The sequence below is a fragment of the Methylomarinovum caldicuralii genome (genome assembly GCF_033126985.1).
Classification (GTDB): Bacteria; Pseudomonadota; Gammaproteobacteria; order Methylococcales; family Methylothermaceae; genus Methylohalobius; species Methylohalobius caldicuralii.
This window is the reverse complement of sequence record NZ_AP024714.1, coordinates 2,234,110-2,291,780: the sequence shown is the minus strand read 5'-3', so window position 1 is coordinate 2,291,780 and position 57,671 is coordinate 2,234,110. Positions and strand designations below refer to the sequence as shown.

Below are 57,671 nucleotides of genomic sequence, written 5' to 3'. Positions count from 1 at the left end.
GGTGAGAGCGGCACCGGCAAGGAGGTCATGGCGCGGGCGCTGCACAATCTCAGCAGACGTCGGGAGGGGCCGTTCGTCGCCATCAACGCCGCCGCGATTCCGGAAACCCTGCTCGAAGCCGAGCTGTTCGGTTACGAAAAGGGCGCCTTCACCGACGCCGCCAAGCAGACCGTGGGCAAGATCGAGATGGCCAGCGGCGGAACCCTGTTCCTGGACGAGATCGGCGACATGCCTCCCAGCCTCCAGCCCAAGTTGCTGCGTTTCCTGCAGGAGCGTACCATCGAACGCATCGGCGGGCGCCAGCCGATCCCGGTGGACGTGCGCATCGTCTGCGCCACCAACCAGGATCTGGAGGCGCTGATCGCGCAGGGACGCTTTCGCCAGGATCTCTATTTCCGCATCAACGAGTCCGTCATCGAGCTGCCGCCGCTGCGGGAGCGGCGCGAGGACATCGCCGTGCTCGCCCGCGCCTTCCTCCACCGCTACAACCATGAGATGAAGCGCGATCTGCTCGACTTCGACGAATCCGCCCTGGCCGCGCTCGATGCCTGCGACTGGCCCGGCAACGTGCGCGAGCTGCAGGGGCGGGTCAAGACCGCCGTGGCGCTGGCACGGGGGCCGAAGATCCGGGCGGAGGACCTCAAGCTGAGCCCGCCGGAAACGAATCGCCGGCTGCTGACCCTGAAAGAGGCGCGCGAGGAGGCCGAGCGCCAGGCCCTGGCGGCGGCCCTGAGCGCCGCCGACGGCAAGGTCGCCAAGGCGGCGGAGATTCTCGATGTGACCCGCCCGACCCTGTATACTTTGCTGGGCAAACACAACCTGAAGGTTTCTTGATATGCGCCGTTTGCTTGTCGCCGCCGGTTTTTTCACCGCGATCGCCTGGGCCGGGGAGAACTACCTGCAGGAAGCCCAAACCTACCTGGAACAGGGCAAACTGCGGGCGGCGGTGATTCAGCTCAAGAATCACCTGCGGAAAAATCCTCTGGACGCCGAGGCCCGGCTGTTGCTGGGACAGACCTATCTGCGCCAGGGAGACGCCGCCGGGGCGGTGAAGGAACTGGAGAAGGCCCGTGACGGCGGCCTGGCGCCGGAACGCTGGTTGGAGCCGCTGGGCAGGGCCTATCTGCTGCAGAACCGGCCCCGCAAGGTGCTGGACGGGATCCAGCCGGACCAGGTCGAAGATCCGGTGCTCAAGGCCAAACTCCACGCCCTGCGGGGCGAGGCCCATTTGCAGCGCCGGGAGCTGGAGGCGGCTGGCCGGGATTTCGCCGCGGCCCTGAAGCTGGCGCCGCGGTTGCCGGAAGGGCGTCTGGGGCGGGCCCGGCTGGCCCTGGCGCAGGGCCAGCCGGAACAGGCCCTGAAGGAAGTCGAGCCGTTGCTGCAGGGTGAAGAAACGCCGCCTGCGGCCTACCTGATCGCGATGGAAGCCAAGCGCCAGCTGGGCGACCTGGAAGGCGCCTATGCCGCCGCCACCCAGGCGCTGGAAGCCCAGCCCGGGAACCTGCGGGCGTTGCTGGGGCGGGCTGCGGTGGCGATCGCCCAGGGGCGCACCCAGGAGGCGGCCGCCGATCTGGAGAAGGCTGCCGGGATCGCCGCGGACGCCCCCCTGCTGCATTATCTCCAGGGGTTGCTGGCGTTTCGGGAGGGGCGCCTGGACCAGGCCAAGGAGAATTTGACCCGGGTGATCAACCGGGTGCCTTCCCACCTGCCCAGCAAGCTGCTGCTGGGCATGATCGCCTACCGTCAGAACGAACTGGCGGCGGCGGAGGAATATCTGGAGGCGGTACGGGCCAGGAAGCCGGACCAGGTGGCGGTGGCCAAGGTACTGGGGGCGGTGAAGCTGAAACGCGGCCGTCCCGAGGACGCGGTCGCCCTGCTGGAACCCTACCTCGATCGCCATCCGGACGATCCCCAGCTTCTGGCGTTGCTGGGCAGCGCCTATCTGCAGCAGCGCAAGTTCGACCGCGCCACCGAGCTGCTGGGGCGGGCCGCGGAACTGGCGCCGGATGTCGCCGCCATCCGCACCCAGCTGGCGCTGGGGAAGATCGCCGGCGGCGATCTGGAGGCGGCAGCGGGGGAGCTGGAACAGGCCGTCTCCCTGGAGCCGGAACTGGTCCAGGCCGACGTCATGCTGGTTCTGACGCGCCTGCGCCAGAAGCGCTACGACGAGGCGCTGGCGGTGGCCAGAAAGATGGCGGCGGCAATGCCCGACAACCCGATGCCGGCCAATCTGATCGCCGGGGTGCTGATGGCCAAGGGGGACAAGGCCGGAGCCGAGCGCCAGTGGCGCGAGGCGATCGCGCGTTTCCCCGATTACGTCACCGCGCGGTTGAACCTGGCCCGGCTGAAGGTTGCCCAGGGCAAGCTCGACGAGGCTGAATCCCTTTACCGGACGATCCTTCAGCAGCATCCCAGGCACGTCATGGCCCTGATCGGGCTGGCCCAGATCGCCGAGGCCCGGAAGGATCTCAAAGCGATGCGGGATTACCTGGAAAAGGCGCACGACAGTGACCCGCAGCGGCCGGAGCCGGCGGTGATGCTGGCCCGTTACCACCTGTCCCGGAACCAGGGCCTCGAGGCGGTCGGTGTGTTGCGGCCGGTGCTGGAGAAACACCCCGATCATCCGCTGGCCCTGCTGCTGACCGCCCAGGGACAGCTGGCGGCGGGGCAGGCGGCCAGCGCCGCCGCAACCCTGCGCCGGTTGGTGGCGAAGCGGCCCGACAACGCGATGGCGCTGTACCGGCTCGGAGTCGCCGAACAAAGGAACGGCGCGCCGGAGGCGGCCCTGACGGCCTGGGAACGGGCCCTGCAGCTCAAGCCGGATTTCCTCCCGGCGACGGTGGCCCGGTTACGGCTGCTGCTCGAACAGAAACGCTACGACGAGGCGCTGGCTGCGGCCAAAGAGCTGCAGACCCGTTTCCCGGAGCGGGCCGAGGGGTATTTCTGGGCCGGGCAGGTGGCTCTGGCGCAAAAGGACTATGCAGCGGCCCTGAAAGCCCTGGAAACCGCCCACCGACGCCAGCCCGGCCCGGTGACGGCGCAGCAGCTTTTCTTCCTGAAGCGACAGCTGGGCAAAGCGGATGAAGCCCGCCGGTTCCTGCAGGACTGGCTCGCCAAGCATCCGGACGATACCGGCGCCTGGCTGCGCCTAGCCCTGGCGGAGCAGGCCGACGGCCGGCCGCAGGCGGCCATCGCAGCCTATGAGAAAGTGCTGGCTGCCAGCCCGGAGAACGTGGTGGCGCGCAACAATCTGACCTGGCTGTATCAACAGCTCGGGGATGCCAAAGCGCTGGAAAGCGCCCGCCGCCTGCAGGCGCTCGCCCAGGGGCGGCCGGAGATCCTGGATACGGTGGGCTGGGTCTATCTGCGCCAGGGGCGCGTCGGCGAGGCACTGCCGATCCTGCAGGACGCGGCGGTGAAGGCCCCGCATCTTCCGAACATCCGGCTGCACTGGGCTGAAGCCCTGGCTGCTGCCGGCCGCGCGCACGAGGCGGGACTGGAACTGAAGCGTCTGCTCCAGCGCCATCCCGATTTTCCCGAGCGGAAGCAGGCAGAAGCGCTGCTCAAGCGCTTGAACGCCGATTGAGAATCCCCACCGAACAGCATACAATGGCCTCAATTTGTCCGCGGGCAGGAAAAAACGTATGGCAGGGGAACAGGTGCATCAGCATATCTCCAAGCAGTTCGAACAGGAATTGGAAAATCTGCGCCACCAGGTTCTGGCCATGGGCGGCCTGGTGGAATCCCAGCTGGCCGACGCAGTCAAGTCGCTGTTGGAAAACGACGTGGCCCTGGCCGAGGAGGTGATCGCCAACGATTACAAGGTCAACTCCATGGAGGTGGAGATCGACGAGAAGTGCACCGAGATCCTGGCCCGGCGCCAGCCGGCCGCCCGCGATCTGCGTCTGGTGCTGGCGGTCATCAAGATGATCGCCGATCTCGAACGCATCGGTGACGAGGCCCGCGGCATCGCCCGGCAGTCGCTCGATCTCAGCACCCGCCAGCCGCGCAGGAATCAGCTCAGCGAGCTGGAGCAGCTGGCCCGGCAGGTCCGTTCCATGCTGCATGACGCCCTCGACGCTTTCGCCCGCATGGACGTGGACCTGGCGCTGAAAGTGGTGGAGGAGGACAAGGTCGTCGACCAGGAGTACGAAACCATCGTCCGCCAGCAGATCACCTACATGATGGAGGATGCCCGCAACATCCCCATCGCCCTCGACATCATGTGGTCGGCGCGCTCCCTGGAGCGCATCGGCGACCGCAGCTGCAACATGTGCGAATACCTGATCTATTACGTCAAGGGCAAGGATGTCCGCCACATCAGCCTCGAACAGCTGGAACAGGAAATCCAGCGATAACCCTTCATCCTGTCGCCTTCCCGGTATGAAGCGCCTGCGCACATTCGGCTGGCTGGTCTGGTTTTGGACCGGCAGCCTGCTGGCGTGGGAGCCTTTCGTGGTGGAGGACGTCCACATCCGGGGTCTGCAACGGGTCGCGGCCGGCACCGTCTTCAACTATCTGCCGGTCAAGCCGGGCGAGACCCTTGACGAGCACAAGGCCGCCGCCGCGGTCCGGGCCCTGTTCAAGACCGGTTTCTTCAAGGACGTGCGTCTGGCGCGCGAGGGCAACGTGCTGGTGATCGAGGTGGTGGAGCGGCCTTCCATCGCCGCGATCAAGATCGTCGGCAACCAGGACATCAAGACCAAGGATCTGACCAAGGCGCTGGAAAGCGTCGGCCTGGCCGAGGGGCGGATCTTCAACCGCCGCCTGCTGGAAAAGATCGAAAGCGAGCTCCGGCGCCAGTATTTCAGCCACGGCAAGTACGGCGTCAAGATCAAGACCGAGGTGACCCCGATCACTCACAACCGGGTGGCGATCCTGATCAAGATCGCCGAGGGCAAGGTCGCCAAGATCAAGCGCATCAACATCGTCGGCAACCGCGCCTTCGACGATGAAACCCTGCTCGACCAGTTCGAGCTCGGCACCACCGGCTGGCTGTCCTTCTACACCAAGAACGACCAGTATTCCAAGCAGAAGCTCGCCGCCGATCTGGAGCGCCTGCGCTCCTTCTACATGGACCGCGGCTATCTCAAGTTCGAGATCGAATCCACCCAGGTGGCCATCACCCCGGACAAGCGCGACATCTACATCACCATCAACGTCAAGGAGGGCGACGTCTACCGCCTCGAATCGGTGCGCCTGACCGGCAAGCTGATCGTCCCGCCCCAGGAACTGATCGCGCTGCTCAAGTTGGGGGCGGGGGAAGTGTTTTCCCGCAAGGCGGCGACCGAATCCATCGACGCCATCACCAAACGCCTCGGTGACGAGGGCTACCTGTTCGCCAACGTCAACATGGTGCCGGAAATCGACGAGGCCAAAAAGACCGTCAAGCTGACTTTCTTCGTCGACCCCGGCCGCCGGGTCTACGTGCGCAGGATTCACATCAAGGGCAACGCCCGCACCCAGGACGAGGTGGTGCGGCGGGAAATGCGCCAGATGGAGGCGGCGCTGACCCAGTCCACCAAGATCGAACAGTCCAAGCAGCGCATCCAGCGCCTGGGTTACTTCAAGGAGGTCAACGTCGAAACCCCGCAGGTGCCGGGGGCGGAGGATCTGATCGACCTCAATTTCTCGGTGACCGAACAGCCCTCCGGCAACCTCAGCGCCGGTATCGGCTTCTCCCAGGTGCAGGGGCTGATCTTCAACGCCAGCGTGTCCCAGACCAATTTTCTCGGCACCGGCAAACGGGTCAGCTTCGAGTTCAACAACAGCCGGGTATCGACCATCTACCGGGTCAACCTTTACGATCCCTATTTCACCCTCGACGGCATCGGTGCGGGCTTCAACGTCAGCTACCGCAGCCTCGACGCCAATAACGCCAACATCGCCAATTACACCACCAACACCCTGGCGGCGGGTTTGAGTGGCGGCATTCCCCTGTCCGAATGGGACCATCTGAACGCCAGCATGGACTTCAGCCACACGGAACTGAAGACAAGCGCCAACACCTCCAAAGAGATATTCGATTTCATTGATAAAAATGGCCGGACCTACGGGGTCGTGACCCTGGGGCTGACCTGGGTGCACGACACCCGTGACAAAGCGGTGTTTCCCACCCGCGGGGGGCGCCACTCCCTCTCTCTGCTGGGATCGCTGCCCTTCCTCGATCTGGAATACTATAAAATCCGCGCCCGGGGACGCTATTTCTTCCCCTGGACCCGGGACCTGATCTTCTCCCTGCACGGGGATTTGGCCTACGGCGACGGTTACGGCGGCACCGGCAAACTGCCTTTCTTCGAACACTTCTTCGCCGGTGGGGTAAAATCGGTGCGCGGCTTCCGCCAGAACACCTTGGGTCCCAGGGATTCCAACAACAATCCCTTCGGCGGCAACGTCAAGCTCGTCGGCGGGGCCGAGCTGTTCTTTCCGGTGCCGTTCCTGAGCGAGGAGCTCAGTTCCGCGTTTCGTATGGGGGTGTTTTTCGATGCCGGCAACGTGTTCGAAGACAGTCTGAAACTGGGGGATCTGCGCTATTCCGCGGGCATTTCGGCCCAGTGGCTGTCACCCTTCGGTCCTCTGGAAGTGAGCCTGGCCCAGCCCTTGAACGCCAAAAGCCGGGATGAGGAGCAGGTGTTCCAGTTCTCCTTCGGGGCCGGATTCTGACGATGTGTGAATGTTTCAATTTTTGAGGAGTAAAACGATGCGACGTATCTGGATCGGCGGCTTGGCTGCCCTGTTGCTCAGTGTCAGTTCGTTGGCGTGGGCGGCGGAAATCAAGATCGGCTTCGTCAACGTCGCCCGGGTGCTGCAGCAGGCGCCCCAGGCGGAGGCGGCGAAAAAACGTCTGGAGAAGGAATTCGCCCCGCGCGACAAGCGTCTGGTGGCGATGCAGAAAGAGCTGAAGAAGCTGGAGGAGAAGATGTCCCGCGACGCGGCGGTGATGAGCGATGCCGAGCGCCGCAAGCTGGAGCGGGAAATCCTCGCCAAACAACGGGAGCTCAAGCGCGCCCAGGAGGAATTCCGCGAGGACTTCAACCTGCGCCGCAACGAGGAGCTGGGCAAGCTGCAGCGGCAGGTGTTCGAGGCCATCAAGTCCCTGGCCAAGGAGGAAGGCTACGATCTCCTGCTGACCGACGGGGTCGTCTACGCCAGCGACCGGGTGGACGTGACCGACAAGGTGCAGAAACGCCTGGCGAAGATGAAATAATTCAATCGAGGGAGACCGGGCCTTTGGACATCCACAAGATCATGAGCTACCTGCCCCACCGCTATCCTTTCCTGCTGGTGGACCGGGTCATCGAATGCGAACCGGGCAAGCGCTTGGTAGCGATCAAGAACGTTTCCTACAACGAGCCTTTCTTCCAGGGCCATTTTCCGGGCGAGCCGATCATGCCGGGCGTGCTGATCATGGAGGCGCTGGCCCAGGCCACGGGGCTTCTGGCCTCGGAAAGCGCCCCGGAAGTCCTGGCCGGCAAGAATTTCATCTACTATCTGGTGGGGCTGGACAAGGCCCGTTTCAAGCGCCCGGTGGTGCCGGGGGACCAGCTGCAGCTGCAGGTGGAATACCTGCGCCACAAGCGCAACATCTCGGCCTTCGCCTGCCGCGCCGAGGTGGACGGTGACTTCGTCGCCAGCGCCGAGATTATGTGCGCGGCAGCCGAAGCCGAACACTGACGCCGATGGACTATAGGGCCGGGGTGGACGAAGTCGGGCGCGGCTGTCTGGCGGGGGCGGTGTTCGCCGCTGCCGTGATCCTCGACCCGGCCCGGCCTATCGAGGGGTTGACCGATTCCAAGAAGCTGACGGCCGGGCGGCGCCAGACCCTGGCCCGGGAGATCGAGGCGCGGGCGTTGGCCCGGTGCGTGGCCCGGGCCGAGCCTTCGGAGATCGACCGCCACAACATCCTCCAGGCCAGCCTGCTGGCGATGCGGCGGGCGGTGGCCGGCCTGGCGCTGCAACCGGCTGCAGTCCGGGTGGATGGCCGCCACGCCCCTGATTTGCCCATGCCGGTGGAAACCGTGATCGGCGGAGACGCCAGCGTCCCGGAAATCGCCGCCGCCTCGATTCTGGCCAAGGTGGCCCGCGACCGCGAGATGCAGCTGCTCGACCGTCTGGCGCCCGGTTACGGTATCGCCGCCCACAAAGGCTATCCCACCGCGGCCCATCGCCAGGCGCTGCGGCGCCTCGGGCCGTCCCCCTGGCATCGGCGCTCGTTCCGTCCCGTCAAGGAAGCGCTGCGTGACTGACATGGCCCCGTCCTTCGTCCACCTGCGTCTCCACAGCGAGTACTCCCTCAGCGACGGCCTGGTGCGGATCAACCCCCTGATCGCCCGCTGCCGCGAGCTGGGCATGCCGGCGGTGGCGCTGACCGACCAGGTCAATCTGTTCGCCCTCATCAAGTTCTACCGCGTCGCCGAAGCCGACGGCATCAAGCCCATCGTCGGCGCCGATCTGTGGGTGCGCAATCCCGCCGCCCCCAGTCAGCCCGACCGCCTCACCCTGCTGGTGCAGAACCGCGCCGGCTACCGCAACCTCACCGCCCTGCTGTCGCGGGCCTATCTGGAGGGCCAGCACCTGGGACGGGCAATAGTGGAACGCGACTGGATCCTCGCCAACGCCGAGGGGCTGCTGGCTTTGTCCGGCGGCCGGGAGGGGGACGTGGGCCGCTGGCTGCTGGCGGGCAAGGAAAGGGAGGCCGCCCGGGCACTCGACGGCTGGCTCGTCGCCTTCGGCGACCGCTTCTACCTCGAAATCCAGCGCACCGGCCGCCCGCGGGAGGAGGACTATCTGGAAGCGGCCCTGCATCTGGCCGCCGCCCGCGACGTGGCGGTGGTGGCCACCAACGACGTGCGCTTCCTGACTCCCGAGGACTTCGAGGCCCACGAAGCCCGGGTCTGCATTCACGAGGGTTGGACCCTGGACGACCCCAAGCGCCCGCGCCGTTACAGCGAGCAGCAGTACCTGAAAAGCCCCGAGGAGATGGCCGCGCTGTTCGCCGACCTGCCCGAGGCGGTGGCCAATACCGTAGAAGTGGCCAAGCGCTGCAATCTGGAACTGGAACTGGGCAAGCCCTGCCTGCCCCTGTTTCCGGTGCCGGAAGGCATGACCCTGGATGAATTCTTCGTGGCGGAAAGCCGCCGCGGCCTGGAGCGGCGTTTCGAGTCCGGCGCGCTTCCCAGGGACCGGGCCGACGCCTACTGGCAGCGGCTGCAGACCGAGATCGACGTCATCGTCCAGATGGGGTTCCCCGGTTACTTTCTCATCGTCGCCGACTTCATCCAGTGGGCCAAGGCCAACGGCATTCCGGTAGGGCCGGGGCGCGGTTCCGGCGCCGGTTCCCTGGTGGCCTACGCCCTCGGGATCACCGATCTGGATCCGCTGGAATTCGATCTCCTGTTCGAACGCTTCCTCAACCCCGAGCGCGTTTCCATGCCCGACTTCGACGTGGACTTCTGCATGGAGCGCCGCGACCGGGTGATCGAGTACGTGGCGCAGAAATACGGCCGCGACAAGGTGTCCCAGATCATCACCTTCGGCACCATGGCCGCCAAGGCGGTGGTGCGCGACGTCGGCCGGGTGCTGGGGCATTCCTACGGTTTCGTGGACCGTATCGCCAAGCTGATTCCCTTCGAGCTGGGCATGACCCTCGACAAGGCCCTGGCGGAAAGCGAGGAGCTGCGCCAGGCCTACGAACAGGACGAGGAAATCCGCGCCCTCATCGACCTGGCCAAATCCCTGGAAGGGGTGGCGCGCAACGCCGGCAAGCACGCCGGCGGGGTGGTGATTGCCCCCTCCCAGCTTATCGACTTCACCCCGCTGTACCGCGAAGAGGGCGAGGAAGGGGTGGTCACCCAGTTCGACAAGGACGACGTGGAAGCCGCGGGACTGGTCAAGTTCGACTTCCTGGGGCTGCGCACCCTCACCATCATCGATTGGGCGGTGGAGACCGTCAACCGCCAGCGCGCCGCCCGGGGCGAGCCCCCCATCGACATCAGCAGTATTCCCCGCGACGATTCCGAAACCTTCGCGCTGCTGAAGAGCTGCCGCACTACCGCGGTGTTCCAGCTGGAATCGCGCGGCATGAAGGATCTGATCCGGCGGCTGCAGCCGGACTGTTTCGAGGACATCATCGCCCTGGTGGCGCTGTTCCGTCCCGGTCCGTTGCAGTCGGGGATGGTGGACGACTACATCAACGTCAAGCACGGCCGCGCCAAGGCCAACTATCCCCATCCGGCCCTGGAGCCGATCCTCAAGCCCACCAACGGCGTGATCCTGTACCAGGAACAGGTGATGCAGATCGCCCGCGACCTGGCCGGCTACACCCTGGGCGGCGCCGACCTGCTGCGCCGCGCCATGGGCAAGAAGAAACCGGAGGAAATGGCCAAGCAGCGCGCCATCTTCGTCGAGGGCGCCACCGGGCGCGGCGTGGCCCAGGAAACCGCCGAGTACATCTTCGACCTGATGGAGAAGTTCGCCGGCTACGGTTTCAACAAGTCCCATTCGGCCGCCTACGCCTGGGTGTCGTACCAGACCGCCTGGCTCAAGGCCCATTACCCGGCGGCCTTCATGGCGGCGGTGCTGTCTTCGGACATGGACAACACCGACAAGCTGGTGGGCTTCGTGGAGGAATGCCGCCAGCTGGGATTGACCCTGCTGCCGCCGGACGTCAACCATTCCGACTATCGCTTCAGCGTCCGGGACGACGGTGCCATCCGCTACGGCCTCGGGGCGGTCAAGGGCGTGGGGCAGGCGGCCATCGAGGACATCCTCGCCGCCCGCAGGCAGGGCGGCCCCTTCAAGGACCTGTACGATTTCTGCCGCCGCATCGATCTGCGCAAGGCCAACCGCCGGGTGCTGGAGGCCCTGATCCGCGCCGGGGCCCTAGATCATCTCGGCGACCACCGCGCCCAGCTGCTGGAAGATCTGGGGGCCGCCCTGCAGGCGGCCGAGCAGTACCACCGCAGCGCCGCCCTGGGGCAGAACGACCTGTTCGGCCTCGGCGGGGAGGCGGAGGATATTCCGGTACCCTCGGCCACCACGCCGGTGCCACCCTGGCCGCTGCGCCGGCAGCTGAGCGAGGAGAAGACGGTCCTCGGCTTTTACCTCAGCGGCCATCCCTTGGATGAATACCGCGAGGAGCTGGCCCACTTCGTCACCGCGCCCTTGGGCCGGCTTGGGGAGCGCTGCAACCAGTCCGGCGCCGCCAGTGCCGAGGCGGTGGTCGCCGGGCTGGTGGCCGAGATCCGCACCCGTCAGAACAAGCAGGGCAAGCGGATGGCTTTCCTCACCCTAGAGGACGGGCAGGGGCGGCTGGAGGCGGCGGTCTTCAGCGAGGTGCTGGAAGGGTGCCAGGAATTGCTGGCCAAGGACGCCATCCTGGTGGTCAAGGGCGAGCTCGGCCGCGACGATTACAGCGGTCAGCTGCGGCTGGTGGCCGAACAGCTCTGGACCGTGGCCGACGCCCGGGCCCATTTCGCCAAGGGATTGTGGCTGCGCTGGCCTGAGGATGCAGACCCCCGCGAGCAGGTCGCCCGCCTGGCCGCGGTGCTGGAGAAGCATAAGGGCGGCCGCTGCCCCCTGTTCATCGACTACGCCAATGCCGAGGCCCGGGCCTGTCTGCGTCTCGGGCAGGCCTGGCAGGTCAATCCGAGCGACGCGCTGCTCCAGGAACTGCGCCGGTTCTGGGGAGCGGAGGCGGTGGCGCTGCGTTACCGCTGAGGCCGCAGGGGGATCACCCGGGCGGTTTTCCGTGTTGTGGAGGGGGCGCCGTTCAGCAGGGTTTCAAGGGCCTGTTGCTGACGGGCGAGGCTGTCGAACATCCATCGATACAAGTGGACGCAGGCCCCCAGCGGATTCCCGTGACGCCGGATCTCCCGGTCGATGCGCCACTGCAGGCGGCGCAGGCGTTCCTGCTCCTCTGAGGGGCGGGCGGCGATGTGGGCCTCGATCAGCTGGCGGCGGCGGGCTTCGAAACCCTCCGGGTCGGTCCGGGCCAGCCGCATCCATGCATCGAAGTCGAAATCCTGATCTTGGGGTCGCGGTTGCATGTTTCCCTTCCTGTCGTGGTTTTCCTGCAGGTGGTGGATGCGACTTCCGTTCCGTCGCATGAATTTCCAAAACAGATCAAAGGCTTGCCGCCCCGGTCCGGCGTCGTGGAGCGGGCGTTCGGGCGGCGTGGTAAAAAATCCTGACAACGGCAGTATGCGGATTTGCGTCCGCCGATTCCATGGATTCGATCCCAAATCCCACATCGGGTATGCTTTTTGCAAAATCCAAAGCCGAATCAACGAGGAGGAGACGATGAACTGGACAGCGCTGCAGCAGCGGTGGGCGCATCACCTGGAAACCTGGCGGCACGGGTTGGAATCCCGGCCGTGGTACCGCCGGGTCCGATCCTGGCCTCTTGCCGGGCAGATCGCCGCTGCCGCCGGCGCGTTCGCGCTCAGCCAAATCGTGGTCTTCGGGCTGCTCTACCTCGTCTTCGGGACCACCGTGGTGGTGGGATTCTTCGCCAGTTTCCTCGCCGGGCTGGCCACAGTGCTGGGGGCACTGCCGGCGGTGCTGTTCCGGGAAATCTCCTTCCGCACCGTCAACTTCATGATGGGCATGGCGGCGGGCATCATGCTGTCGGCGACCGCCTATTCCCTGGTGGAGCCGGGGGTGGAATTCGGCAACGAACTGTGGCCCGGCAAGGGAGTTTACATCGTCATCGTCGGCATGTTGCTGGGGGCCTGGTTTCTGGACTGGGCCGACCGCACCCTTCCCCACGAACTGTTCGCCGCGGACCGGGAAACCGGTGCGACCCTGCGGCGGGTATGGCTGTTCGTCGCCGCCATCACCCTACACAATTTCCCCGAGGGCCTGTCGGTGGGGGTCAGCTTCGGCAGCGGCGACTGGAGCAACGGCACCCTGTTGGCCATCGCCATCGGCGCCCAGAACATTCCCGAGGGACTGGCGGTGGTCCTGCCGCTGCTCACCATCGGTTACAAGCCGTGGAAGGCGGTGGCGATCGCCTTGGTTTCCGGCCTGGTGGAGCCGGTCGGCGGTTTTCTGGGCGTGACCCTGGTGACCGTGTTCCACACCCTGCTGCCTCTGGCGATGGGATTCGCCGCCGGGGCCATGCTCTACGTCATCGCCTACGAAATCATTCCCGCAATGCACGCCAAGGAACGTTCCTCCATCGCTACCTTCGGTGTGCTGATCGGTTTCGCGGTGATGACGGTGCTGGAAAGCACCCTGGGCTGAGGTTTCGTGGAATCGGACCGGCTGCGGCGACTGCGTTCGCGCTGGTGTTCCTGGCTGAATTCGGCGACAAGACCCAGCTCGCCGTCGCCGGTCTCAGCCTCACCTCGCCGCCCCAGGCGGTGTGGGTCGGGGTCACCGCTGCAGCGGGATTGTCTTCCTGATCCTGGCGGCGCTGGTCCTGCTGCACACCCAGCCCTGGGCGCTGTGGCTGGGAGGCGTTTCAGGCCTCGATCTGACCCGGTTCCGGCTTGCCGGTTTCCTGGATGAAGATCACCCCCAGAAGGATGTCGGCCACGATCCCCAGCAGCGAGCCCAGCCCCACCAGGACCACCGAGGCGTAGCTGATCCCCATGGCGGCGATCGCCACCGTATAGGGTCTCAGCATCTTGATGGTTTCGGGTGGCAGGTTCCACAGCCGCCACGCCAGCCCCAGCCAGGCCAGGCCGGAGACGATCCCCATCAGCCGCATGACCCAGAGGAACTGGCCATAGCCGATGCCAGCCAGGGGCAGCAGCACCAGGACGATGCCGACCAGCTGCAGGCCGATGAGCACCAGGATGGGCAGATCCGCGTCGGTGAACTGATAGCGGTCGTTGAGCAGGCGCTTGAAGGTGGTCATCAGGAACACGAACAGCACGAAGTTGACCAGGGCCAGGAGCGCCGCGGTCAGCAGCGGGCCGGTGGTGGCCTGGGTGATCTCCCGGGTAAAGGCCACGAAGAAGCGGCTGGTCACGGCATGGATGAAGGCGAGAATGGCGGCGAGCATGAGACGGTCGTGTTTCATGGAAATTCCTCCTCTCAGGTTGCGGACGGATCGGCAGTGCGGCTGCCGGCGCGGACGAAGATGACTGCCAGCAGGATGTCGGCCACGGCGCCGAAGATGACCCCGACGCCGGCCAGCTTCAGGGAAGCGATCCCCAGGCCAGCCACGGTCAGCAGGCCCGCGTAGAGCTTGCGCAGGCCGAACAGCGGATCGTCCAATCGCAGCAGCAGTTGCAGGGCGAAGCCGCTCAGCAGCAGCCCGAAGGCCACCGATACCAGCTTGAGCGCGAAGGTGTCGGCCAGCCCGGGGGCGAACAGGCCGCCCAGAGTCAGCACCGCGGCGAGACCGTTGAGGCCGATGAGGCCGGCGATGAACAGGTCGCCGCCGTGGAAGCGGCAGCGCTCGGCGAGCAGGCGCCGGAAGGTGGTGAAAATGTAGGCGAACAGCAGAAAGCTGATGAGCGTCAGCATCGCGGTGATCAGCTTGGGACCGAAACCGGCCTGGGGCGCCAGGCGCGACACCAGCGAAGCCAGCAGCAGGGTGAGGGTGGCGCGCACCAAAGCCAGGATCGCGGCCAGGGTGAGACGGTCGTTTTCCATGGGCAACCTCCGGATCTTGTTGTTATGATTCGAAAGGGCATGGTAACACTGGAGCCGGAGACGATGACAGCACCCGAAGCGACAGGCACCGTGACCGCCGTGCGCGGCAGCGTGGTGGAGGTGGCTTTCCCGGATAAGGTGCCGCCGCTGCGGCAGTGGCTGGAGGCCGGCGCCGCTCCCGGCGTGCCGCTGGAGGTCGCCACCCACCTGGACCCGCATCAAGCCCGCTGCATCGCCTTCGCCAACACCCAGGGACTGGAACGGGGGGATCCGGTCCGCGACCGGGGCGGGCCGATCCGGGTGCCGGTGGGGGAGGCGGTGCTGGGAAGGATGCTCGACGTCTTCGGCCGCCCCATCGACGGTCGGGGAAGGGTGGACAGCGACGAACGGCGCGTCATCCACCGGACCTCGGTGCCGCTGGCGCAGCGCCAGGTCAGGCCGGAGCAGTTCTTCACCGGCATCAAGATCATCGACCTGCTGGTGCCCCTGGAGCGCGGCGGCACCGCCGGCCTGTTCGGCGGGGCCGGGGTGGGGAAGACGGTGGTGATCACCGAGCTGATCCACAACATGATGGGGCGCTACCAGGGCACCAGCGTCTTCTGCGGTATCGGCGAACGCTGCCGCGAGGCCGAGGAGCTGCACCGCACCATGGCCGAAACCGGCGTGCTCGGCAACACGGTGCTGGTGTTCGGACAGATGAACGAGCCGCCGGGGGTGCGTTTCCGCGTCGGTCACAGCGCCCTCACCATCGCCGAATGGTTCCGTGACGACCGCCGTCAGGACGTGCTGCTGCTCATCGACAACATCTTCCGCTTCATCCAGGCCGGCACCGAGGTGTCGGGGCTTTTGGGGCGGATTCCCTCGCGGGTCGGCTACCAGCCCACCCTGGCCCGCGAGCTGGCGGAACTGGAGGACCGCATCTGCTCCACGATCCACGGCAGCATGACTTCGATCCAGGCGGTGTACGTCCCCGCCGACGATTTCACCGATCCGGCCGCGGCCGCCACCTTCGCCCATCTGTCGGCCTCGGTGGTGCTGTCGCGCCAGCGCGCCGCCCAGGGCTTCTACCCGGCGGTGGATCCGCTCCAGTCAAGCTCCAAGCTGCTCCATCCCCACATCGTCGGCGAGCGCCACTACCGCATCGCCCGCGAGGTGCGGCGGGTGCTGGCGGAATACCGGGAGCTGCAGGACATCATCGCCATGCTGGGGCTGGAGGAGCTGTCGGAGGCCGACCGCCGCACCGTCAACCGCGCCCGGCGCCTGGAGCGTTTCCTTACCCAGCCCTTCTTCACCACCGAGCACTTCACCGGCAGGCCGGGGGTGATGGTAGACTTGGAGGACACTCTGGCCGGCTGCGAGCGCATCCTCAACGACGCCTTCAAGGACGTGCCGGAACAGGCGCTGTACATGGTCGGACGCATCGATGAAGCTTTACGTGCTGCTGCCTGAGCGGGTGCTGCTGGAGACCGAGACCGTCAAGGTGCGGGCCGAGGCGGTCGACGGCCATTTCTGCCTCGAGCCCCGTCACGTGGACTTCATCGCCCCCCTGGTGCCGGGGGTGCTGAGTTACGTCACCCCGGCCGGCAGAACCGCCTACGTGGCCGTGGACGAGGGGGTGCTGGTCAAATGCGGCTTCGAAGTGCGGGTGTCCACCTTCAAGGCGGTGGCCGGAGACCGGCTGGAAATCCTGCAGGCGGCGCTGGCGCAGGAGATCCGCCAGCTCAACGAGGCGGAACAGGCGACGCGCAGCGCCCTGGCGCGCCTGGAGAGCGGCATCCTGAGGCAGTACGGCCGGCTCAAAACGGTGTTGCAATGAGCGACGATCCCAAACCCGATCCCCCGGAAGACGAAGCGCGCCTGCTGCGCGAGGTGGACAAGAAGGTCCGGCGCCGCCTCAAGGCCGAGCGCGAAGGACGCCGCGGTTTGTGGTTCGGCCTGGGAATGTTCGGGTTGGTGGGCTGGGCGGTGGCGCTCCCGACCCTGCTGGGGATCGCCCTGGGCTGGTGGCTCGACCGCAGGTTTCCCGGCCCGCCCTCCTGGACCTTGACGTTTTTGTTCGTTGGCGTCGCTTTGGGCTGTTACAACGCCTGGAAGTGGATCAAACGGGAGAGCCGCCGCGATGACTGAGGTCTGGCGCTGGCCGCTGCTGTTCGCCGCCGGGCTGGGGTTGGGCGCGTTCTTCTACGGCGGCCTGTGGTGGACGGTGAAACGCCTGCCGGCGGCAGGCCATCCGGTACTGCTGATGCTGGCCAGCTTTGCGGTGCGCACTGCCGTCACCGTCGGCATGATGGCCGGCCTCATGGCCGGGGACTGGCGGCGGCTGGCGGCCGTCCTGGCGGGGTTTGTGGCGATGCGGTTTTTCCTGGTGCGGCGGCAGCGGAGGCATGATGCAGTTCAATCCTGACCAAATTGTTTTGTGGCAGTACGGTCCCTTCAAATTGAGTGCCACCCTTCTCTTCACCTGGGGGGTGATGGCGCTGTTGGTGCTGGGGTCGTGGCTGGCGACCCGCCGCATCCGTCCGACGCTGCGGCCCGGGCGCTGGCAGAATTTCCTGGAGGCGCTGGTGGAGGTGATCCGCAACCAGATCCGGGAGGTGACCCATCAGGACCCAACAACCGGCGGGCACCCGGTGATGATGCTCGCCTGCCCCGGGTTGCGGGTGGCCCTGGCCACCACCCACCGTTACCGTTCATTGCGCCAGGCCAAGCCTGGAGAAGGAGGAAGTTATGTAGAAGGAAAGACATCGCTGAAACCTTCAGAGCGACCTGACAGGTGCAAGTCCTGTCCGGCCAAGGCTGGCCACCAGCCGGAACCGAGTGTTGCGTGGTCGAGGAGCGATCCCGACTGCGAAGCGTACACAGGGGGCCTGTAGGCCGCGTGATGGAGCCTCGAAAGTACGGAATGCGGAGCCGACGTTGTTGAACGGACGGAAGGCAACAGGGGTGGTGCTGTACTGGCCTGGCATCATCCCTCCGCCGGGGTCGAAGAGCGGGGCATGCAGGGCAAGGGTCGCCCAGGAACCTGGGAGGGCTCGAACACTCCCTGCGGGAAGAGCGGTGCGGGCGCCGTGTGAGAAAAGGTCCAGGCCCATCGGAGCGGTGTCCGGCCGATGGGAGCGAACGGGACACGAAGCAGGGTACCGGCGCGCGAAGGCGACGAAGCGCGCTGGGAAGGTGATCGAGCAATCGGAGCCTGCTGATAGTACCTGAGAAGTCGGGGAACCTGCCCCAAGGGACCCGATGGAGGGAAGCGGCAGGTCGGACGATGGGGCTTTCGGAGGGACAGATGGCCGGGACATCGAGCCAGGAGAACATCTCAACACGACAACGGAAGCTAGCGGAACTGGCCCGGATCGAACCGAAGCTGGAACTGACCACGATTGCCCACCACATCGACGTGGTGTGGCTGGAAGAAGCCTGGCGGCGCACCCGCAAGGACGGGGCCGCCGGGGTGGACGGCGTGACTGCATCCCAATACGCAGCCGACTTAGAGGAGAACCTGACGCGCCTGCTGGAACGGTTCAAGACCGGCCGGTATCGGGCGCCTGCGGTACGGCGCGTCCACCTGCCCAAGCCGGGAACGGGAAAGACCCGCCCGATCGGCATTCCCACGCTGGAAGACAAGGTGCTGCAACGGGCGGTGCTGATGGCGCTGGAACCCATCTTCGAGCAGGACTTTCTCGACTGCGCCTACGGGTTCCGGCCCGGACGCAGTGCCCACCAGGCCCTGGAGAGGCTATGGGGCGGGCTGATGGCCATGGGCGGTGGCTGGGTCATCGACCTGGACATCCAAAACTTCTTCGACGACGTGGACCGGGACCGGCTGCGGAACTTTCTGGGGCAGAGGGTGCGCGACGGCGTGATCTGCCGCGTGATCGGTAAATGGCTGAATGCCGGTGTCATGGAAGGCGGACAGCTTCACTACCCCGAACAAGGGACACCGCAAGGTGGGGTGATCTCCCCACTGCTGGCCAACCTCTACCTGCATCACGTGCTCGACCTGTGGTTCGAGCAGACGGTCAAACCGCGACTGCAAGGCAGCGCCTTCGAAGTCCGGTTCGCCGACGATGCGGTCCTGGTGTTCAAACGGGAAGAAGACGCCCGGCGGGTATTGGCCGTTCCGGGCAAGCGCCTGGCCAAATACGGCCTGCGCCTGCACCCGGACAAAACCCGCCTGCTCGACTTCAGAAAACCCGGACGGAAAGGCCAGAGCTTCCAATACCTGGGATTCACCCACTACTGGGGACGCTCAAGGAAAGGGCGTTGGGTCGTCAAACGCAAGACCGCCCAAGCCCGGCTCAGCCGCTCCCTGCAGGCGATCAACCACTGGTGCCGGATGCACCGCCACTGGCCGGTTGCAGACCAACAAGCGGCCCTGAGCCGCAAACTCAAGGGGCATTATGCCTACTATGGGATCGTCGGCAACAGCCAATCGCTGGCCCGCTTCCTGTACGAGGTCAGACGGCGCTGGTACAAATGGTTGTCCCGCCGCAACCGGGAACGGATGAACTGGGACCATTTTGGGCGGCTGTACAAACGATACCCACTCCCCCCACCGCGCGTGGTTCACGGAATTGCCCGTTGCGTAGCGACGCCATAGTCCGAGGAGCCGGATGCCTTAATCGGGCACGTCCGGATCTGTGGGAACCGCGGGTGAGCAATCGCCCGCGGTCACCCGGCCGGGCTTGCCACTGGAAGTGGTTGAGGTTCCGGCAGGGGCAGGCGGAAGGTGACCTCGCCCTCTGCCATGCCCTGGGCGCAGATGGTCCGCAGGGTCTGATAGACGCCGATCTTGAGGCGCTTGCAGGTTTCGACCAGCGACAGGATCATGGGTCGGAAGCAGTCACCGCGATGCGACTGGCTGAAGAAACGGGTCTTGCGCCAGATGACATAGGGGCGTAGGGCACGCTCTGCCGTGTTGTTGGTCATCGGTACCCCGGGATGGTCCGGGAAGGTCCAGAACCTGGGAAAATCGTCCAACAACTTGCGGCAGCTGCGACCGGTTTTGTTGTCGCCATGTCTTTGGGCGGCCTGTTCCAGTTCGCGCCGGAAGAGGGCTTTGAGGCGTTCCAATCGCCTTCGGTAGCGGTCGGATGGGTAATGGCTCTGTTGCCAGAGCTTGCCGCAGTGAACCGTCAGGCGGGCGGCCCGGAGCAGGCGTTCGCCATCTTCGCCGGCCTGTCCCTTGCGCCCGGCGATCCGTTCCAGGTTGCGGATGAGATGCGCCCAGCAGTATTGGTGTGAGTCCTGGGGATGGTCGTTGTAGGCCCCGTGGCGGTCGGTCACCAGGATTCCCTGGAAATCCCCCAACAGCTCACCGGCCGCACCCTTGCCGCGGGAATAATGGGTCAGGAAATACGCCATCTGATCGGTCGTCAGCGCCCACAGCCAATAGATGCTGCGGCCCCGGTAGTGGCGGGTCTCGTCGGCATGGGCGATCAGCGCTTTTCTGACCGCCTCGCCAATCTGGTTGTAGACCGGACCCAGCCACGCCTGCAGCGGGATCTGGCTCTGGCTGATCGCCCCCAGGCTGAATCTCAGACCCCATTGTTCTTCCAGCAGCGCTTCGACTTCCCGCAGCGACAGGTGATAGCGCCCCGTCATCAAGCCAATCCACGCCACCAGCCCAGGTCCCATCTGGCCGCGGGGAACCTCATCCGGTAGCCGCCCCTGGTGCTTCTGACCACACCACCCACAGCGGCCTTCATACACCCGGTGTTCGACCACCCGGTAACGAATCTCGGGCAGGTCGAACACCTGATGGGGACGGAATCCCCGCACCGCCACCGACCCACCGCACTCGCAGCGGCCATGGGGAAAGTAATGCCGGACCTCGTCCACTGCTTCTGCCGGAACCAGAGCCCGCTCGTGCCTGGGATGTCCCACCTGCGCCCCTTTCTTGCGTCCCGTCGGTCGCTTGCCCTTGCGCTCGGCGCGCTTCTTCGGGCTGTCCTGGGAAGGTGGTTGGGAGGAATTGTCGGACCCCAAGGCCAACTGTTCCTCCAGTTCTTCCACTCGCGCCTGGATCTGCTGAAATTCTCCCAGCGCCCGCCAAAGCGCTTCGATCACCCGGTGGCATTCCTCCACCGTCCCGGGCAAGGGAGGTGGGCGGCTCAGGTCCAGATCAAGTCTTTCCATGGCCCGTATTCTCTTGGTTCTTCAGGCACTTGGCAAGACCGTGAACGGGTACGTCATTTGCAGTTCGGTCGGATCTGCTCCCAGTGGCGGCGGATGTCCTGCGGCACCGGCGCGTTGCGGACCGCCTGGCGCATCTCCCGGCAGGCCGCCTCGGCGCGGCCAGCGCGCCACAGGAGCATCCCCAAGGTGTCATGGAGCGACGGGTTCTCGGGCGCCAGTGCCACTGCCTTGCGGGCGAGCCCGATCGCCTCCTCCAGCTTTCCTGGTTGTTCGCCGACCAGCCAGGCCAGATTGTTGTAGGCCAGCGGCGAAGGCGGCTGCAGGGTGATTCTCTGCCGATAGGCGGCCATCGCCTCCTGGAGCCGGTCCTGGCGATGGTAGAGCAGCGCGAGTGCCAGCAGGCCATCGGCATGTTGTGGCGCGGTCTGGAGCAGGCTGCGGTAGGCCTTCTCCGCCTCTGCGGGCCGGTCCAAGGCCTCGAGGGCTCGGGCGGCCAGATAGCGGGGCGCAGGCAGTCTGGGGTCGCGGCGTACCGCCTCGGTGGCGGCCTGCAGCGCCTCCTTGGCCCGACCGTTACTCAGGTAGAGCCGCGCCAGGGCGACCAGCGGCAGCGGGTTCTCAGGTGCCAGCTGCGCCGCCCGCTCCAGGGCTGTCTGCGCCTCGTTCGGGCGATTGTCGCGGAGCAGGGCCAGGCCAAGGGCATAGTGGGCGGCGGCGTTGTTGGGTGCCTGCTCGATCGCGCGGTGATATTCCGCAGCGGCCTCGGCGGCGCGGCCGGTCTCCTGCAGCACGTCACCGAGGGCGACATGGGCAACCGGCTTCTTGGGATCTGCCTGGGTGGCCTTGCGGAAGGCCTGTTCGGCCCCCGAGAGGTCGCGCTGGTCCCAACGCAGATGGCGTCCCCAGGTGAGGAGCACGTGATAGTCGTCGGGCGCTGTTTTGAGCGCCTTCTCCAGCCACTGGGTCGCTTCCGCCTTGTTTCCCCGCTGGCGCGCCACGGCCGAGAGGCCAAGCATCGAGCGTGCCGCTGCCGGGTTTTGTTCCAGTTCGGCCCGGAAGGTGCTGGCGGCCTCCTCGAGGCGGCCCTCGACCAGCGCCGCGAGGCCCGCGCGATAGTTGGCATCCTGGGCGTTGGTCTGCTCCGATGCCTGCGGCATCACGGTGAAGCCCAGGGGGACAGCGAACGCCGGGGTGGCGCAGAACAAGGCGATGAGAAGTAACGGAAGGGATCGCAGAACGGGTGGCTGCACAGCGGAATTCCTCTCAGAACAATTTCGGCATGATAGCCCAAAACAAAAAACCCCTCCGCAGGGGAGGGGTCTTCGAGGGAAGGGTCGATCAGGCCTGGCGCCGACGGCGGGCGAAGCCAGGACCGGCAATGCCCAATACCAGCAGTGCCAGCGTGGAGGGCTCCGGCACACCGGTGGTCGGCGGCGGGATCACCGGCACACCACCAACGCCCTTGAAGCCGAAGATGAAGGTCGGAAGGGTGTCGCCGGGCCTACCTCTGACGTGCGATTGGCCCAGCGAGAACAGTTCGATCCCCTCGGCAGCGATAGCCGCCAGGGCAGCCGTCTCATTGGCGGCGGCGCCGTAGAAGATGGTGAAGGCTGCCTCCTCCCCGTCCAGCAGATCACCGAAGTTGAAACGGAAGTAGGCACCATGGTCGCGCGGTCCCGAATCTTCGAAATCGGTGTTAAGGGTGCTTGCCGTAATGGCACTCGTAGAAGCCAGCGGGTCGCCACTTTCGAAGCCATCGTCGTGCGAGACCTCCAGCAGGGTGGTGGTGGCGGTGCCCTTGATGGTGACGAACTCTCTGAACTCGGTCGGTGGGATGTCCCAGTCCATGACCCGTACGTATTTGACGTCGGTCAGGGCGCCCCCGGTGTCGTTTCGGATCACCACTTCATCCTTGAACAGGGCGTCAGGGGCATTGTCGGCAGCGGAGTAGGTCTGGGTCACCTTCAGCCCCGGCAGGCTGGTGAGGTGAACTGCGGAGGTAATGGAGGTTGTGCTCGCAGTAAAGGTATCCGACGTGAGGTTCACGGTGCCGGCAGCGTTATTGGCGTAACCGGAGTCCGTACCATTCGCCGACACGCCCCAACCCTCACAGAGACAGCCGGGGGCGGTGGCGTCTTGCCAATTGGGAGCGTCGGCCGTACCGATGTTGTAGGCGACACCCGTACGGGTCGCGTTACGCGTGATATTGGGGCGGGCATTCAGCTGCCCCAGGGTATCTACGCCGATCGCTACCGTCTTGGCCGAGTTGATCAGGACATCGGCAGACACGCTCCCTGCCCCGAGGGCCGCCGCAATAGCGAAGGCTACCAGTGAATATCGCTTTTTCATGTTGTGCTCCTTGAGTGAAATTTTGCTAACCGCCGAGCCCTCAGACCCGCTTTCTGGTGATACGCAGTTGTCGAGTAGATTGCTGCAATGATTTGGCAATCGATGCAGCGCGCCTGCAAGGCTTCGCGAAAAACTTAATATCATGGATAGGAAATTCATGTCAAGCGACACCAGAAATTGACCCTCTTGCGACACTTGGAACTGACCCCCCTGGTTTACAAGGTTGTTGCGTTGGATTTCCCGGCTTGCTCAGTCCCGGGGAGGTGGGAAGCGGGCCTGATAAGGCCGGCCCGCCGTTTCTCCCGCAGGCGATAGCTTTCGCCGCGGATGGTAACGCCACTTTCCGATCTATCCTTGGGCTGAGGTTACTCTTGGAAGGTTCGTTTGGCAAGATTTTCTGATCGTTTCCCCGGGATCGGAGGATGCGGAATCCAGTTTTGAGGCACGTATTGCCCCAAAGGGAACCGGCAGTCAATACGAGTACATAGATCGCAATGTAATGTTTAAAGACATTTCCATTTTCTTTTACAAAGTCCGCGCAGTCGATGGATAGGGCCATACCGAGTTCCTGGCGGAGATCACCGGCGGGCACCCGGTGATGATGCTCGCCTGCCCCGGGTTGCGGGTGGCCCTGGCCACCACCCACCTCCCGTTGCGCGAGGTACCTGATGCCATCACGCCGCAGGTACTGGAGAAGGTAATTCGAGCGCTACACCACGATCTGGTCCGGCGCTTCGGCATCGACAGACCCAATATCCTGGTGTGCGGACTGAACCCTCACGCCGGAGAAGGCGGCCACCTGGGACGCGAGGAGATCGAGATCATCGAGCCGACACTGGCCCGTCTGCGCGCCGAAGGGATCCGCCTGAGCCCGCCGCTGCCGGCCGACACCCTGTTCACCCCGCGCCACCTGGAGCAGGCCGACGCGGTCCTGGCCATGTACCACGACCAGGGACTGCCGGTGCTCAAGCATCTTGGCTTCGGCCAGGCGGTGAACATCACCCTGGGTTTGCCCATCATCCGCACATCGGTCGATCATGGCACCGCCCTGGAGCTGGCCGGGACCGGTCAGGCGGATGCCGGTAGCCTCGTGGCCGCGATCGAGCAGGCTGCTGCCCTGGCATCCTCCTGATTACAGGAAAGCGGACGGAAAGCGTCGCGCTTTGAGGGACCCATCGGCCCTGTCGTCGCTTGGCGGTGGGTTTCGCAGAGCGAAACCCACCCTACGAGGGATCGCCAGGAGGCGCCCCCAAACAACAGCAAAGGGGCATCCTGGCGATCTGTCCTTGCCTTTCTTCCCTTTGCGGTCCTTTGCGTCCTTTGCGGTGAGAGTTTTTCCGCCGTACTCAGGCGCGCCGCCGACCCAGCCCTATAAGCCCCAGGCCAAGCCCCATCAAGGCGAGGGTGCCCGCCTCCGGTACGCGGCTGACCCGATACAGGGTGGTGGTATTCGATACCTCGTTACCCACGGCCAACCATCCCCAAGCCATCGAAGACGAGGTAGAGGTTGCCTGCACCGCGACGAAATCCAGACCCTCTGGGCCAATGTCACCCGCATTGAAGAAGTAGTCCATATACATCGGGCTGGTGGGATCGGTGATATCGAACAGCATCAGACCATTGGTGCGCTCCATACCTACCAGCGCATAGGTCCAGCCGTCGATCTCGATCAGCTCGACGCTTTCGGGTTCCGGACCCTTGTCGTCGGAGCGGCTGTCCACCCATTGATCGGGAAAGAGGGTGGCAATCATGCGCTCGACGGTGTCACCCGTATCGGATACCAGGTTACCGTCTTCGTCCCAGATGGACATCGAACGCGCGCCATAGCTGTAGATCTGCTCGTACATGCCGTCGCCATCGATATCGCCATTGGCGATGGTGATCTTCAGCCGCCCAAGCTGGTCGTCATCCTGCAGAGGACTGAAGGCGTCGGGATTCCCGTCGTCGTCCCGGTCCAGGGTCAGTTTTTTCACCCGGGTCTCTTCCGAATAGCCGCCATAGTCACGGGCATCGCCTTCATTGGCGGTAACGTAGTAACGCTTGCCATCGACTTCATAGCTCGCGATGCCGTCCGGCTGATACATCCCGAGCACCGGCCAATTCTGCAGATTGCCATCGATCCCATCCTTGTTGGATGCATCGATTTCGTTGCCGGGTTGGCTGTGGTCCTTGAAGCCCAGGCCCTGGATCTCGCTGATGGTGTTGGTGGTGAGATCGACCTTGGCAACCGCGTTGTTCTCCTGCAGGGTGACGAAGGCCGTCTTCCCGTCCGGGGAGACCGCGATGTACTCGGGTTCCAGGTCTTGAGAGACACTGGCACCAGGACCGAAGATCCGACCCCCGTCAGCCTCGATGGCGGCTTCCCCACCATCGAAGGCATGAAAGTCCAGCTGGGTCGCCGTCGCACTGCCTACGCCACCGGACAGGTCGATGATGGTGATCGAACCTTCAGGATCATTGTCGTAGGCATCACTGGGCTCGCCCTCGTTGGCGACCAGTACCTTTTTGCCATCGGGGGTGAAGGTGACCATGTCCGGCAGGTAGCCCGTATTCACCGTCTTGATCGGCGCACTGCCCGGAGCGTCAGTGGTATTGAAGAAGGCCACCTTGCCAATATCCTGCTTGCCGCCTGCTCCCTGTGCAGCAATGGCCACAATGCCATTCTTGACGGCGACGCTGTTGACGGTGCTGCTATCGGGTACCGTCAGGGTGCCGATCAGATTGCCGGTAAACAGGTCTCTGATCTCCACCCCGCCGGAAAAGGTGCTGAACACCCGATTCGATGCCGTATCGATGGCCACGATCTCGGACCCTGCACCCGACTGGCTCCATTCCTGAGAGAACTCGAGGACCGGCGCCCCATTGGCGCTGCCGATACCCAATGCCAATGCAAACGCGGCACCCGGCAACACCCTATGAATGTATCTGTTCATTCCCCTCTCCGTGCGTCTTGGTTAGTTGGTGAGTGCGGCGATTCTATGGCCGGAAAATGACGGCCAGGTTACAGAAGATGGATAGGAAATTCAACGCCACTTTCCGATCTATCCTTGGGCTGAGGTTACTCTTGGAAGGTTCGTTTGGCAAGATTTTCTGATCGTTTCCCCGGGATCGGAGGATGCGGAATCCAGTTTTGAGGGAGGGTTTTGGGAATATAGATGTGTTTTGTGCCTGTTATCTTAAACGTGGCATGAGAATACCTCTACCGGTCAGGATAGCTGACAGGCATCGGTGCCGTATGCTTACCAGCCACCCTATTACCCACATCTCTCGCCCCTGTAGTAAGATATTGATTTCTTTGGATAGGCGTTGACATGAGCTGGGCTGAACAAGAATTTTTTCCCTGGCGCTGGGCGATGCCCGCCTGAACCGGCGGCTGTGCCGGGTGATAGAAGCGATGGCAAGCGATCCGATGGCGAGCGTTCCCAACGTCTGCGGGGGTGGCTGGGCGGAGACCAAGGCGGCCTACCGGCTGCTGGACAATGCCAGGCTGGATTTTCGGGAGGTGTTGCGGGCCCACAGTGTGCCGACCCTGGAACGGATCCGGCAGCAGTCGCGGGTGCTGTGCCTGCAGGACACCACCGAGCTGGATTATTCCGGGCGGCCGTCGATGGCGGGGTTGGGACGGCTGAATTACGAGCAGCGTCAGGGGTTGTACCTGCATCCGACGCTGGTGATCAGTGAGGCGGGCGTGGCCCTGGGGGTGACCGACTGCTGGCACTGGGCGCGTTGTTACCGTTCATTGCGCCAGGCCAAGCCTGGAGAAGGAGGAAGTTATGTAGAAGGAAAGACATCGCTGAAACCTTCAGAGCGACCTGACAGGTGCAAGTCCTGTCCGGCCAAGGCTGGCCACCAGCCGGAACCGAGTGTTGCGTGGTCGAGGAGCGATCCCGACTGCGAAGCGTACACAGGGGGCCTGTAGGCCGCGTGATGGAGCCTCGAAAGTACGGAATGCGGAGCCGACGTTGTTGAACGGACGGAAGGCAACAGGGGTGGTGCTGTACTGGCCTGGCATCATCCCTCCGCCGGGGTCGAAGAGCGGGGCATGCAGGGCAAGGGTCGCCCAGGAACCTGGGAGGGCTCGATCACTCCTTGCGGGAAGAGCGGTGCGGGCGCCGTGTGAGAAAAGGCCCAGGCCCATCGGAGCGGTGTCCGGCCGATGGGAGCGAACGGGACACGAAGCAGGGTACCGGCGCGCGAAGGCGACGAAGCGCGCTGGGAAGGTGATCGAGCAATCGGAGCCTGCCGATAGTACCTGGGAAGTCGGGGAACCTGCCCCAAGGGACCCGATGGAGGGAAGCGGCAGGTCGGACGATGGGGCTTTCGGAGGGACAGATGGCCGGGACATCGAGCCAGGAGAACATCTCAACACGACAACGGAAGCTAGTGGAACTGGCCCGGATCGAACCGAAGCTGGAACTGACCACGATTGCCCACCACATCGACGTGGTGTGGCTGGAAGAAGCCTGGCGGCGCACCCGCAAGGACGGGGCCGCCGGGGTGGACGGCGTGACTGCATCCCAATACGCAGCCGCCTTAGAGGAGAACCTGACGCGCCTGCTGGAACGGTTCAAGACCGGCCGGTATCGGGCGCCTGCGGTACGGCGCGTCCACCTGCCCAAGCCGGGAACGGGAAAGACCCGCCCGATCGGCATTCCCACGCTGGAAGACAAGGTGCTGCAACGGGCGGTGCTGATGGCGCTGGAACCCATCTTCGAGCAGGACTTTCTCGACTGCGCCTACGGGTTCCGGCCCGGACGCAGTGCCCACCAGGCCCTGGAGAGGCTATGGGGCGGGCTGATGGCCATGGGCGGTGGCTGGGTCATCGACCTGGACATCCAAAACTTCTTCGACGATGTGGACCGGGACCGGCTGCGGAACTTTCTGGGGCAGAGGGTGCGCGACGGCGTGATCTGCCGCGTGATCGGTAAATGGCTGAATGCCGGTGTCATGGAAGGCGGACAGCTTCACTACCCCGAACAAGGGACACCGCAAGGTGGGGTGATCTCCCCACTGCTGGCCAACCTCTACCTGCATCACGTGCTCGACCTGTGGTTCGAGCAGACGGTCAAACCGCGACTGCAAGGCAGCGCCTTCGAAGTCCGGTTCGCCGACGATGCGGTCCTGGTGTTCAAACGGGAAGAAGACGCCCGGCGGGTATTGGCCGTTCTGGGCAAGCGCCTGGCCAAATACGGCCTGCGCCTGCACCCGGACAAAACCCGCCTGCTCGACTTCAGAAAACCCGGACGGAAAGGCCAGAGCTTCCAATACCCGGGATTCACCCACTACTGGGGACGCTCAAGGGAAAGGGCGTTGGGTCGTCAAACGCAAGACCGCCCAAGCCCGGCTCAGCCGCTCCCTGCAGGCGATCAACCACTGGTGCCGGATGCACCGCCACTGGCCGGTTGCAGACCAACAAGCGGCCCTGAGCCGCAAACTCAAGGGGCATTATGCCTACTATGGGATCGTCGGCAACAGCCAATCGCTGGCCCGCTTCCTGTACGAGGTCAGACGGCGCTGGTACAAATGGTTGTCCCGCCGCAACCGGGAACGGATGAACTGGGACCATTTTGGGCGGCTGTACAAACGATACCCACTCCCCCCACCGCGCGTGGTTCACGGAATTGCCCGTTGCGTAGCGACGCCATAGTCCGAGGAGCCGGATGCCTTAATCGGGCACGTCCGGATCTGTGGGAACCGCGGGTGAGCAATCGCCCGCGGTCACCCGGCCGGTCTTGCCAAGTGCCTGAAGATTCAGGAGAATGCGGGCCATGGAAAGACTTGATCTGGACCTGAGCCGCCCACCTCCCTTGCCCGAGACGGTGGAGGAATGCCACCGGGTGATCGAAGCGCTTTGGCGGGCGCTGGGAGAATTTCAGCAGATCCAGGCGCGGGTGGAAGAACTGGAGGAACAGTTGGCCTTGGGGTCCGACAATTCCTCCCAACCACCTTCCCAGGACAGCCCGAAGAAGCGCGCCGAGCGCAAGGGCAAGCGACCGACGGGACGCAAGAAAGGGGCGCAGGTGGGACATCCCGGGCACGAGCGGGCTCTGGTTCCGGCAGAAGCAGTGGACGAGGTCCGGCATTACTTTCCCCATGGCCGCTGCGAGTGCGGTGGGTCGGTGGCGGTGCGGGGATTCCGTCCCCATCAGGTGTTCGACCTGCCCGAGATTCGTTACCGGGTGGTCGAACACCGGGTGTATGAAGGCCGCTGTGGGTGTTGTGGTGAGAAGCACCAGGGGCGGCTACCGGATGAGGTGCCCCGCGGCCAGATGGGACCTGGGCTGGTGGCGTGGATTGGCTTGATGACGGGGCGCTATCACCTGTCGCTGCGGGAAGTCGAAGCGCTGCTGGAAGAACAATGGGGTCTGAAATTCAGCCTGGGGGCGATCAGCCAGAGCCAGATCCCGCTGCAGGCGTGGCTGGGTCCGGTCTACAACCAGATTGGCGAGGCGGTCAGAAAAGCGCTGATCGCCCATGCCGACGAGACCCGCCACTACCGGGGCCGCAGCATCTATTGGCTGTGGGCGCTGACGACCGATCAGATGGCGTATTTCCTGACCCATTATTCCCGCGGCAAGGGTGCGGCCGGTGAGCTGTTGGGGGATTTCCAGGGAATCCTGGTGACCGACCGCCACGGGGCCTACAACGACCATCCCCAGGACTCACACCAATACTGCTGGGCGCATCTCATCCGCAACCTGGAACGGATCGCCGGGCGCAAGGGACAGGCCGGCGAAGATGGCGAACGCCTGCTCCGGGCCGCCCGCCTGACGGTTCACTACGGCAAGCTCTGGCAACAGAGCCATTACCCATCCGACCGCTACCGAAGGCGATTGGAACGCCTCAAAGCCCTCTTCCGGCGCGAACTGGAACAGGCCGCCCAAAGACATGGCGACAACAAAACCGGTCGCAGCTGCCGCAAGTTGTTGGACGATTTTCCCAGGTTCTGGACCTTCCTGGACCATCCCGGCGTACCGATGACCAACAACACGGCAGAGCGTGCCCTACGCCCCTATGTCATCTGGCGCAAGACCCAGTTTCTTCAGCCAGTCGCATCGCGGTGACTGCTTCCGACCCATGATCCTGTCGCTGGTCGAAACCTGCAAGCGCCTCAAGATCGGCGTCTATCAGACCCTGCGGACCATCTGCGCCCAGGGCATGGCAGAGGGCGAGGTCACCTTCCGCCTGCCCCTGCCGGAACCTCAACCACTTCCAGTGGCAAGCCCGGCCGGGTGACCGCGGGCGATTGCTCACCCGCGGTTCCCACAGATCCGGACGTGCCCGATTAAGGCATCCGGCTCCTCGGACTATGGCGTCGCTACGCAACGGGCAATTCCGTGAACCACGCGCGGTGGGGGGAGTGGGTATCGTTTGTACAGCCGCCCAAAATGGTCCCAGTTCATCCGTTCCCGGTTGCGGCGGGACAACCATTTGTACCAGCGCCGTCTGACCTCGTACAGGAAGCGGGCCAGCGATTGGCTGTTGCCGACGATCCCATAGTAGGCATAATGCCCCTTGAGTTTGCGGCTCAGGGCCGCTTGTTGGTCTGCAACCGGCCAGTGGCGGTGCATCCGGCACCAGTGGTTGATCGCCTGCAGGGAGCGGCTGAGCCGGGCTTGGGCGGTCTTGCGTTTGACGACCCAACGCCCTTTCCCTGAGCGTCCCCAGTAGTGGGTGAATCCCGGGTATTGGAAGCTCTGGCCTTTCCGTCCGGGTTTTCTGAAGTCGAGCAGGCGGGTTTTGTCCGGGTGCAGGCGCAGGCCGTATTTGGCCAGGCGCTTGCCCGGAACGGCCAATACCCGCCGGGCGTCTTCTTCCCGTTTGAACACCAGGACCGCATCGTCGGCGAACCGGACTTCGAAGGCGCTGCCTTGCAGTCGCGGTTTGACCGTCTGCTCGAACCACAGGTCGAGCACGTGATGCAGGTAGAGGTTGGCCAGCAGTGGGGAGATCACCCCACCTTGCGGTGTCCCTTGTTCGGGGTAGTGAAGCTGTCCGCCTTCCATGACACCGGCATTCAGCCATTTACCAATCGCGCGGCAGATCACGCCGTCGCGCACCCTCTGCCCCAGAAAGTTCCGCAGCCGGTCCCGGTCCACGTCGTCGAAGAAGTTTTGGATGTCCAGGTCGATGACCCAGCCACCGCCCATGGCCATCAGCCCGCCCCATAGCCTCTCCAGGGCCTGGTGGGCACTGCGTCCGGGCCGGAACCCGTAGGCGCAGTCGAGAAAGTCCTGCTCGAAGATGGGTTCCAGCGCCATCAGCACCGCCCGTTGCAGCACCTTGTCTTCCAGCGTGGGAATGCCGATCGGGCGGGTCTTTCCCGTTCCCGGCTTGGGCAGGTGGACGCGCCGTACCGCAGGCGCCCGATACCGGCCGGTCTTGAACCGTTCCAGCAGGCGCGTCAGGTTCTCCTCTAAGTCGGCTGCGTATTGGGATGCAGTCACGCCGTCCACCCCGGCGGCCCCGTCCTTGCGGGTGCGCCGCCAGGCTTCTTCCAGCCACACCACGTCGATGTGGTGGGCAATCGTGGTCAGTTCCAGCTTCGGTTCGATCCGGGCCAGTTCCGCTAGCTTCCGTTGTCGTGTTGAGATGTTCTCCTGGCTCGATGTCCCGGCCATCTGTCCCTCCGAAAGCCCCATCGTCCGACCTGCCGCTTCCCTCCATCGGGTCCCTTGGGGCAGGTTCCCCGACTTCCCAGGTACTATCGGCAGGCTCCGATTGCTCGATCACCTTCCCAGCGCGCTTCGTCGCCTTCGCGCGCCGGTACCCTGCTTCGTGTCCCGTTCGCTCCCATCGGCCGGACACCGCTCCGATGGGCCTGGGCCTTTTCTCACACGGCGCCCGCACCGCTCTTCCCGCAAGGAGTGATCGAGCCCTCCCAGGTTCCTGGGCGACCCTTGCCCTGCATGCCCCGCTCTTCGACCCCGGCGGAGGGATGATGCCAGGCCAGTACAGCACCACCCCTGTTGCCTTCCGTCCGTTCAACAACGTCGGCTCCGCATTCCGTACTTTCGAGGCTCCATCACGCGGCCTACAGGCCCCCTGTGTACGCTTCGCAGTCGGGATCGCTCCTCGACCACGCAACACTCGGTTCCGGCTGGTGGCCAGCCTTGGCCGGACAGGACTTGCACCTGTCAGGTCGCTCTGAAGGTTTCAGCGATGTCTTTCCTTCTACATAACTTCCTCCTTCTCCAGGCTTGGCCTGGCGCAATGAACGGTAACGGTTATGAGCGGGTGGCCGAGATGGCCGCCCTGGCGCCCGAGACCCGGCTGGTGTATGTCGCCGACCGCGAAGGTGACCTTCGGGCCCTGATCGACCGGGCCGAACAGCTGGGCTTTGCCGCCGATTACCTGATCCGGGTGCAGCACGACCGTAAGCTCAACGACCCTCTCGATGGCAAACTGCGGGCCGCGGTCGAAGCCCAGCCGGTGTTGGGGACGATCGCCTTTGACCTGCCGGCCGGCGGCAACCGCCCGGCCCGGCAGGTCACACAAACAATCCGGCTCGCCCGGGTCGAACTGAAGACCCGCAGCGGCCCGGGTCCCCAAGTCACCGTCATCCTGGCCCGGGAAGAGGCGCCCCCCGAAGGCCAGGAAGCGGTCGAATGGTGTCTGATCACCAACGAAGAAATCACCACCCTGGAACAGGCCAGAGCGCGCATCGAATGGTACCGCAAACGCTGGTGGATCGAGGTCTACTTCCGCATCCTCAAAAGCGGCTGCCGCATCGAAGCCCTGCAACTTCGCACCCGGGAACGCCTGGAACGGGCCCTGGTGCTTTATCTGATCGTCGCCTGGCGCATCCTGATGCTGATGACGCTCGGGCGGGAACATCCCGAGTGGTGCTGTGAAGTGGTGTTCTCTGTCGAAGAATGGCAGACCGCCTGGGCCATCCACCATCGCACCCCGCCGCCCGCGACGCCGCCGGATTTGGGCACCATCGTCCGCATCGTGGCCGGCTTTGGCGGCTGGCTGGGGCGCAAGAACGATCCCCCACCCGGCCGCCCTGTGGCAGGGCATGACCAAACTGAGCGCCTACGTGGAGGCCGTGACCGCCATCCGGGCGGCCGAGATCAAGTTCCCTCAGAGAAAACGGATAAGACATTGATTCCTATGAGAAGGGGGAAGATGTGGGTAATAGGGTGCCTTGACATCTAAGCGAACACCTGAGGCCATACCTGCCCCTCGGCCTTGTCATATTGCAAGCATGGGATTTTGCAGGATTGCAAGACCTGACCCCTTTTGTGCGTTGTGACCCCTTTTGTGCGTTGTGACCCCTTTTGTGCGTTGTGACCCCTTTTGTGCGTTGTGACCCCTTTTGTGCGCCCACGCTTCCCCCCCACGGTCGGTCACCCTTCCGCAGTTGTGCTTCGCTTCACTCGCCGTGACCGGCTCGTGGCGGGACTTCCACCCGCAGGGGTGCGCCCATGCCGGGCGCACATAGAAAAAAAGCGCGCCCTAGGGCGCGCATGAAAAGTGAATTATCACATTCCCGAATCAGAAATCGTAAGTCAGGTTCGCGTAGAGATTGCGGCCGGGATTCGGAACCCTTGAACCCACCGGCAGATCGCGGGTGCCCCGGACGCGGTTGAGGCCGTTAAGATGATTGGTGTGTTCGTTGTCGAAAACATTATCCACCCCGAGAGCAATTTTAAGACCTTGGATATAGCGATAGCTCGGTTGATATTGCAGACGCAGGTTCAACACACTCCAGTCGGAACTTTTCCGTTCCTTGTTGTAGTCGGCCACCTTGTCTTGGCGCAGCGCGCCCACCAGCTCGGTGGAAAAGGCGAAATCCCGCCAGGAAAAGGTGCCTCTGATCCGTCCATTGAGAGGGGCGATACGGTACAAATTATCATCCTTGCCACTGAGCTTTTGGCCGCGGGTATAATTCAGCAGGCCATCCAGGCGAAAGTAATCTCCCATGGCCAGACCTGCCCGGATATCGGCACCATATAGTTGGACATCGACATTGGTCCACTGCAAGACACAGTCGCTGGCGTCATTGTCTCCGGGAGAGGGATCGTTGGGACAGGTTCGGCCCGGCAACATGGCATTGGCGGCTGCAAGAGCGGTTGGGTCGTTGGTCCGCTGGCCTTGGATGAAATCGTTGATATAACGATAGAAACCCCGGGGCTCGAAGTAAAGATCATGGACCCAACTTCCCAGATGATCCAGATGCAAATCGAATCCGGCCACGGCCTCATAGGATTTCTCGCTGTCCAACCCGATATCGCCGATGTAAACCCGCCCATCCGCGAGACCTCCTGTGGATTCCAGGGGCAGCCAGGTATAGCGCTGCTGGTAGGTGGGCGCCATGGTCTTGCGGGCCAACCCGAGAACCAAATCCAGACTGTCCTGGACAGCATAGCGGAAGTTCATCCCTACATCCACGTCGTGTTGGTCCTGTCGGCGGTCGGAAGCATTGAAACGATCCGCCAACGCGCGGGCTGCCGGTATTTTCTTCGCCGGGGTACCGTCCACCTTGCCGGCATCCATATAGGTAAAGCGGTAACGGACGCCGGCGGTCACGGTGAATTTCTCTACCGGCTCACCCCGCCATTCGGCATAAGCGCTATAGCGGTTGCGGTTGACATCTTCAAAATTCCTGACAAAAAAAGCAGCATTATTGGGATTGCGAATGACTGCATTGTGGAGCGCCACATCCCCGTCAAAACCCACTTCCAGACTGCCGGGACCCACACTTGGTATGGTGACGGCAAACTTATAACCGCCGGTCTCCAGTTCGGTTTCCGCTTCACGCCAGCGCGCTCGGTCGGCAGGCGCGGGCCGTGAGCTGAAGTTGTTCATGACATGATTGGCATTTTGGTAGAAGCCCAAGAAGGCCAGTTTCCAGCCGCCGCCCATATTCCATTCATACTCGCCGCGGTAGATGTTCATCCGGTCAAAAAGAATGTCCATGGGCAAGGCCGGAGTGCCCGATTGACCTGTGTATTTATAGTCGTAGGTAAAGCCGAATTCGTGACCGGCTCGACGAAGGCCGAAACCCAGTTCATAGGTTTCCCGGCTGTATTTGGTGGAATTGACCCTGCGGGTCCGGTCGAAGCGGTAATCCCGTCCACGTTCAACGCTGCCAGAGAAATGGGCGCGAAAATTCTGATTGGCCACACCCAGCAGGCCGGCGCCGTAATGGCCATTGCTGACACCGCTGTAACCCGCACTACCGAACCCCTGCAGCTTGAATTTTTCCTCATCGGTGAATTCACTTCCCCGGGATTTCATCTGGACCGTTCCGCCAATGGTCTCCAATCCGGTACTGACCGGGGTCACCTCCCGGTATACAGTGATCGACTGGAACAAGGAAGATGGAATATGGCTTGCAGGATCATCCATGGCATTGGTGCAAGCAGGTTTTAATGCCATACCGTTGGTAAGCAGGTTGACCCTTTCCCCAAATAGCCCCCGGAACTGGGCAATTCCAGTCAAAGGGCCATTACGATTCACATTGCCCCCGGGCACATGGTTGAGAAATTCGGCGGCATCCAGTGCTCCCGCGGCTCCAGGCTGAAGTGAAACTGTGCCAGGCTCCATGATTTCCCCTTCGACAATCAGGGTCGGTAACTCTTCGTATTCAGCCCACGCGCCATGAATCTGCGAGGCCAGTGCGACGGCAAGCAATTTAGACACGCTGAGTTTATTCATTGCATTTCCCTTAAAATTGAGAGCATCTATCATATATAGGCGAATACTGTTCCATAACAGTAACTCTTTGAAGTGAAAGAACCATGAAACCAATGAATTTGAAATCGCCCTCTTGACTGTGTGATATGCCTCAATCACTGTGTCATATCACACAGTCAGAGTGTGATTGGCTAGTTACCGTTCATTGCGCCAGGCCAAGCCTGGAGAAGGAGGAAGTTATGTAGAAGGAAAGACATCGCTGAAACCTTCAGAGCGACCTGACAGGTGCAAGTCCTGTCCGGCCAAGGCTGGCCACCAGCCGGAACCGAGTGTTGCGTGGTCGAGGAGCGATCCCGACTGCGAAGCGTACACAGGGGGCCTGTAGGCCACCCTATTACCCACATCTCTCGCCCCTGTAGTAAGATATTGATTTCTTTGGATAGGCGTTGACATGAGCTGGGCTGAACAAGAATTTTTTCCCTGGCGCTGGGCGATGCCCGCCTGAACCGGCGGCTGTGCCGGGTGATAGAAGCGATGGCAAACGATCCGATGGCGAGCGTTCCCAACGTTTGCGGGGGTGGCTGGGCGGAGACCAAGGCGGCCTACCGGCTGCTGGACAATGCCAGGCTGGATTTTCGGGAGGTGTTGCGGGCCCACAGTGTGCCGACCCTGGAACGGATCCGGCAGCAGTCGCGGGTGCTGTGCCTGCAGGACACCACCGAGCTGGATTATTCCGGGCGGCCGTCGATGGCGGGGTTGGGACGGCTGAATTACGAGCAGCGTCAGGGGTTGTACCTGCATCCGACGCTGGTGATCAGTGAGGCGGGCGTGGCCCTGGGGGTGACCGACTGCTGGCACTGGGCGCGTTTGCCCAAGGGGGAACCGGACCTGGCCGAAAGCCTGCGTTGGGTGGAAGGTTATGAGCGGGTGGCCGAGATGGCCGCCCTGGCGCCCGAGACCCGGCTGGTGTATGTCGCCGACCGCGAAGGTGACCTTCGGGCCCTGATCGACCGGGCCGAACAGCTGGGCTTTGCCGCCGATTACCTGATCCGGGTGCAGCACGACCGTAAGCTCAATGACCCCCTCGATGGCAAACTGCGGGCCGCGGTCGAAGCCCAGCCGGTGTTGGGGACGATCGCCTTTGACCTGCCGGCCGGCGGCAACCGCCCGGCCCGGCAGGTCACACAAACAATCCGGCTCGCCCGGGTCGAACTGAAGACCCGAAGCGGCCCGGGTCCCCAAGTCACCGTCATCCTGGCCCGGGAAGAGGCGCCCCCCGAAGGCCAGGAAGCGGTCGAATGGTGCCTGATCACCAACGAAGAAATCACCACCCTGGAACAGGCCAGAGCGCGCATCGAATGGTACCGCAAACGGTGGTGGATCGAGGTCTACTTCCGCATCCTCAAAAGCGGCTGCCGCATCGAAGCCCTGCAACTTCGCACCCGGGAACGCCTGGAACGGGCCCTGGTGCTGTATCTGATCGTCGCCTGGCGCATCCTGATGCTGATGACGCTCGGGCGGGAACATCCCGAGTGGTGCTGTGAAGTGGTGTTCTCTGTCGAAGAATGGCAGACCGCCTGGGCCATCCACCATCGCACCCCGCCGCCCGCGACGCCGCCGGATTTGGGCACCATCGTCCGCATCGTGGCCGGCTTTGGCGGCTGGCTGGGGCGCAAGAACGATCCCCCGCCCGGTCCCAAAGCCCTGTGGCAGGGCATGACCAAACTGAGCGCCTACGTGGAGGCCGTGACCGCCATCCGGGCGGCCGAGATCAAGTTCCCTCAGAGAAAACGGATAAGACATTGATTCCTATGAGAAGGGGGAAGATACGGGTAATAGGGTGCCTGTAGGCCGCGTGATGGAGCCTCGAAAGTACGGAATGCGGAGCCGACGTTGTTGAACGGACGGAAGGCAACAGGGGTGGTGCTGTACTGGCCTGGCATCATCCCTCCGCCGGGGTCGAAGAGCGGGGCATGCAGGGCAAGGGTCGCCCAGGAACCTGGGAGGGCTCGAACACTCCCTGCGGGAAGAGCGGTGCGGGCGCCGTGTGAGAAAAGGCCCAGGCCCATCGGAGCGGTGTCCGGCCGATGGGAGCGAACGGGACACGAAGCAGGGTACCGGCGCGCGAAGGCGACGAAGCGCGCTGGGAAGGTGATCGAGCAATCGGAGCCTGCCGATAGTACCTGGGAAGTCGGGGAACCTGCCCCAAGGGACCCGATGGAGGGAAGCGGCAGGTCGGACGATGGGGCTTTCGGAGGGACAGATGGCCGGGACATCGAGCCAGGAGAACATCTCAACACGACAACGGAAGCTAGTGGAACTGGCCCGGATCGAACCGAAGCTGGAACTGACCACGATTGCCCACCACATCGACGTGGTGTGGCTGGAAGAAGCCTGGCGGCGCACCCGCAAGGACGGGGCCGCCGGGGTGGACGGCGTGACTGCATCCCAATACGCAGCCGCCTTAGAGGAGAACCTGACGCGCCTGCTGGAACGGTTCAAGACCGGCCGGTATCGGGCGCCTGCGGTACGGCGCGTCCACCTGCCCAAGCCGGGAACGGGAAAGACCCGCCCGATCGGCATTCCCACGCTGGAAGACAAGGTGCTGCAACGGGCGGTGCTGATGGCGCTGGAACCCATCTTCGAGCAGGACTTTCTCGACTGCGCCTACGGGTTCCGGCCCGGACGCAGTGCCCACCAGGCCCTGGAGAGGCTATGGGGCGGGCTGATGGCCATGGGCGGTGGCTGGGTCATCGACCTGGACATCCAAAACTTCTTCGACGACGTGGACCGGGACCGGCTGCGGAACTTTCTGGGGCAGAGGGTGCGCGACGGCGTGATCTGCCGCGTGATCGGTAAATGGCTGAATGCCGGCGTCATGGAAGGCGGACAGCTTCACTACCCCGAACAAGGGACACCGCAAGGTGGGGTGATCTCCCCACTGCTGGCCAACCTCTACCTGCATCACGTGCTCGACCTGTGGTTCGAGCAGACGGTCAAACCGCGACTGCAAGGCAGCGCCTTCGAAGTCCGGTTCGCCGACGATGCGGTCCTGGTGTTCGAACGGGAAGAAGACGCCCGGCGGGTATTGGCCGTTCCGGGCAAGCGCCTGGCCAAATACGGCCTGCGCCTGCACCCGGACAAAACCCGCCTGCTCGACTTCAGAAAACCCGGACGGAAAGGCCAGAGCTTCCAATACCCGGGATTCACCCACTACTGGGGACGCTCAGGGAAAGGGCGTTGGGTCGTCAAACGCAAGACCGCCCAAGCCCGGCTCAGCCGCTCCCTGCAGGCGATCAACCACTGGTGCCGGATGCACCGCCACTGGCCGGTTGCAGACCAACAAGCGGCCCTGAGCCGCAAACTCAAGGGGCATTATGCCTACTATGGGATCGTCGGCAACAGCCAATCGCTGGCCCGCTTCCTGTACGAGGTCAGACGGCGCTGGTACAAATGGTTGTCCCGCCGCAACCGGGAACGGATGAACTGGGACCATTTTGGGCGGCTGTACAAACGATACCCACTCCCCCCACCGCGCGTGGTTCACGGAATTGCCCGTTGCGTAGCGACGCCATAGTCCGAGGAGCCGGATGCCTTAATCGGGCACGTCCGGATCTGTGGGAACCGCGGGTGAGCAATCGCCCGCGGTCACCCGGCCGGTCTTGCCAAGTGCCTGAAGATTCAGGAGAATGCGGGCCATGGAAAGACTTGATCTGGACCTGAGCCGCCCACCTCCCTTGCCCGGGACGGTGGAGGAATGCCACCGGGTGATCGCAGCGCTTTGGCGGGCGCTGGGAGAATTTCAGCAGATCCAGGCGCGAGTGGAAGAACTGGAGGAACAGTTGGCCTTGGGGTCCGACAATTCCTCCCAACCACCTTCCCAGGACAGCCCGAAGAAGCGCGCCGAGCGCAAGGGCAAGCGACCGACGGGACGCAAGAAAGGGGCGCAGGTGGGACATCCCGGGCACGAGCGGGCTCTGGTTCCGGCAGAAGCAGTGGACGAGGTCCGGCATTACTTTCCCCATGGCCGCTGCGAGTGCGGTGGGTCGGTGGCGGTGCGGGGATTCCGTCCCCATCAGGTGTTCGACCTGCCCGAGATTCGTTACCGGGTGGTCGAACACCGGGTGTATGAAGGCCGCTGTGGGTGGTGTGGTCAGAAGCACCAGGGGCGGCTACCGGATGAGGTGCCCCGCGGCCAGATGGGACCTGGGCTGGTGGCGTGGATTGGCTTGATGACGGGGCGCTATCACCTGTCGCTGCGGGAAGTCGAAGCGCTGCTGGAAGAACAATGGGGTCTGAAATTCAGCCTGGGGGCGATCAGCCAGAGCCAGATCCCGCTGCAGGCGTGGCTGGGTCCGGTCTACAACCAGATTGGCGAGGCGGTCAGAAAAGCGCTGATCGCCCATGCCGACGAGACCCGCCACTACCGGGGCCGCAGCATCTATTGGCTGTGGGCGCTGACGACCGATCAGATGGCGTATTTCCTGACCCATTATTCCCGCGGCAAGGGTGCGGCCGGTGAGCTGTTGGGGGATTTCCAGGGAATCCTGGTGACCGACCGCCACGGGGCCTACAACGACCATCCCCAGGACTCACACCAATACTGCTGGGCGCATCTCATCCGCAACCTGGAACGGATCGCCGGGCGCAAGGGACAGGCCGGCGAAGATGGCGAACGCCTGCTCCGGGCCGCCCGCCTGACGGTTCACTGCGGCAAGCTCTGGCAACAGAGCCATTACCCATCCGACCGCTACCGAAGGCGATTGGAACGCCTCAAAGCCCTCTTCCGGCGCGAACTGGAACAGGCCGCCCAAAGACATGGCGACAACAAAACCGGTCGCAGCTGCCGCAAGTTGTTGGACGATTTTCCCAGGTTCTGGACCTTCCTGGACCATCCCGGGGTACCGATGACCAACAACACGGCAGAGCGTGCCCTACGCCCCTATGTCATCTGGCGCAAGACCAGTTTCTTCAGCCAGTCGCATGGCGGTGACTGCTTCCGCCCCATGATCCTGTCGCTGGTCGAAACCTGCAAGCGCCTCAAGATCGGCGTCTATCAGACCCTGCGGACCATCTGCGCCCAGGGCATGGCAGAGGGCGAGGTCACCTTCCGCCTGCCCCTGCCGGAACCTCAACCACTTCCAGTGGCAAGCCCGTGAACGGTAACGTTACAACGCCTGGCAGTGGATCAAACGGGAGAGCCGCCGCGATGACTGAGGTCTGGCGCTGGCCGCTGCTGTTCGCCGCCGGGCTGGGGTTGGGCGCGTTCTTCTACGGCGGCCTGTGGTGGACGGTGAAACGCCTGCCGGCGGCAGGCCATCCGGTACTGCTGATGCTGGCCAGCTTTGCGGTGCGCACTGCCGTCACCGTCGGCATGATGGCCGGCCTCATGGCCGGGGACTGGCGGCGGCTGGCGGCCGTCCTGGCGGGGTTTGTGGCGATGCGGTTTTTCCTGGTGCGGCGGCAGCGGAGGCATGATGCAGTTCAATCCTGACCAAATTGTTTTGTGGCAGTACGGTCCCTTCAAATTGAGTGCCACCCTTCTCTTCACCTGGGGGGTGATGGCGCTGTTGGTGCTGGGGTCGTGGCTGGCGACCCGCCGCATCCGTCCGACGCTGCGGCCCGGGCGCTGGCAGAATTTCCTGGAGGCGCTGGTGGAGGTGATCCGCAACCAGATCCGGGAGGTGACCCATCAGGACCCGGACCGCTATCTGTGGTTCGTCGGCACCCTGTTTCTGTTCATCGCCCTGTCGAATCTGCTGGCGCCGGTGCCCGGTTACCTGCCTCCCACCGCCTCCCTGTCCACCACCACCGCCCTGGCCCTGTGCGTGTTCGTCGCCGTGCCCTGGGTCGGGATTCGCGAGGTGGGGCTGAAAGCCTATCTGCGCCAGTACCTGGAGCCCCATCCGCTGATGCTGCCCTTCAACGTCATCGGCGAGTTCTCCCGCACCCTGGCCCTGGCGGTGCGCCTTTATGGCAACCTCATGAGCGGGGCGGTGATCGGGGCGGTGCTGATCACCCTGGTGCCATTCTTCTTTCCGGTGGTGATGCAGCTTCTGGGACTGCTGACCGGCTTCATTCAGGCTTACATTTTCGCTATTCTGGCCCTGGTCTACATCGCCTCGGGCTGCCGGGTGCAGCAGGAACGCCGGGCCCGTCTGCGAACACAGGAGGAATCGCCTTGAACGCCGAAACGCTGGTCGCCATGGTTTCCATCTTCACCGCCGGGCTCACCATGGGCCTGGGGGCCATCGGGCCGGCACTGGGGGAGGGGCGGGCGGTGGCCCAGGCCCTGCTCGCCATCGCCCAGCAGCCGGACGAGGCCAACACCATCACCCGGACCCTGTTCGTGGGTCTGGCGATGGTGGAGTCCACCGCCATCTACTGCTTCGTCATCAGCATGATCCTGCTGTTCGCCAATCCCTACTGGGATCACTTCCTGTCCGCCGGATCTTAGAAATGCAGGTGGACTGGCTGACGGTCGTCGCCCAGATCGTCAACTTTCTCATCCTCGCCGCGCTGCTCAAGCGTTTCCTCTACCGCCCCATCGTCACCGCCATGGCCGCGCGCCAGGCCCACATCGAACGCCAGTTGCAGGAGGCCCGCCACCTCAAAGCCCAGGCCGAGCGCCTCATCGCCACCTACCGCCGCCGTCTCGAGGAGGTGGAGCAGCAGAACCAGCAGCTGCTGGAGCAGGCCAGGCAGGAAGCCGAACGCGAGCGTCAGGCACTGCTCGATCAGGCCCGCCTGGAGGTGGAGGCAAAGCGGCGCCAGTGGCTCGAGGCGCTGGCGCGGGAGCAGCATCAGCTGGCCCGCGACCTCGAGCGTCTGCTGGGGGAGCAGCTCATCGCCCTGGGACGCAAGGCCTTTGCGGAGCTGGCCGGCCGCCGTCTGGAAGCATGCCTGGTGGAGACGTTCCTGGAACGGCTGGAAACCTCGCCGGAGCTGCAACGGCTGCTGACCGAGGCCGGCTCCCGCGAGTGGACCGTCGTCACGGCCCAGCCCCTGGATGCGGACCTGCGCCGCAGGATCGAAACCGCGCTGCGGCGTTTCAATCCCGATGTCCGGGTGCGGTTCGTCGAGCGTGACGCGCTGATCCTGGGCATCGCCCTGGAAGCCGGGGACCGCGTGTGGTCCTGGAATCTCGCGGCCTGGCTGGAGCAGCTGGAGGCCGAACTGCAGCGCTTTTTGCAATCGTTGCCGTCATGAGCGAACTGCGGGATCTGCTGCGCCAGCACGGTAACCGTCTGCGGGCGCAGATCGAGTCCTTTCAGTTCCGGCTTGAGCCCGAGGAGATCGGCTGGCTGCGGCACATCGAGCTCGGCGTGGCCCAGGTCCAGGGGTTGCCCGGCGTCAAGGCGATGGAGGTGGTGCATTGCGGCCGCAGCGCCGCCGGGGTGGCCTTCGACCTCGATCCCGCCGCGGTCGGGGTGGTGCTGCTGGATCCGGAAACCGCGGTGCAGGCCGGGATGCCGGTGCGCCGCAGCGGCCGGGTGCTGGATGTGCCGGTCGGGCCCCGGGTGCTGGGACGGGTGCTCGATCCCCTGGGTAGGCCCCTGGACGACGGCCGCCCCCTCGAGGCCGGTGAACGCTGGCCGGTGGAGCGCGAGGCGCCGCCGATCCTGGCCCGGGCACCGGTGACGGTGCCGCTGCTGACCGGCATCAAGGTGATCGACGCCCTCGTTCCCATCGGCCGCGGCCAGCGCGAGCTGATCCTCGGCGACCGCCAGACCGGCAAGACCACCCTCGCCCTGGACACCCTGCTCAATCAGCACGACCAGGACGTCATCTGCATCTACTGCGCCATCGGCCAGCGGGCCCAGACGGTGGCCCGCGCCATCGCCCGGCTGCGGGAGCGGGACGCGATGAAATACTGCGTGGTGGTCAACGCCGGCGGCGAAACTCCCGCCGGGCTGCAGTACCTGGCCCCTTACGCCGCCACCACCATCGGCGAGTGGTTCATGGCCCAGGGGCGCGACGTGCTGGTGATCTACGACGACCTCAGCCGCCACGCCGACGCCTACCGGGCGCTGTCGCTGCTGCTGCGGCGGCCGCCGGGGCGGGAGGCCTATCCCGGCGACGTGTTCTATCTCCACGCCCGCCTGCTGGAACGGGCAACCCATCTCAAGGACGGCGGCAGCCTCACCGCCCTGCCCATCGCCGAAACCCAGGCCCAGAACCTTTCCGCCTACATTCCCACCAACCTGATTTCCATCACCGACGGCCAGCTTTACCTGTCACCGCAGAAGTTCCAGCGCGGCGAACTGCCGGCGGTGGACGTGGGCCGCTCGGTGTCACGGGTGGGGGGCAAGGCCCAGCTTCCGGCCTACCGGGCCGTGGTGGGCGAGCTGAAGCTGGCCTATGCCCAGTACGAGGAACTGGAAACCTTCGCCCGCTTCGGCACCCGGCTGGACGAACGCACCCGCCTGGCCATCGAGCGGGGGCGGCGGGTGCGGGAGCTCCTCAAACAGGAGGAGGGCGACCTGCTGACGCCGCTGGAACAGCTGGCGGTGCTGCTGGCGCTCAACGCCGGGTTGTTCGACGATTTGCCCCTGGAGGAGGCGCGCCCCGCCGAGCGCCGCATTCGGGACGCCGTCCAGACGGAAAAGGAAACGGCCCGCCGCATCGAGACCGGCGAGCCGCTGACAGAAGGGTTGCGCCAGCATCTGTTGCAGCTGGCGCAGCAGGCGCTCGCCCCGCTCAGGTCCGGAAGTGGTTGACAGCCTCTTCCAGACGGGCGGCGGTCTGCCGCAGTTGCTCGGTGGCCTGCAGGGTTTCCTCCATTTTCCGGCAGACCTCGAGGCTGCCCTGATTGATTTCTTCCACGCTCCGGTTGATGGTGCCGCTCACCGCGCTCTGCTGCTCGATGGTGGTGGCGATCTGGGTGTTGAGCTCTCCGGTGGCTTCCACCATGGCGATGATGTTGCTCAGAGCGGTATCCACCGCCTCGGTGCGCTCGGCGCCCTGATGGGCGCTTTCGCGGCTGTGCTCGATCATCTCCACTGCCGAACGGGCCCGGTTGCGCAGTTCGTCGATGGTTTCCTGGATCTGGGCGGTGGACTCCTGGGTGCGGCTGGCCAGGGTGCGAACCTCCTCGGCCACCACCGCGAAACCGCGGCCCTGCTCGCCGGCGCGGGCAGCCTCGATGGCGGCGTTGAGGGCCAGCAGGTTGGTCTGATCGGCGATGCCGCGGATGATTTCCAGCACCTCGCCGATGTTCTTGCTGTCCGCCTCCAGCTTGTGTAGCTCCTCGGTGACTTGGTCGATCTCCCCGGCCAATGCCCGGATTAGCCCGGTGGCGGCGGTGACCACCTCGTGGCCCTGTTTGGCCTCGGCATCGGTTTCCCGGGCGCGGGTTTCCGCCTCGGAGGTGGTCTGGGCCACCTCCTGAATCGAGGCGCTCAGTTCCTGGATGGAGGCGGTGGTGTGCTCGGTGTCGTGGCGCTGTTTTTCCGCCTTGGCCTCGGTTTCCCGCGCGATCCCCGCCATTTCCCCGGCGGCCCGGTTCAGGTGGGCGATGGTGGCTTGAAGATCGTTGACCAGCTGGCGGATCCGGCTGGAGAAGGCGTTGATGTGGCGGGCCATGGTGCCGACCTCGTCTTCGCTTTTGACGTCCAGCTGCACTGTCAGATCGCCGTCGCCGATGGCCTTGAGCTGATCGCCCATGGCCTGCAGGGGCCGGCCGATCATGTGCTGGGTGAGGCGGTAGAAAACCCAGCCGAACAGGGCGATGGCCAGCGCCATGCCCAGGCCCGCCTTGAGCATGTTTTGGCGTACCGCGGCCATCGCATTGTCCAGGGAGGCGATGATTTCGAAGCTGCCGTGCAGATCGCCGGGACGCTTGCCATCCATGGGATAGCCGAGGATGTCGCGGCCGTCGCTGCGGCCCCACAAATCTTGGGAGGTGGCCGGATCACCGTGGCAGATCATGCACTGCTGTTCCAGCCGGACTGGTTGGAAGTAGCGCACGGCGTTGGTCTTGTCGTCGAATACCACGTATTCGTCGGCATTGGGATGGCTGGCGAAGTATTCCAGCGCCTGGCGTTCCAGCGGGGTGGGTTCGTTTTTCGGGTTGCGGGCGTTGGGCCGGGGGGTGCGCAGTTCGAATCCTTCCCTGGCGATCTTGTCCTGGATCACCTTCCAGGCCACCACTACCGGCACCGTCGCCAAGATTTTCCGGCGGCGTTCCCGGGGATTGGCGATGGCGTCGAACTTGCGCAGTTTCTCTGGGGTGATGACTTCCAGATCCCACAGGCGGCTGACCCGGTGGCGCACCGATTCGGCCATTGTTACCACCTTGCGGGCCGTATCCACCTGCTGGGCGATCGCGGCCCGGCGCTGCTGCTGCCAGTACAGGAACAGCAGCAGGCAGGCGATGAGCACGAAGGCGGCAAATACGATCTGGAACAGGCGCATGCCGATGGACTGCTTGAGAAACATGAGACTCTCCAGAGTGAAACGATTTTTGTTGACAGGTTTTTGTGATGGCGCTCAAATTAACCTTAGCCCATTCCGGAATTTTTGCCTTCGGCGGGACGAAAAAGTGGCTCAGACGCTGGAAACCCTGCAGCGGGCCATCGAGCTCAGCACCCGTCTGGCGGACATCGTCCGTACCATGAAGGTGCTGGCGGCGGTGAGCATTCACCAGTACGAGCAGGCGGCGGCGGCGCTGTCGCACTATGCCCATACCGTGGAGCTGGGATTGAGCGGGGTGATCCGCCGCGGCGGGCTGCCGCGCCTGCGTTACCGGGAGGGCAAGCGGGCGGCGGTGGTCTTCGGCTCGGATCAGGGGTTGTGCGGCCGCTTCAACGAGAACCTGGTGGCGTTCGCCGAGGCGGCCCTGGCGGGGGAGGCCCGTATCCTGGTGGTGGGCGCGCGGGCGGAGAGCGCCCTGGAGGCGCGGGGGGTCGCCGTGGAAGAATGTTTTTTCGTGCCGGGATCGGTCGCGGCGATCACCGCCACGGTGCGCCAGATCCTGGAGAAGATCGAGTCCTGGCGCCAGGAGGGGGTGACGACGGTGGACCTGTTTCACCAGCGCCCCCACGGCCGGGGTCGTCCGGCACCGGTGCAGCTGCGCCTTTTGCCGTTGGAGGAAAGCTTCTTCCGCCATCTGGGCCGACATCCCTGGCCGGGGCGGTCCCTGCCGGCCTTCTCGGCGCCGGGGCCGGTTCTGCTGGGTGCCCTGGTGCGCCAGTATCTGTTCGTATCCCTGTACCGCGCCTGCGCCGAATCACTGGCCGCCGAACACGGCCTGCGGCTGCTGGCCATGCAGCAGGCGGAAAGGAACATCCGCCAGCATCTGGAACGGCTGCAAAGCGTCTATCAGCAACAGCGTCAGGAACAGATCACCGCCGAGTTGCTGGAAGTGGCGGCCGGCTTCGAAGCCCTGTTACAAACGGAGAAGACCAATGCCGATACGTGAGCTTTGGCTGCTGCGTCATGCCAAGTCCGCCTGGGACACGGATGCGACCAGCGATTTCGAGCGCCCGCTGAACCGCCGTGGCGAACGGGACGCACCGCGCATGGGGCGGTGGATGCGGCGCCAGGGATGGATCCCGGACCGGGTTCTCGCCTCCCCGGCCCGCCGGGCCCGCCAGACCGCCGAGGCGGTCTGCCGGGAGCTGGGGATCGACCCTGGCGCGATTTGCTGGGAGCTCCGTCTCTATGAAGCCTCGGTGTCGGATTTGCTGGCAGTGTTGCGATCCTGCCCGGAAACCGCCCGCAGGGTGTTGGTGGTGGGCCACAATCCCGGTCTGGAGGCGCTGGCGCTGACCTTGTGCGGGCCGCTGGCGCTGCCGGGGAAGAAGCTGCTTCCCACCGCCGCCTTGCTGCGGCTGGCGGTTTCCGGGGACTGGGCGGATCTTGGCCCCGGGAAGGGGCGACTTCTGGGGCGGGTCCGGACCCGGGATTTGCCCGAGGACCTTTGAGCCAGGCGCAGATCCTGTTCCCGGATCAGCCAGTAGGCTATCCCTAAGGCCAGCAGGGCGAGCGACAGGGCCGCCAGGGTGGCGGCGGACATCTTTTCCGCATCCAGAATGATGAACTTCCGCGCCAGGGCCATCAGGGCGATGAGCACCACCGTCCGCACCCGGATGATGCTCTCCTGGCGCCCGGCGACCTTGATGATGGAATGCTTGAATTCCATCGCGATCAGCACCGTCATGATCATGCCGAACAGGCGTTTGAGCGCCTCCTGATTCAGCGGCTCCAGCCCCCCGAAGACGAGGCCGGCGATCACTTCGCGGATCAGCGCCAGCAGGGCGAAGACGATCACCACCGAGATGATGACGGTGACCGTGACCGCCACCACCTGCTCGAAACGGGCATAGAAACCCAGCGCCTGCCATTCCTCGGCGCGGGTTTCGAAAAGGAAATCACTCAGGCTGCGTTTGTCGGGTCGTTTCGGCATAGGGAAAAATATCCTGACGCGCTTTCTGATCTGGCTACAATCATACCGCCGACACATCACGGTCTGTTTTGTTTTTGGGGACGCACATGACAAGGCGCAAGTTCCGATGAAAGAGGTGAACTGGATTTTCGCACACGCCCCCCACGGCCTCGCTTTGGGATCACCCGAAGGGCGCTGGCTGGCGGCCAATCCCGCCTATTGCCGGATGCTGGGCTACGAGGAGCGCGAATTGCTGCAGATGGACGTCTACGACGTCACCCCGGAGGAGGACCGGCCCATCACACGCCGGTTCCTGGATGCAGTCCACAGGGGGGAGATGGACACGGCGATCTACGAAAAGCGCTACCGCCACAAGCAGGGGCATCTGATCGAGGCCCAGGTAACGGTGGCGGTGGTGCGTAACCCTGACGGCAGCGTCTCGCATTTCGTGATCCAGGCGGTGGATCTGTCCACGGCCCGGGAACGGGAAAACAAGCTGCGGCTTTACGGCGAGCTGTTCGAACACAGCAACGAGGCGATCCTGATCACCGACCGCGACAACCGCATCGTCGCCGTCAATCCGGCCTTCACCCGCATCACCGGCTACAGCGCCGAAGAGGTGCTGGGACGCAATCCCCGGTTCCTGTCCTCGGGCCGCCACGATCGTGCCTTTTACCGCCAGATGTGGCAGGCGCTCAAGACCAGCGGTCATTGGGAAGGGGAGATCGTCAATCGCCGCAAGGACGGGCGGGAATTCCACGAATGGCTGTCGATCAGCGTGATCCGCGACGAACAGGGCCGGACTCAGAACTTCGTTGGCATCTTCACCGACATCAGCACCCTGAAGGACGCCTACGCCCAGGTCGCATTCCTCGCCTATCACGACCCTCTGACCCTGCTGCCCAACCGGGTGCTGCTCCGCGACCGGCTGCAGCAGGCGATCAGCGAGGCCCACCGGGAAGGCTGGCAGGTGGCGCTGCTCTATCTGGATCTGGACAATTTCAAGCACGTCAACGATTCCCTCGGTCACGGAGTCGGCGACCGCTTCCTGCAGGAGATCGCCCGCCGTCTGCGGGGCTGTCTGCGGGAAGGCGACACGGTCAGCCGCCAGGGGGGCGACGAGTTCGCCATTATCCTGCCCCATGTCCGCCAGGCGGATCGCATCGTTTCGGTCATCAAAAAGATCCAGACCGCCCTGGCCGCTCCCATCGCGCTGCAGGGCCAGCAGGTGCGGGCTTCCTTCAGCATCGGTGTGGCATTGTATCCGGATGACGGCGAGGACATCGACACCCTGCTCAAGCACGCCGACGTCGCCATGTACCATGCCAAGGAAGCCGGGCGTGACACCTATCGCTTCTTCACCCCGGCGATGAACGAGCGGGTGCGGGCCCGCCTGCGGCTGGAAAACCGCCTGCGTCAGGCGCTGGAACAGGGGGAGTTCGAGCTCTGGTACCAACCCCGGGTCCGCCTCGCCGACGGCTGCATCTGCGGCGCCGAGGCGTTGCTGCGCTGGCGCCACCCGGAGGAGGGCTGGATCGGGCCGGGCGACTTTATTCCGGTGGCGGAGGAAAGCGGCCTGATCGTCCCCATCGACCAGTGGGTGCTGGAGGAGGTCTGTCGCCAGAACCTTGAATGGCAGCGCCGGGGAGTGGGGGAGATTCCGGTGGCGGTCAACCTGTCGGCGAGGGATTTCCGCCGCCCGGATTTCCGCGACCGTGTCGTTCGGGTGCTGGACGACACCGGGATCGATCCCCGCTGGCTGGAGCTGGAATTGACCGAATCGGTCTTGCTGCAACACACCGACGAAATCATGGCGACCCTGCAAGGGCTCCGGAGCCGCGGGGTGAACTTCGCCATCGACGATTTCGGGACCGGCTACTCCAGCCTGGCCTATCTCAAGCAGCTGCCGGTTTCCATGCTCAAGGTGGACCGCAGCTTCGTGCGCGACGTGCCCGGCGACCCCAACGACGAGGCCATCGTCAAGGCGGTGATCGAGCTGGGGCAGGTGTTCGGCCTGCAGGTAGTGGCCGAGGGAGTGGAAACCGAGGCCCAGCTGCAGTTTCTCTGCCGCCTGGGGTGTGACAGCGTCCAGGGGTTTCATTTCAGCCGCCCGCAGCCGGCCGCCGAATTCGAGAAGTTGCTGCGTCAGCGGGGTAAGTTCGCAACTTGTGATTAAAAAGGGGGCTGGTCTATCCTGACGAGACATCTCAACATCAGGAGACCGCCATGACCTACCGCTTCATCCGCTTTTTCGAGGAACTGGGCATCGACGACGTCCCCCTGGTGGGCGGCAAAAACGCCTCTCTTGGGGAGATGTACCGCGCTCTCACCTCCCAGGGCATCCGGGTGCCCAACGGCTTCGCCATCACCGCCCAAGGCTACAAATATGTGCTCGACCAGGCCGGGGCCTGGGAGAAGCTCCATGAAGTGCTCGACGATCTCGACCCCGACGACGTCGAGGACCTGCGCCGCCGGGGGGCCGAAGCCCGGCGCATCGTGTACGAGGCCGGCATCCCCGAGGATCTGCGCGCCGAGATCCTCGATGCCTATCACCGCCTGGCCCGGGAATACGGCGACGGGGATCTGAGCGTGGCGGTGCGTTCCTCGGCCACCGCCGAGGATCTGCCCACCGCCAGCTTCGCCGGCCAGCAGGAAACCTATCTCAACATCCGCGGCGACGAAGCCCTGATCGAGGCGGTGCGGCGCTGCTTCGCCAGCCTGTTCACCAACCGCGCCATCCACTACCGCATCGACCAGGGCTTCGATCACTTCAAGGTGTATCTCTCGGTGGGGGTGCAGAAGATGGTGCGCTCCGATCTGGCCGCCAGCGGGGTTATGTTCTCCATCGACACCGAGACCGGTTTCAGGGAGGCGGTGTTCATCACCGCCGCCTACGGCCTGGGAGAGACGGTGGTGCAGGGGGCGGTGGATCCGGACGAGTTCTACGTCTTCAAGCCCACCTTCCGGGAAGGGTACCGGGCGGTGCTGCGGCGGCGTCTGGGGGCCAAGAAGATCAAGATGGTGCTGGCCGTCGGCGGCGACCGCCAGACCACCCGCATCGTCCCCACCCCCAAGGCCGACCAGCAGCGCTTCTGCATTTCCGACGACGATGTGCTGGTGCTGGCCGACTACGCCATCAAGGTGGAGGACCACTATGGCCGCCCCATGGACATGGAGTGGGCCAAGGACGGCCCCGACGGCCAGCTCTACCTGGTCCAGGCGCGCCCGGAAACCGTCGCCTCCCAGAAGAACTACGCAGTGCTGGAGGAATACCGTCTTACCGGCACTGGTCGGGTGCTGGCGGAGGGCCGTGCCGTGGGCACCAGGATCGCCGCCGGCGCCGCGCGGGTGATTCCCGACGTGGAACATCTGTCCCGGTTCCGCCCCGGCGAGGTGCTGGTGGCCGACATGACCACTCCGGACTGGGAGCCGGTGATGAAGACGGCGGCGGCGATCGTCACCAATCGGGGGGGCCGTACATGCCATGCCGCAATTATCGCCCGCGAACTGGGCATCCCAGCCGTGGTGGGCACCGGCAACGCCACCGAAGTGCTCGAGGACGGCCAGACTGTCACCGTCTCCTGTGCCGAGGGCGACGTGGGCCGGGTCTATGAGGGGGAGATCCCCTTCGAGGTGGAGAAGATCGACCTGTCCCAACTGCCCAAGCCGAAGACCGAGCTCATGGTCAACCTGGGCAATCCCGAGATCGCCTTCCAGACCTCGTTCCTGCCCGCCGAGGGGGTGGGACTGGCGCGGATGGAGTTCATCATCAACGAGTACATCAAGGTCCATCCCATGGCCCTGGTGCATCCGGAAAAGGTCGAGGACCAAGGCGAACGCAAGGCCATTGAGAAGCTCACCCGCGGCTACGACGATCCCAGGGAATTCTTCGTCCGCACCCTGGCCGAAGGGGTCGGCACCATCGCCGCCGCCTTCTGGCCCAGGCCGGTGGTGGTGCGGATGTCCGACTTCAAGACCAACGAATACGCCTCGCTGCTGGGCGGGCGCTGGTTCGAGCCGGTGGAGGCCAACCCCATGCTCGGCTTCCGCGGTGCCGCCCGTTACGCCCATCCGGCCTATGCCGAGGGGTTTGCCCTGGAGTGCGCCGCCATGAAGCGGGTGCGCGAGGTGATGGGGCTGAAGAACGTGATCCTGATGCTGCCCTTCGTGCGCCGGGTGGACGAGGCCGAGCGGGTGCTGGCGAAGATGGCCGAACTGGGTCTCAAGCGCGGCGGCGACGGCCTGAAGATCTACTGCATGTGCGAGATCCCCAACAACGTGGTTCTGATCGACCGGTTCGCCAAGCACTTTGACGGCTTCTCCATCGGCTCCAACGACCTCACCCAGCTGACCCTGGGGGTGGACCGGGACTCGGAGCTGGTGGCCTTCGACTACGACGAACGCGACGAAGGGGTCAAGGCCATGATCCGGCTGGCTATCGAGGGTTGCCGCCGCAATGGCGTCCATTCCGGCATCTGCGGCCAGGCCCCCTCCGACTATCCGGAGATGGCCGAATTTCTGGTGGAATGCGGCATCGACGCCATGAGCCTCAACCCCGATTCGCTGCTGCGCACCTTGCGGCGGGTGGTGGAGGTGGAGAGGCGGTTGACAGGCCATCCGGACTCGGGCTCCTGAACCCCGCTGCCAAGAGCGGTGAAGTTTTCTTGTGGAGATATCGATCATGCGGTCTTCCGAGTGTGTCTTTTGGGGAAAATACGACCCCAATGGCCCAAGCTGTTTGCCGCTTACGGCTCACTGCATTGATGTTGCAATTGTCTTTCGCCATCTGGTGGCGTTGCCGGGAGTCCGCCGTGCGCTGGAACATGCGGCAGGCCGGCCTCTGACCGAGGTCGAACTGGACCGGCTGGCAGTGCTGGCGGCCCTGCACGACGTGGGCAAGGCCAATCTGGGCTTCCAATTCAAGGTGTTCGATCCCAAGGCACCCCAAGCCGGTCATATCCGCGAGCTGGAGATCCTGTTCGAGGACGAAGTGCTGAACGAACGCTTTGCCGAAGCAATAGAGGCGGATGTCCTGCTTGGCTGGGTCGAGGAGGGTATCGTGCTGGAAAGTCTGCTGCTGGCCAGCTGGTCCCATCACGGCAGACCCTTGTGTTTCAAGGGGGAAAAGACCGGCTTTCTGGCGTTGGCGGACAGGTTCTGGCAGCCCAGGGAAGGTCGGGATCCCATGCGGGCGGTCGCCGACATCATGACCTGGTGCCGGCGTGTCTTCCCGGAGGCGTTTGAGGCCGGCCGCCTGCCGTTGCCGTCACAGGACCGCTTCCACCATCTGTTTGCCGGCCTGGTGATGCTGGCCGACTGGCTCGGTTCCCATCCCAGCTGGTTCCCCATCGTCCACACCAAAGTGGCGCAACGCTGGCATGCGGATGAAACGGTGGTCCCCAAACTGCTGCGGGCGGTGGGGCTGGACGTCTCCACCCTGCGCCCGGTGCTCGCCCGTGGTCCTACTTCGTTCCAGGCGCGTTTCGGTTTCCCGCCCCGTCCCCTGCAGGCGCTCATCGATGGGCTGGATCCGGAGGAACGGAACAACCGCCTGGTCATCGCAGAGTCGGAGACCGGTTCCGGCAAGACCGAGGCGGCCCTCGACTGGTTCTTCAAGCTGTTCGCGGCCGGCAAGGTGGACAGCCTCTATTTCGCCCTGCCGACCCGGGTGGCCGCCCGTGAGCTTTACCTGCGGGTCTGGCACACCCTGCAACGCTGGTTTCCCGATCCGGAGCGACGGCCGGTGACGCTCCTGGCAGTTCCCGGCTACGCCCGGGTGGACGGAGCGGCGCCTGCACAGGTACTGCCCGACGAACAGACGGCCAATCTGTGGCAGGATGACCCCAAACTCCGCCATTGGGAACACCTGTGGGCGGCGGAGCATCCCAAACGTTTTCTCGCCGCCATGGTGGCGGTGGGCACCATCGACCAGGCTTTGCTTTCCGTGGTCCAGACGTCCCATGCCCACCTGCGCTCGGCCTGCCTCGACCGCAGCCTGCTGGTGGTGGACGAGGTCCATGCCTCCGACATCTACATGGGCCGCCTGCTGGAGCATCTGCTCGACCACCACCTTCGCATCGGTGGCCACGCGATGCTGCTCTCCGCCACCCTGGGTGCCTCGGCCCGGGCGCGTTATCTGGCGGTGGCGGCAGGCAGGCCAGGCAGGAAGGCCGAACCGCCGGAACCTGACGTCGCCCAGGCTCAGCCCTATCCGGCACTGACACTGGCGGACGGCACCATGCATCCGGCCGAATCCAGCGAGGCGGGCAAAGCGGTCGTTTTCACCGAAGTCCCGCTGGCCTTCCAGCCGGAGGCGCTGGCGCCGGAGATCGGCAAGGCGCTGGGAGCCGGCGCCCGGGTATTGGTGGTGCTCAATACCGTGGCGCGGGCCAACGTCCTGCTCCGGGCCCTGGAGACGCAGCTGGAACCGGACTGGCTGTTTCGCTGTCACGGGGTGGTCTGTCCCCATCACGGCCGTTTCGCCCCAGCCGACCGAGTGGTGCTCGATGCCGCCGTCAGCCGGCGTTTCGGCAGGGAAGGGGAGGCCGGTCCGGTGCTGCTGATCGGTACCCAGACCCTGGAACAGAGCCTCGACATCGACGCTGACTGGCTGGTGACCGATCTGGCGCCCGCCGATGTGCTGCTGCAGCGGGTCGGCAGACTGCACCGCCATCCGCGCCTGCGGCCCACCGGTTTCGACCATCCCCGCTGCCATATCCTGGTGCCGGAGGAATCCCTGGAGGCAGCCCTGGACGAAAAGGGCCGGGTCGCCGCCGCCTACAAGGGGCTGGGGCACGGCAGCGTCTATGTGGACCTGCGCAGCCTGGAGATGACCCGCCGCTTCCTGGCGCGGCAGCCCCGGGTCGAAATCCCCCGGGACAACCGGCGGCTGGTGGAGCAGGCCACCAATCCCCGATCCCTGGCACAGTTGCAGGGAGATCAGTGGCAGGGGCATGGTCAGGCAATCGAAGGTGAGGAATTGGCCAAGGCCATCGCCGCCGGCCAGGTGACGGTGCCGTTCGATTGCCTTTTTGGTGACTTCCAGTTCAACGAATCCGGTGGCAAAGTGGCGGTGCGCCTGGGTGCCGGCAGCTGGCAGCTGCCCGTTGACCGGCCTTTCACCAGTCCTTTCGGTCAGACGGTGGACGAGGTGCTGATTCCTGCCCACATGGCGCCCGGGGAGCCGGATGAGATCGTCACCGTGGAAGAGATCCGGGATGGAAGGGTGCGCCTGTGCTGCCGGGATCGATCTATGCTAAAGAATGACCGCCACTATGTTTATTCCCGCTTCGGACTGGAGGTAGAAACGTGAATCTGCTCGACGATCCCCTGCTGCGGGTGCGGACTTTCGAGGGAATGACCCGAATGTCCCTGCCCGCCCTGCTGGCCGCCCTGGGGCGGGAGGAGGTGATGAACCTCCCCGGCATCCAGCGCCATCAGGAGGATGCCTTCCATGTTTTCCTCTGCTGTCTTGCCGCCACCATTTTGGCCCGGCGCGGGGATGAAGACCCGGTGCAGGACGAAGCCTACTGGCGCAGCGGGCTTTTGATGCTGGCGGAAGGAGACGAGGATGCCTGGCGTCTGGTGGTGGACGACCCCGCCCGGCCGGCCTTCATGCAGCCGCCTCTGCCCCAGGCCGACCATGCCCGTCTGAAACCGGCTGCTTCCACGCCCGATGCCCTGGATCTGCTGCCCACAGCCAAGAATCATGATCTCAAGCAATCCCGTGCCGCCCACCCCCAGTTGGATGAATGGATCTATGCCCTGGTCAGCCTGCAGACCATGAGCGGCTATTATGGTCGGGGCAATCCGGGCATCTCCCGCATGAACGGTGGTTTCGGAAACCGCTCCATCGTCGAACTGGTGCACCGGCACACTCCAGGCGGGCGCTGGCAGGACGCCGTCATCAGGCTGCAAGCGCATCGTGCGAATGTCCTGCAGGGGGAGTGGGGCTACGATCCCGAAGGGCTGGCGCTGGTCTGGCTCGAACCCTGGGATGGCCGGCAGATGCTCGAACTGTCCCGGCTCGATCCCTTCTATGTCGAAATCTGCCGCCGGGTGCGGCTGAGAGGGGAAGAGAATACGATCATCCATGCCGAATCGGTTCCTTCGGAAAAAAACCGGATCGCCGCCGAGAAATTGAAAGGGGTGGTCGGCGATGCCTGGCTGCCGGTTGATCTGAGCGACGACAAGGCGGGTGTCAAAGCGCTGACCGTTTCTCCCCAGGGACTGACACCGGACTTGCTGCGCCGGCTGGTGTTCGAGGATGATCTGGAGCTGACCGTCCTGCAGCGGCCGTTGCCGGGCAGGAAAGGCCCGGTCTGGCTGTCGGTGTCGGTGCTGGTGCGGGGGCAGGGAACCACCGACGGTTTCCGCGAGCGCCGGATCCTGATCCCGGCCGAGGTGCGTCCGCGCCTTTTCGGTCCCCGGGAAAGGCGCGATCCCCTGGCCCGCCTCAGCCGTACCGGCATCGAGTATGCCGGCAAAATGCAAAGCCAAGTGCTCAAACCGGCAATCTTCGCCTTCATCGAAGGGGCGCCGGAGAAGCTGCAGTTCGACCGCGATTCCGCCGCGGCCTGGTGGTTGCGCTGCCAGCGCCGCTTCGATGCCCTGTGGAGCGGGGATTATTTCCCCTGGCTCTGGGACGTGCCCGACCCGGACCAACCGGAAGCCGCCCTGAACCAATGGGTAAAGCGGTTGTGTGATCACGCCCTGACCGTGCTGCGCGAGGCGGAACAGGCCATGCCCCAGCACGACGGGCGCCATTACCGGTCCCTGGTGCGGGCGGAAAATACGTTTTTCGGCGCCCTGTTCAGGACATTCCAGCAATTGAAGGAGGAGAACACCCGTGCAACTGGAACCCACGATTGAAGCCTCTTTGCCCGGCGTGATCGGCCACATTGCCGGCGTGATCGGCAGTGACCGGTTCGACACCGGCGAGCGCGCCGCCCTGAGGCGGATGGCGCCGGGTCATCCGCCGCCGCTGGCCTTTTACCGTTTCGCCCTGCGCCATCTGCCGGAGGACTGGGAACGGAATCTGGAAGACTGGAAGACCCTGGTGGCCGGCATCGCCCTGATGGCGCCCCATGCCCACCGGCCCAGGCAATCCCTGGGCCGGGTGCTGGGCGAGTCCGGCTACAGCGAGGCGCGGCTGGAACGGCTGCTGGCTTCGGAGGGCAACACCCGCCGTCTGCTGCTGTTGCGGGCCGCCCGTTTCCTGGGTTCCAAGACCCTGCCCTGCGACTGGTGCGACGGCGCCCGCCTGCTGCTGACCCGCGACGCCGAGAAGCGCGAGACCGTTCACCGGCGCATCGCCAGGGATTTCTATCTTGCCCTCGACCATTGAAAGACCGCTGAAGGAGAATGATCCCCATGTTTCTGCAGATCCATTACCTCACCAGTTATCATGCCAGCCTGCTCAACCGTGACGATGCCGGCCTCGCCAAGCGCATCCCCTTCGGCGGCGCCCCCCGGTTGCGGGTTTCCAGCCAGTGCCAGAAGCGCCACTGGCGCGAATGGCTCCTGAAGCAGACCGATCTTCCCC

At 64.5% G+C, this 57,671-nt stretch carries 47 protein-coding genes and 2 pseudogenes (2 of these 49 only partly in view); 38 read left to right on the top strand and 11 right to left on the bottom strand.

Annotated elements, in window-relative coordinates; translation table 11 throughout:
* The 8 genes in view from prsR to dnaE are tightly spaced (at most 58 nt apart) and all read left to right on the top strand, a layout consistent with a single transcriptional unit that may run on beyond the window.
* On the top strand, positions 1-834 hold the 3' portion of the coding sequence (prsR, locus tag MCIT9_RS11590) for a PEP-CTERM-box response regulator transcription factor (RefSeq protein WP_317705035.1). Its footprint begins 522 nt before the window's first position; 834 of the gene's 1,356 nt are visible here — the last part of the coding sequence; its start codon lies beyond the left edge, outside the window; it ends in the stop codon at positions 832-834.
* Between the two features lies 1 nt (position 835).
* A complete protein-coding gene (gene prsT, locus MCIT9_RS11585) occupies positions 836-3,586 on the top strand; it encodes an XrtA/PEP-CTERM system TPR-repeat protein PrsT (protein ID WP_317705034.1) in 2,751 nt (916 codons plus the stop codon).
* Positions 3,587-3,644: 58 nt separating this feature from the next.
* Positions 3,645-4,358 (top strand): phosphate signaling complex protein PhoU, encoded by a 714-nt coding sequence (gene phoU, locus MCIT9_RS11580; protein ID WP_317705033.1) that lies wholly within the window; start codon positions 3,645-3,647, stop codon positions 4,356-4,358.
* A gap of 25 nt (positions 4,359-4,383) precedes the next feature.
* Positions 4,384-6,663, top strand: coding sequence for an outer membrane protein assembly factor BamA (gene bamA, locus MCIT9_RS11575; RefSeq protein WP_317705032.1), 2,280 nt, complete (start codon positions 4,384-4,386; stop codon positions 6,661-6,663).
* 37 nt (positions 6,664-6,700) lie between these two features.
* A complete protein-coding gene (locus MCIT9_RS11570; protein ID WP_317705031.1) occupies positions 6,701-7,207 on the top strand; it encodes an OmpH/Skp family outer membrane protein in 507 nt (168 codons plus the stop codon).
* 23 nt (positions 7,208-7,230) lie between these two features.
* Positions 7,231-7,674: a 3-hydroxyacyl-ACP dehydratase FabZ gene (gene fabZ / locus MCIT9_RS11565; RefSeq protein ID WP_317705030.1), complete on the top strand. Its 444-nt coding sequence runs from the start codon at positions 7,231-7,233 to the stop codon at positions 7,672-7,674.
* 5 nt (positions 7,675-7,679) lie between these two features.
* Positions 7,680-8,246, top strand: a complete 567-nt coding sequence (rnhB, locus tag MCIT9_RS11560) for a ribonuclease HII (protein ID WP_317705029.1) — start codon at positions 7,680-7,682, stop codon at positions 8,244-8,246.
* 1 nt (position 8,247) lies between these two features.
* A complete protein-coding gene (dnaE, locus tag MCIT9_RS11555) occupies positions 8,248-11,718 on the top strand; it encodes a DNA polymerase III subunit alpha (protein ID WP_317706744.1) in 3,471 nt (1,156 codons plus the stop codon).
* Here the strand turns inward: dnaE and MCIT9_RS11550 are convergent.
* Positions 11,709-12,047 carry a DUF3135 domain-containing protein gene (locus MCIT9_RS11550; protein ID WP_317705028.1) on the bottom strand — a complete coding sequence of 113 codons (339 nt, stop codon included), beginning with the start codon at positions 12,045-12,047 and terminating at the stop codon, positions 11,709-11,711. The two genes, dnaE and MCIT9_RS11550, sit on opposite strands and share 10 nt — an antisense overlap.
* Positions 12,048-12,300: 253 nt before the next feature.
* On the opposite strand from MCIT9_RS11550, the gene MCIT9_RS11545 reads away from it, so the two are divergent.
* The gene (locus MCIT9_RS11545) at positions 12,301-13,245 is read left to right on the top strand and encodes a ZIP family metal transporter (protein ID WP_317705027.1); all 945 of its coding nucleotides are present in this window, start codon (positions 12,301-12,303) and stop codon (positions 13,243-13,245) included.
* A complete protein-coding gene (locus MCIT9_RS11540; protein WP_317706743.1) occupies positions 13,242-13,406 on the top strand; it encodes a TMEM165/GDT1 family protein in 165 nt (54 codons plus the stop codon). Before MCIT9_RS11545 ends, MCIT9_RS11540 begins: the two co-directional genes overlap by 4 nt.
* Before the next feature lie 59 nt (positions 13,407-13,465).
* Here the strand turns inward: MCIT9_RS11540 and MCIT9_RS11535 are convergent, their stop codons facing one another.
* Positions 13,466-14,029 (bottom strand): hypothetical protein, encoded by a 564-nt coding sequence (locus MCIT9_RS11535; protein WP_317705026.1) that lies wholly within the window; start codon positions 14,027-14,029, stop codon positions 13,466-13,468.
* A gap of 14 nt (positions 14,030-14,043) precedes the next feature.
* Positions 14,044-14,607, bottom strand: a complete 564-nt coding sequence (locus MCIT9_RS11530) for a hypothetical protein (RefSeq protein WP_317705025.1) — start codon at positions 14,605-14,607, stop codon at positions 14,044-14,046.
* A gap of 63 nt (positions 14,608-14,670) precedes the next feature.
* Here MCIT9_RS11530 and atpD point away from each other — a divergent pair, with 63 nt between their 5' ends.
* From atpD to ltrA (MCIT9_RS11500), 6 genes are all read left to right on the top strand, one after another.
* On the top strand, positions 14,671-16,056 hold the full coding sequence (gene atpD / locus MCIT9_RS11525; protein ID WP_317705024.1) for a F0F1 ATP synthase subunit beta: 1,386 nt from the start codon (positions 14,671-14,673) through the stop codon (positions 16,054-16,056).
* Positions 16,031-16,423, top strand: coding sequence for a F0F1 ATP synthase subunit epsilon (locus MCIT9_RS11520; RefSeq protein ID WP_317705023.1), 393 nt, complete (start codon positions 16,031-16,033; stop codon positions 16,421-16,423). The genes atpD and MCIT9_RS11520 overlap by 26 nt, the downstream gene beginning before the upstream one ends.
* On the top strand, positions 16,420-16,734 hold the full coding sequence (locus MCIT9_RS11515; RefSeq protein WP_317705022.1) for an AtpZ/AtpI family protein: 315 nt from the start codon (positions 16,420-16,422) through the stop codon (positions 16,732-16,734). The genes MCIT9_RS11520 and MCIT9_RS11515 overlap by 4 nt, the downstream gene beginning before the upstream one ends.
* Positions 16,727-17,011 (top strand): N-ATPase subunit AtpR, encoded by a 285-nt coding sequence (locus tag MCIT9_RS11510; protein WP_317705007.1) that lies wholly within the window; start codon positions 16,727-16,729, stop codon positions 17,009-17,011. The genes MCIT9_RS11515 and MCIT9_RS11510 overlap by 8 nt, the downstream gene beginning before the upstream one ends.
* A 34-nt stretch (positions 17,012-17,045) precedes the next feature.
* Positions 17,046-17,480, top strand: coding sequence for a FoF1 ATP synthase subunit a (locus MCIT9_RS11505; protein WP_317705021.1), 435 nt, complete (start codon positions 17,046-17,048; stop codon positions 17,478-17,480).
* A gap of 392 nt (positions 17,481-17,872) precedes the next feature.
* Positions 17,873-19,207: a group II intron reverse transcriptase/maturase gene (gene ltrA / locus MCIT9_RS11500; RefSeq protein WP_317705020.1), complete on the top strand. Its 1,335-nt coding sequence runs from the start codon at positions 17,873-17,875 to the stop codon at positions 19,205-19,207.
* 71 nt (positions 19,208-19,278) lie between these two features.
* Here the strand turns inward: ltrA (MCIT9_RS11500) and tnpC (MCIT9_RS11495) are convergent, their stop codons facing one another.
* The 3 genes from tnpC (MCIT9_RS11495) to MCIT9_RS11485 all read right to left on the bottom strand — a co-directional run bounded on the left by tnpC (MCIT9_RS11495) (position 19,279) and on the right by MCIT9_RS11485 (position 23,094).
* Positions 19,279-20,745 carry an IS66 family transposase gene (gene tnpC, locus MCIT9_RS11495; RefSeq protein ID WP_317705019.1) on the bottom strand — a complete coding sequence of 489 codons (1,467 nt, stop codon included), beginning with the start codon at positions 20,743-20,745 and terminating at the stop codon, positions 19,279-19,281.
* 53 nt (positions 20,746-20,798) lie between these two features.
* Positions 20,799-21,995 (bottom strand): tetratricopeptide repeat protein, encoded by a 1,197-nt coding sequence (locus MCIT9_RS11490; protein ID WP_317705018.1) that lies wholly within the window; start codon positions 21,993-21,995, stop codon positions 20,799-20,801.
* Positions 21,996-22,083: 88 nt separating this feature from the next.
* A complete protein-coding gene (locus tag MCIT9_RS11485; RefSeq protein ID WP_317705017.1) occupies positions 22,084-23,094 on the bottom strand; it encodes a PEP-CTERM sorting domain-containing protein in 1,011 nt (336 codons plus the stop codon).
* Between the two features lie 553 nt (positions 23,095-23,647).
* On the opposite strand from MCIT9_RS11485, the pseudogene pdxA reads away from it, so the two are divergent.
* Positions 23,648-24,226, top strand: a pseudogene (gene pdxA, locus MCIT9_RS11480) (4-hydroxythreonine-4-phosphate dehydrogenase PdxA); the annotation flags it as partial.
* 214 nt (positions 24,227-24,440) lie between these two features.
* Here the strand turns inward: pdxA and MCIT9_RS11475 are convergent.
* Positions 24,441-26,027: a choice-of-anchor I family protein gene (locus tag MCIT9_RS11475; RefSeq protein ID WP_317705016.1), complete on the bottom strand. Its 1,587-nt coding sequence runs from the start codon at positions 26,025-26,027 to the stop codon at positions 24,441-24,443.
* A gap of 398 nt (positions 26,028-26,425) precedes the next feature.
* On the opposite strand from MCIT9_RS11475, the gene MCIT9_RS11470 reads away from it, so the two are divergent.
* The 4 genes from MCIT9_RS11470 (at position 26,426) to MCIT9_RS11455 (ending at position 30,330) form a co-directional block, all read left to right on the top strand.
* Positions 26,426-27,013, top strand: a complete 588-nt coding sequence (locus MCIT9_RS11470; RefSeq protein ID WP_317706742.1) for an IS4/Tn5 family transposase DNA-binding protein — start codon at positions 26,426-26,428, stop codon at positions 27,011-27,013.
* A 392-nt stretch (positions 27,014-27,405) separates the two neighbouring features.
* Positions 27,406-28,887: a group II intron reverse transcriptase/maturase gene (gene ltrA, locus MCIT9_RS11465; RefSeq protein ID WP_317705015.1), complete on the top strand. Its 1,482-nt coding sequence runs from the start codon at positions 27,406-27,408 to the stop codon at positions 28,885-28,887.
* Positions 28,863-30,158: an IS66 family transposase gene (gene tnpC, locus MCIT9_RS11460; protein ID WP_317705014.1), complete on the top strand. Its 1,296-nt coding sequence runs from the start codon at positions 28,863-28,865 to the stop codon at positions 30,156-30,158. Before ltrA (MCIT9_RS11465) ends, tnpC (MCIT9_RS11460) begins: the two co-directional genes overlap by 25 nt.
* A 13-nt stretch (positions 30,159-30,171) precedes the next feature.
* Positions 30,172-30,330 carry a hypothetical protein gene (locus tag MCIT9_RS11455; RefSeq protein ID WP_317705013.1) on the top strand — a complete coding sequence of 53 codons (159 nt, stop codon included), beginning with the start codon at positions 30,172-30,174 and terminating at the stop codon, positions 30,328-30,330.
* A 71-nt stretch (positions 30,331-30,401) separates the two neighbouring features.
* Here the strand turns inward: MCIT9_RS11455 and ltrA (MCIT9_RS11450) are convergent, their stop codons facing one another.
* Positions 30,402-31,736 carry a group II intron reverse transcriptase/maturase gene (gene ltrA / locus MCIT9_RS11450; protein WP_317705012.1) on the bottom strand — a complete coding sequence of 445 codons (1,335 nt, stop codon included), beginning with the start codon at positions 31,734-31,736 and terminating at the stop codon, positions 30,402-30,404.
* Between the two features lie 571 nt (positions 31,737-32,307).
* On the opposite strand from ltrA (MCIT9_RS11450), the gene MCIT9_RS11445 reads away from it, so the two are divergent.
* Entirely contained in the window at positions 32,308-33,255 is a 948-nt protein-coding gene (locus MCIT9_RS11445; RefSeq protein WP_317705011.1) for an IS4 family transposase, read from the top strand.
* Positions 33,256-33,594: 339 nt separating this feature from the next.
* Here the strand turns inward: MCIT9_RS11445 and MCIT9_RS11440 are convergent, their stop codons facing one another.
* The gene (locus tag MCIT9_RS11440) at positions 33,595-35,760 is read right to left on the bottom strand and encodes a TonB-dependent receptor plug domain-containing protein (RefSeq protein WP_317705010.1); all 2,166 of its coding nucleotides are present in this window, start codon (positions 35,758-35,760) and stop codon (positions 33,595-33,597) included.
* A gap of 450 nt (positions 35,761-36,210) precedes the next feature.
* Between MCIT9_RS11440 and MCIT9_RS11435 the strand changes: the two genes are divergently transcribed.
* The 8 genes from MCIT9_RS11435 to MCIT9_RS11400 all read left to right on the top strand — a co-directional run bounded on the left by MCIT9_RS11435 (position 36,211) and on the right by MCIT9_RS11400 (position 44,459).
* The gene (locus MCIT9_RS11435; RefSeq protein ID WP_317706671.1) at positions 36,211-37,545 is read left to right on the top strand and encodes an IS4 family transposase; all 1,335 of its coding nucleotides are present in this window, start codon (positions 36,211-36,213) and stop codon (positions 37,543-37,545) included.
* Between the two features lie 436 nt (positions 37,546-37,981).
* On the top strand, positions 37,982-39,316 hold the full coding sequence (gene ltrA, locus MCIT9_RS11430; RefSeq protein ID WP_317705009.1) for a group II intron reverse transcriptase/maturase: 1,335 nt from the start codon (positions 37,982-37,984) through the stop codon (positions 39,314-39,316).
* A gap of 121 nt (positions 39,317-39,437) precedes the next feature.
* Positions 39,438-40,898, top strand: coding sequence for an IS66 family transposase (tnpC, locus tag MCIT9_RS11425; protein WP_317705008.1), 1,461 nt, complete (start codon positions 39,438-39,440; stop codon positions 40,896-40,898).
* A gap of 50 nt (positions 40,899-40,948) precedes the next feature.
* A complete protein-coding gene (locus MCIT9_RS11420; RefSeq protein WP_317705007.1) occupies positions 40,949-41,233 on the top strand; it encodes an N-ATPase subunit AtpR in 285 nt (94 codons plus the stop codon).
* 34 nt (positions 41,234-41,267) lie between these two features.
* The gene (locus tag MCIT9_RS11415) at positions 41,268-41,924 is read left to right on the top strand and encodes a F0F1 ATP synthase subunit A (RefSeq protein WP_317705006.1); all 657 of its coding nucleotides are present in this window, start codon (positions 41,268-41,270) and stop codon (positions 41,922-41,924) included.
* Positions 41,921-42,196: a F0F1 ATP synthase subunit C gene (locus MCIT9_RS11410; RefSeq protein ID WP_317705005.1), complete on the top strand. Its 276-nt coding sequence runs from the start codon at positions 41,921-41,923 to the stop codon at positions 42,194-42,196. The genes MCIT9_RS11415 and MCIT9_RS11410 overlap by 4 nt, the downstream gene beginning before the upstream one ends.
* Before the next feature lie 8 nt (positions 42,197-42,204).
* On the top strand, positions 42,205-42,948 hold the full coding sequence (locus MCIT9_RS11405) for a F0F1 ATP synthase subunit delta (protein WP_317705004.1): 744 nt from the start codon (positions 42,205-42,207) through the stop codon (positions 42,946-42,948).
* Positions 42,945-44,459: a F0F1 ATP synthase subunit alpha gene (locus tag MCIT9_RS11400; RefSeq protein WP_317705003.1), complete on the top strand. Its 1,515-nt coding sequence runs from the start codon at positions 42,945-42,947 to the stop codon at positions 44,457-44,459. Before MCIT9_RS11405 ends, MCIT9_RS11400 begins: the two co-directional genes overlap by 4 nt.
* Here the strand turns inward: MCIT9_RS11400 and MCIT9_RS11395 are convergent.
* On the bottom strand, positions 44,440-46,179 hold the full coding sequence (locus tag MCIT9_RS11395) for a methyl-accepting chemotaxis protein (RefSeq protein ID WP_317705002.1): 1,740 nt from the start codon (positions 46,177-46,179) through the stop codon (positions 44,440-44,442). The genes MCIT9_RS11400 and MCIT9_RS11395 overlap by 20 nt on opposite strands.
* A gap of 103 nt (positions 46,180-46,282) precedes the next feature.
* Here MCIT9_RS11395 and MCIT9_RS11390 point away from each other — a divergent pair, with 103 nt between their 5' ends.
* Both MCIT9_RS11390 and MCIT9_RS13750 read left to right on the top strand, forming a co-directional pair.
* The gene (locus MCIT9_RS11390) at positions 46,283-47,161 is read left to right on the top strand and encodes a F0F1 ATP synthase subunit gamma (protein WP_317705001.1); all 879 of its coding nucleotides are present in this window, start codon (positions 46,283-46,285) and stop codon (positions 47,159-47,161) included.
* Positions 47,148-47,360: pseudogene (locus tag MCIT9_RS13750) on the top strand (SixA phosphatase family protein); the annotation flags it as partial. The gene MCIT9_RS11390 and the pseudogene MCIT9_RS13750, both read left to right, overlap by 14 nt.
* Positions 47,361-47,401: 41 nt before the next feature.
* Here the strand turns inward: MCIT9_RS13750 and MCIT9_RS11380 are convergent.
* On the bottom strand, positions 47,402-48,148 hold the full coding sequence (locus MCIT9_RS11380; RefSeq protein WP_479724322.1) for a phosphate-starvation-inducible PsiE family protein: 747 nt from the start codon (positions 48,146-48,148) through the stop codon (positions 47,402-47,404).
* 115 nt (positions 48,149-48,263) lie between these two features.
* Here MCIT9_RS11380 and MCIT9_RS11375 point away from each other — a divergent pair, with 115 nt between their 5' ends.
* The 6 genes in view from MCIT9_RS11375 to cas7e are tightly spaced (at most 50 nt apart) and all read left to right on the top strand, a layout consistent with a single transcriptional unit that may run on beyond the window.
* Positions 48,264-50,303 carry a putative bifunctional diguanylate cyclase/phosphodiesterase gene (locus MCIT9_RS11375; protein WP_317704999.1) on the top strand — a complete coding sequence of 680 codons (2,040 nt, stop codon included), beginning with the start codon at positions 48,264-48,266 and terminating at the stop codon, positions 50,301-50,303.
* Positions 50,304-50,353: 50 nt separating this feature from the next.
* On the top strand, positions 50,354-52,762 hold the full coding sequence (gene ppsA / locus MCIT9_RS11370; protein ID WP_317704998.1) for a phosphoenolpyruvate synthase: 2,409 nt from the start codon (positions 50,354-50,356) through the stop codon (positions 52,760-52,762).
* Between the two features lie 46 nt (positions 52,763-52,808).
* Positions 52,809-55,439, top strand: a complete 2,631-nt coding sequence (gene cas3 / locus MCIT9_RS11365; RefSeq protein ID WP_317704997.1) for a CRISPR-associated helicase Cas3' — start codon at positions 52,809-52,811, stop codon at positions 55,437-55,439.
* A complete protein-coding gene (gene casA, locus MCIT9_RS11360; RefSeq protein WP_317704996.1) occupies positions 55,436-56,998 on the top strand; it encodes a type I-E CRISPR-associated protein Cse1/CasA in 1,563 nt (520 codons plus the stop codon). The genes cas3 and casA overlap by 4 nt, the downstream gene beginning before the upstream one ends.
* The gene (gene casB, locus MCIT9_RS11355) at positions 56,976-57,473 is read left to right on the top strand and encodes a type I-E CRISPR-associated protein Cse2/CasB (protein WP_317704995.1); all 498 of its coding nucleotides are present in this window, start codon (positions 56,976-56,978) and stop codon (positions 57,471-57,473) included. The genes casA and casB overlap by 23 nt, the downstream gene beginning before the upstream one ends.
* A gap of 26 nt (positions 57,474-57,499) precedes the next feature.
* On the top strand, positions 57,500-57,671 hold the 5' portion of the coding sequence (gene cas7e / locus MCIT9_RS11350) for a type I-E CRISPR-associated protein Cas7/Cse4/CasC (RefSeq protein ID WP_317704994.1). The gene runs 992 nt beyond the window's last position; the window shows 172 of its 1,164 coding nt (coding positions 1-172); it begins with the start codon at positions 57,500-57,502; its stop codon lies beyond the right edge, outside the window.

Coding starts and splice junctions, on each gene's coding strand:
- MCIT9_RS11400 (WP_317705003.1), top strand. CDS start 42,945: ATGAGCGAACTGCGGGATCTGCTGCGCCAGCACGGTAACCGTCTGCGG.
- MCIT9_RS11510 (WP_317705007.1), top strand. CDS start 16,727: ATGACTGAGGTCTGGCGCTGGCCGCTGCTGTTCGCCGCCGGGCTGGGG.
- MCIT9_RS11440 (WP_317705010.1), bottom strand. CDS start 35,760: ATGAATAAACTCAGCGTGTCTAAATTGCTTGCCGTCGCACTGGCCTCG.
- MCIT9_RS11395 (WP_317705002.1), bottom strand. CDS start 46,179: ATGTTTCTCAAGCAGTCCATCGGCATGCGCCTGTTCCAGATCGTATTT.
- MCIT9_RS11520 (WP_317705023.1), top strand. CDS start 16,031: ATGAAGCTTTACGTGCTGCTGCCTGAGCGGGTGCTGCTGGAGACCGAG.
- MCIT9_RS11570 (WP_317705031.1), top strand. CDS start 6,701: ATGCGACGTATCTGGATCGGCGGCTTGGCTGCCCTGTTGCTCAGTGTC.
- ltrA (WP_317705009.1), top strand. CDS start 37,982: ATGGGGCTTTCGGAGGGACAGATGGCCGGGACATCGAGCCAGGAGAAC.
- rnhB (WP_317705029.1), top strand. CDS start 7,680: ATGGACTATAGGGCCGGGGTGGACGAAGTCGGGCGCGGCTGTCTGGCG.
- tnpC (WP_317705014.1), top strand. CDS start 28,863: ATGGAAAGACTTGATCTGGACCTGAGCCGCCCACCTCCCTTGCCCGAG.
- tnpC (WP_317705008.1), top strand. CDS start 39,438: ATGGAAAGACTTGATCTGGACCTGAGCCGCCCACCTCCCTTGCCCGGG.
- MCIT9_RS11455 (WP_317705013.1), top strand. CDS start 30,172: ATGATCCTGTCGCTGGTCGAAACCTGCAAGCGCCTCAAGATCGGCGTC.
- MCIT9_RS11420 (WP_317705007.1), top strand. CDS start 40,949: ATGACTGAGGTCTGGCGCTGGCCGCTGCTGTTCGCCGCCGGGCTGGGG.
- MCIT9_RS11535 (WP_317705026.1), bottom strand. CDS start 14,029: ATGAAACACGACCGTCTCATGCTCGCCGCCATTCTCGCCTTCATCCAT.
- MCIT9_RS11485 (WP_317705017.1), bottom strand. CDS start 23,094: ATGAAAAAGCGATATTCACTGGTAGCCTTCGCTATTGCGGCGGCCCTC.
- ltrA (WP_317705020.1), top strand. CDS start 17,873: ATGGGGCTTTCGGAGGGACAGATGGCCGGGACATCGAGCCAGGAGAAC.
- dnaE (WP_317706744.1), top strand. CDS start 8,248: ATGGCCCCGTCCTTCGTCCACCTGCGTCTCCACAGCGAGTACTCCCTC.
- phoU (WP_317705033.1), top strand. CDS start 3,645: ATGGCAGGGGAACAGGTGCATCAGCATATCTCCAAGCAGTTCGAACAG.
- bamA (WP_317705032.1), top strand. CDS start 4,384: ATGAAGCGCCTGCGCACATTCGGCTGGCTGGTCTGGTTTTGGACCGGC.
- MCIT9_RS11380 (WP_479724322.1), bottom strand. CDS start 48,148: ATGCCGAAACGACCCGACAAACGCAGCCTGAGTGATTTCCTTTTCGAA.
- MCIT9_RS11550 (WP_317705028.1), bottom strand. CDS start 12,047: ATGCAACCGCGACCCCAAGATCAGGATTTCGACTTCGATGCATGGATG.
- cas3 (WP_317704997.1), top strand. CDS start 52,809: ATGCGGTCTTCCGAGTGTGTCTTTTGGGGAAAATACGACCCCAATGGC.
- MCIT9_RS11515 (WP_317705022.1), top strand. CDS start 16,420: ATGAGCGACGATCCCAAACCCGATCCCCCGGAAGACGAAGCGCGCCTG.
- MCIT9_RS11545 (WP_317705027.1), top strand. CDS start 12,301: ATGAACTGGACAGCGCTGCAGCAGCGGTGGGCGCATCACCTGGAAACC.
- ltrA (WP_317705012.1), bottom strand. CDS start 31,736: ATGGGGCTTTCGGAGGGACAGATGGCCGGGACATCGAGCCAGGAGAAC.
- atpD (WP_317705024.1), top strand. CDS start 14,671: ATGACAGCACCCGAAGCGACAGGCACCGTGACCGCCGTGCGCGGCAGC.
- tnpC (WP_317705019.1), bottom strand. CDS start 20,745: ATGGAAAGACTTGATCTGGACCTGAGCCGCCCACCTCCCTTGCCCGGG.
- MCIT9_RS11475 (WP_317705016.1), bottom strand. CDS start 26,027: ATGAACAGATACATTCATAGGGTGTTGCCGGGTGCCGCGTTTGCATTG.
- prsT (WP_317705034.1), top strand. CDS start 836: ATGCGCCGTTTGCTTGTCGCCGCCGGTTTTTTCACCGCGATCGCCTGG.
- MCIT9_RS11530 (WP_317705025.1), bottom strand. CDS start 14,607: ATGGAAAACGACCGTCTCACCCTGGCCGCGATCCTGGCTTTGGTGCGC.
- ppsA (WP_317704998.1), top strand. CDS start 50,354: ATGACCTACCGCTTCATCCGCTTTTTCGAGGAACTGGGCATCGACGAC.
- ltrA (WP_317705015.1), top strand. CDS start 27,406: ATGGGGCTTTCGGAGGGACAGATGGCCGGGACATCGAGCCAGGAGAAC.
- MCIT9_RS11445 (WP_317705011.1), top strand. CDS start 32,308: ATGAACGGTAACGGTTATGAGCGGGTGGCCGAGATGGCCGCCCTGGCG.